The following is a 57,671-nucleotide window of genomic DNA, read 5'->3' on the forward strand; positions in this document are numbered from 1 at the left end:
CGTCCGGAGCATATGACTCAGGAGAGCAAAAGCGGCGGAGATATGACCCAGTTACTGACTATGCGCTCTTTAAACCGCACGCTGCCGCTACTTAATCACTACTGTAAAACACCGACTATGCACCCATGGGCTATCTACGGTTTACTGGTGCAACTGGTGGGGGAACTCTCCTCCTTTAACGATATGTGTTCGTTTACCGGTGAATGGTTGGACGGTAGCTCACCACTACTGTCTTACGATCACTATCGTTTGATTGACTGCTTCACAAGCGTGAAAAGTAATTGATTGCTCTACTTAACGGCCTGGAGCTGGAAGATAACACTTGGATCACTCTGGAATCTGACGAGCAGGGGATCTATCACGGTGACCTGCATCATATGCAAACTCAACAGGCCAGCACCATTTTGCTGTTGCTGCGCTCGGATAAACTCGACGCGTGGCGAATTCATGCACCGGACAGCACCGAATTTAAAATTGCCACGAGTGCAGCCATCAGCAGCCTGATCCAGCATGCATTACCGGGTCTGGTTTCTCGGTGGGAGACCCCCTCTCCGCGCGGTGTACCTAACCGAAAAGACTCCTTTTACTTTGCGATGAATCAACACGAAGAGTTGTGGAAAACCATCGAAAAGCAGAAAAACATAGCTTTCTACTGGGCCGATGCTCCCGATGACCTCCAGGTGAAACTGGTATTTATGGTGCCCTCATGATGCGACTCCTCGATTGTTACCTGCCGATATTCAAACTGGCCGCAGAGTTCACCGTTCATCCGGAACAGTCTGCAGATTATGACGATTTTCGCCAACAATGCGTGACCAGCCTGGAACAGGCGGTGCAGGCAGCTGAGCATCAGGACATTTCTGACCACGAAAGAGACATGGCGTTTCTTGCCATCGTCGTCTGGCTGGATGAAACCGTTCTGTGTTCGTCCACTCCACACCGCCAGCGCTGGCGTACTGAGCTGCTGCAACGCGATTATTTTCAGACATCCGTCGGTGGCGAACTCTTTTTTACTTATCTGAATCAGTTAAAAGAAGAGCATCAGCAAGCACGGTTGGTGTTTCTGTTCTGTCTCCAAAGCGGCTTTCACGGCAAATACAGCACACAGCAGGACAGTTCTGCATTAGCTCAACTTATTGAGCAACAGCGCCAGCTCTGTTTGCCAGAAAACTGGCAAACATGGCCAAACAATGCAGAAATTACGCCGGTTTACATCAAAAAACGCTTACTCAATGTATCGGTAAAAAGCCGTTTATGCCTGGCGCTCCTGGGCATAGGGTCACTCTACGGATCGCTTCTACTTCTTCAGTCTTTTTATTTTTTATAAAACATTATGCTAAAAAAATTATTCGTTTTTGCTGGATGGTTGCTTCTACTCTGTCTGGTGCTGCTGTTTTCTTTCTTCATCGGATTGTCGCTGGGCTGGAACACCCTCACTATTTTTAGTGTTTGGCTGGGGATCCTGGTGACGGGAGTCCTGATGCGGGCCACGTTATTATGGTTAATGGGGTTCGTTAAAGAAAAAAAAGTTAAGCATTTCTTCCAGAAATTCCGTCTTTCTCGCCGTGAATACGTGCTGTTCGAACACTGGAAGTCCGGGGCAGCGGTAGTGAAACGCCTTCAGCGTAAGCGACCGGCTATCCCCTGGTATATTCTGCTAGGCGATCGCTGCGGCAAGACCTCGCTACTGGCAGGATCGGGGCTGCCTATGTATTCAAATGATGTGGATGATCGGGAGGTGGTGCCGACGCACACGCTGCGTTGGTGGTTCTTCCGTAACCTGTGTTTTCTCGATCTCTCCAGTAATTTTTTGAATAGTGCGACGACTTCTCACCGCGCATGGAGCAAACTCGTGGGTTGGATCGCGCGTGCGCCCGCCCCATCAGGCGTTGTGATTGCACTCCTCGTGATGGATCTCCTCAATGAAGATATTAGTGCGTTGCATGATAAGCACGCAAGATTCGCGTTCAGCTCGAACCGTTGACGCACAAGCTTAAACGCCGGCTTCCGCTTTATTTGATGATCACACAGTGCGACCAATATCCAATGTTTAGTCTGTGGATGCAGCAGCTTTCGTCCGCACAGCACAAGCAGGCACTTGGCTATTACTGGTTTACCCCACCTGACGTTGATGGGAAAGATGCCTCCACATTATTACCACTGTTTGCAGCACTGAAAAACGGGCTGGATCTGGCTCGTGTTAGCATGGGTAGCACGCCTATGGCGATCCACCCTGCACTACTGGAATTTCCGGAGGCTTTTACTCGCCTGCAAAACCCGCTGCGAACATTTCTGGCATCACTTTGTGAACCCAACGCTTACTTTACGCCAGCATCTCTCGGCGGTGTGTGGTTTTCTGCATGCGAAAAGCAAGAAACAAACAAAAGCCGTCGCACTTCTTATTTTGTCCATGATCTACTCACGCGTCATTTGCCAGCATTCAGCACCTCGCGTGAAATTGTTTGGCAGCGAAATAAGAAAGTGCGAGCTGCCCTGGGTTACCTGCTACTGCTGGGTTGTGTCGCAGCATTGGGTTACAGTGCGGTGAATAGTATGGCATTGATGCAGCACGACGCCATCAGGCTTCCCCCGGTGCAACTGGCGGAACTGCTGGTGGAAAATGAAAGCCGTTGTCACTCCCCTATCACTTATCTGCCCTTTTCTCTGATATTGGACCGTCAGCATCGGCAGGTTGAACAGCAACTGGCTAAGGAACTTCCACTACGCCCGCTCAGTACTGGATTAGTGCTTACTGCGTATCAACAGCAGTTCAACGTTGCCCCGGCACAAGTGCAACGTCGGATGGTACTCGACCTTGCGCAAACTATCCTTTCCCACCAAAGCATGAGAGATGGCGCTACACTCGAGGAGCTAGGTCAGCAACCGACCACGCCGGACATATTACGTTTAACGGGTACCGCACCTACTGCGACTCCACTCGTACAGTTGGCACTGGACCGCCACATGATGCAACAACCAGCAGGTGCAGACCAGTTAGTGGCCTTACGCCGCCTGCTCGCGACCCTCATCAGGAGCAACCCTGACCTGACTTGGCTGGTTGCGCCAGTTGATTCACTTCCCCCATTCCGGATCAGCGATGACTGGCCGCAAGCGGCAGTAACAACTTCCTTGTCTGGCATATGGACTCATCAGGGAGAAATACAACTCAACAAATGGGTCATCCTGTTTAACCAGGCGCTAGCCAGCCCACAGCCTGAACCGACACTTCAACATTTTATGCAAACTCTGCCGGCTCAACGACAGGATGCCTGGCGTCAGTTTTTACTGAGCGTGTCCCCTTCGTTACAGGCAGTGGAGCCCCACACTTTGCCCCAAAATCAGCTTATCGCACTAAGCCTTGGGCAAAGCCCGTCCATGAAATTTGCTCAATACATTTTGTCTGAACTAGACAATATTCAGGTAGATGATGGCCAGCCATGGCTTAATGAACTTCGTCATATCAACAAATTACGACTGCTGGCTGCTGAAAATCCGACCCTGCAGAAAGTCAATTTCGTCGATGCAAAACTGCGCACTATGTTCGGAAAGTGGTTAACGGGTGCAAATACACAGACTATCAGCCATGCCTATAGCTCACAAATTGATGCATGGCGTAAATGGCAGAGTGCACGGACCCTGTCAGTCAATGAAGCACTAAATCAAGCCGCATTGAGTCCATCGCTGACAGCCGGGCTATTTGAACCGGCGCCAGATGCGAAACCCAGAAATCCACTGATCACACTTTTCGCCAGTTACGACCAACTGCGCAAAACTCTGGAACCCCAAAGCCAGCAGCTCGGCGTGGATGCTGTCTGGGCATTGTATCAAAGTGATGCCAATAACCTACTCGCTCACGCTCTGGCCCGCTCCGGCTGCTGGTTGAATGCGCAGTGGCAAAGCAAAGTGATGTGGCCAATGCGCAAAAATGCAGCGACACAGGATTATGACACTCAACAATTGCTTACCTGGCAGTATCTCGCCGATTTTATGCGCGGCCCGGCCAAAGGGCTGCTAGTCGTTAATGATCAAGGACCCCAGGCCGGTGAATTCCACGGCCAGTCGCTCCCCCTGACGCCAAAGTTCCTGAGTATTGCCAGAAACATTCTCACCCCTGAAGACGTTCTGGACGTTCCTGCTCGTCAAAACACTCAGGGTGAAGATCGGCTCGCCACGCTTAACGACGCGATAGAAAAACTCACCCAAAAACAAAAAACGCTGGAGGAGCATCCCTATACCGTCAGCATCGTCAGCCAACCCGCCACTGTCCCGGAAGGTGCGCGACTGATCCCAACCGGTGTGCGTCTAACGCTGGTCTGTCAGAGTGGTAGCACTGTGCTCGACAGCATGAATTTTGCCGAAACACAGACATTCATCTGGCACCCCGGGCAGTGCACGAGTGTAAAGCTGGAAGTGAAGTTCCCCGGGTTTAATGCCAGCTACACCTATGAAGGTGACAGCGCATGGCCTGACTTCCTCGACGAGTTTTCCCACGGGGATGCCTTACTCGATGTTCAGGATTTTGAAGAAAACGCGGCTCCTCTCGTGCAACTGAATATTAAGCACGTTCTGGTGCGCTTTCAGATCAAAACCTCACAGCCCCTGCAAGACGCATGGCTTGCCTGGCAGAGTCAGAATGATCAACTCATCCAGCTCAGTGAACAGCAACAATTGCTGGTAGAGCAGACTCAAACTCAGCAGCCAGCCTCTGCGTTGCGGGGGAAGCTTTCAACACTGCCGGAAAACACGGCGGAATGTCGGTAATTTATTGAAGGAGAAAGATATGAGCCATTATTTAAAACAAATTGTTCAAAAACTCACTACAGAGAGCCGAGCTAATCTGGATGCTGCTATTAGCATGGCGATTTCGCGTACCCATCATGAAGTAGATATTGAGCACTTATTGTTGTCGGTGATCACTCAGAACAGTAGTCTGATGGAGACCCTCTGTTTAAGTGCCGGGCTTGCACCTGATGCCCTTTTAGGTGCCACCCAGCAAACGCTGAACACTTTACGCAGCGGCAACAGCCGCGCCCCTGTATTTTCCGCAGGCCTGGTCGACTGGCTGGAGAAGGCCTGGCTTCACGCCAGCATTCACTGGGAGCAGGTGTCTCTTACCCCCTCGGTGCTACTGGCATCTATATTGGACGAAAATGCCTTCCCCGATTTAGCTCCCAGTGTCCGTGAAGCACTGACCTGCGACCGAAGTAAAGCTGATCAGATTTTGCTGAATGTCGGCAAAACGGCGCTTGATGCCACCCTACCCGGTGCAGAACAAGCAGGTACGGCACTCAGTAAATTTACCCGTAACCTGAGCGCTCAGGCTCGTACGGGTGAGCTTGATCCGGTGCTGGGACGAGAGCCTGAAATCCGCCAGATGATCGACATTCTGTTACGCCGCCGCCAGAACAACCCGATTCTTACCGGTGAACCAGGTGTAGGAAAAACGGCTTTGGTTGAAGGCCTGGCTCTGCGAATTGCGGCTGGTACAGTACCGGACATTTTAAAGCCAATGGAAGTACTGACTCTGGATTTAGGCCTGCTTCAGTCGGGAGCCAGTGTGAAAGGTGAGTTTGAAAATCGCCTTCAGGGAATAATGAAAGAGATAGCCTGCGCCCCACGACCGATCATTTTATTTATTGACGAAGCCCATACGCTGATTGGTGCTGGCGGCCAGGCAGGGCAAAACGATGCAGCCAATCTGCTCAAACCTGCCCTTGCTCGCGGGGAACTGCGCGTGGTAGCCGCAACAACCTGGATGGAGTATAAAAAATATTTCGAAAAAGATGCTGCCCTGACCCGTCGATTCCAGCTGGTAAAAGTGACGGAACCCGGTATCGAAAGTGCCACCGCTATGTTACGTGCCATTGCACCAGCAATGTCACGCCACCATGGTGTACAGATCCTGGAAAGCGCTATCCATGCTGCCGTAACTCTCTCGAGCCGATATATCTCAGGGCGACAACTGCCAGACAAATCGGTCAGTCTACTCGATACCGCTTGTGCCCGCGTCGCGGTTTCCCAGTCTCATAAACCCAAAGAAATTGAGGATATCGATGCCCTGCTAAGCAATCTGTATACCGAACGAGACTCGCTGATTAAGGAGGGGCTACATGATAAACGTCTGGAACAACTGCTGCAGCGGGAAAGCGAACTCATCAGTGACCTCGCCAGCCTTCAGCCCCAGTGGGAGAAGCAAAAAAACCTGGTACAGCAACTGCGGCAAAGCAATGATGCCAAATTAACAGCTCAATGGCGCAGTGAGCTCACGCAACTTCATCAGACCAGAGCACTGGTATTTGACTGCGTGGATGCAACCTGCATCGCTGATGTTGTGTCTTCCTGGACCGGGGTGCCACTCGGGCGCATGGTTGAAAATGAACAGCAACAGCTGAGCGAACTGCTTCAACGTCTTGAACAACGGGTGGTCGGTCAGCGTCACGCGCTCTCCACAATTGCGACACAAATTCGCATCAACCGAGCCAATATGAGCGATCCACTAAAACCTACCGGGGTATACATGCTGGCGGGCCCTTCGGGAGTCGGAAAAACTGAGACGGCCTTGGTTCTGGCTGGGCTACTTTATGGCGGCGAACAAAGTCTGGTGACGATCAACATGTCAGAATATCAGGAAGCGCACAGCGTCTCTGGTCTGAAAGGTTCTCCCCCGGGCTATGTGGGTTACGGTCAGGGCGGCGTGCTGACTGAAGCAGTAAAACGTAACCCCTACAGCGTGGTCCTGCTTGACGAAGTAGAAAAAGCGCATCCTGACGTCATGGAGTTGTTTTATCAGGTATTCGACAAAGGCGTGATTGAAGATGCGGAAGGCCAGCTCATTAATTTCCGCAACACGCTCATTATCATGACCTCCAACCTCGCCAGTACAAAAATCACCACTGCCTGCGCGGCCGGAGAAACCTCGCCAGAAGCTCTAAAAGAGTTGATTAGCCCGGAATTTGAGCAGGTTTTCCGCCCGGCGTTAATGGGTCGTATCACATTGATTCCCTATCTGCCTTTACAGCCAGAAACGCTGGCGAAAATCATCAGGATCAAACTTGATCGTATTTGTCAGCGCTACCACAGTGCAAGCCTGGGGGAGGTACAAGTCAGCTACTGCGAAAACGTAATCACCTGGATAGCTGCACTGTGCCAAATGAATCAGAGCGGCGCCCGCGATATCGACCAGGTGTTAACCCGGCATATGTTGCCGTTGCTGGCAGACAATCTGTTACAGGATGAGAACAGTCTCAAGGGAAACCTGAAATTGAGTATCAGTAAAGATACAGGGATGAGTTTGGAAGCACATGACAAAAATTAATTACGCCGTCAAGCCTGGCGAGCTGAAAATTAATTGCCATGACCCTCGTTATCGCAATGAATTTCTGCTGCTTAGTAACAACGTCCACAGTTGGAAAAATCACGTTCACGACCGATCATGGTGGCTGACACAGGAAAAGCAATGCCTGGAGCTCTTTCAGCGATTTGGTTATGACTTGCAAAGCGGAGTGTGGTTTTGCCTGATAAGTTGCCAGCGTCACGGTTGGGCCGGTATTGCCAATTCCACGCTGTTGCTGGCCGATGCTTTTAACAAGCAACAGCGCCAGTGTTGGCCCCCAATAGCTGCAATAGATCTGCGTCAACAGATTATCGAATGGTACTGTACCCATGCTGCTCCCTGCATTTATGGCTTGCCACTGCAGTATGCCGAAACGACCATACTGCAGCAACTTGAAGGAGCTGTGTCGATGCTGCTTACAGCACAAGTGATGATCCCGCAGTCGCGCAGCCAGGTGTCACTTCGTAGCCTGCTTGATTATTTGCAAGCTAGCAGACAATCACTACAAAAACGGGTTTTGGTTCCAAAAGCGACAGTCATCAATGCTCCTCCCATAACTGAGGCTCTCCAGTCAGTTTCTGTAGAGCCTCCGTTACCAGGTAAACGCCCGTTGAAAGCGTTACTTCTGGGGGGAATTACAGGTATTGCCTTTACGCTTACTGTCGTTAGTGCTGTGCACTGGCTGGAAAAACCATCTGTAGCTATCAGCTTAAACAAAATATGGCCAGGCAATTTTATATCAAAAAGCAGGCTCAACGCGCTTGCCGAGCAAACTGCGAGCCTACCCACCATAAACAGTTGGGCATTGGTAAATAGCCAATTAAACAATCTTGAGCAACGCTTGCTGGAGGCTGAACAAAAACGCAAACCTTATATGACTATTTCTGAGCTGAAAACGGAGATTTATAAGATGCGGCAGACCTTGCAGCAAGGGGGGGCGCCAGTTCAGGCGCAGTTAGATGATTTGCAAGTAAAGCTCAATAACCAGCAACCTGTTAGCCCTGGGGAGATTAACGCCATCTCACAACACCTAACAGCGCTAAATAGTCGTTTAATTCAGTTGACGAACAGACCGTAGTTCAATTTTTATTTAGGGTGGGAATATAATATGTGTAATAAATACCAAAAGAGAATTGTAAGTATACAAAATCGTTTAAACAGATATCAAATCACTTAATCGGGCCGATAGTCGCAGTCCGTTCAAGTATTCAAAGTGTTGATTGTATTGTAAGATAAAATTTTTAATAGAGCGTATCGAATGGCAAGCGTTGACGTGAAGTGCCCATTTTGTGAACAGACTGAATTTGTTAAAAAACATGGTCTGGGAAAAGCCGGCCATCAGCGTTAACGGTGCCAGATGTGCAGCCGAACTTTTCAGCTCGATTATTCTTATCGCGCCTGCCACCCGGGCATGAAAGAGCAGATCGTTGACCTTGCTATGAACAACTCAGGTATCCGTGATAGCGTAAGCGTATGCCGAGAACCGTATTGACGAAGATAAGTTATTCAGCGGGCAGGACTGCGCGCCATGGCAACAGTTCACCAACCCGGTTTACCGGCCAGTCAGCTATAATATCAAGCACATGGTGAAGGTAACGTTCCGGATCGATTCCGTTCAGTTTGCACGTCCCTATCAGGTTGTACAGCAACGCTCCGCGCTCGCCACCATGGTCAGAGCCGAAGAACAGGTAGTTTTTACGACCCAGACTGATCATCCGCAGAGCATTCTCCGCGATGTTGTTATCCGCTTCAGCCCAGCCGTCGTCTGCGTAGTACGTCAACGCTTGCCACTGGTTCAGTGTATAGGTGAACGCCTTTGCCAGCTCTGAGTGTCGGGACAGGGTTTTCACCTTTTCACGCAGCCAGTTTTCCAGTGATTTAAGAAGCGCTTTCGTTTTCAACTGGCGTTCGGCAAGCCGCTGTTCTGCTGGCATTCCCCTGATATCCGCTTCGATGGCATACAACTCGCCGATCCGTTTCAGTGCTTCATCTGTGAGCGCTGAGGGAGTGCGGACGTGAACATCATGGATTTTACGCCGGGCATGGGCCCAGCAGGCTGCTTCCTTTATATGACCTTCCCGGTAGAGTTCGTTGAAGCCTGCATAGGCATCCGCCTGCAGCACACCGCTGAAGCCAGCAAGATGGGTCTGCGGGTGGATGCCTTTTCTGTCCGGGCTGTACGCGAACCACACCGCCGGGGCCAGCGAAGAACCCGCGTTACGGTCGTCGCGAACGTACGTCCATAAGCGCCCGGTCTTCGTTTTTTTGTTGCCCGGCAGCAGGACCGGGACCGGCGTATCATCAGCATGAAGTTTGCCATCGGTCAGTACATAGTGCTGAAGGGCTTCGTCCAGTGGTGACAGCAGGCGACAACACGCATCCACCCAACCCGACAGTACAGAACGGCTCAACATCACACCCTGGCGGGCATAGATCTCCGACTGGTGATACAACGGTGTGTGTTCCGCATACTTTGACGCCAGTACACGGGCCAGCAGTCCCGGTCCGGCGATACCCCGCTCGATGGGCCGTGAAGGCGCCGTAGCCTGAACGATACGGTCGCACTTCGTGCAGGCGTGCTTTTCGCGCACTGTGCGGATAACACGGAAGGCGCTGCGCATCAGCTCCAGTTGTTCGGCTGCATCCTCACCCAGGTAACTCAGCGAACCACCACACTCCGGGCAACAGGGCTCTGCCGGTAGCAGGCGCTTTTCATCACGGGGGAGGGATTCAGGGAAGGGTTTACGGGTGCGGGTCTGGCGCAGAGGGCGCTGCACCGCGGGTCATCAACCCGGCCGGTAAGGGTATCACTTTCCTTCTGAAGCCGGTTCAGGTCGGCTTCCATCTGTGCGATACGGCAGGATATTTTTTCGGAGCGGCTACCGAAGTTCATCCGGCGAAGCTTATCCAGCTGTGCCTGCAGGTGGTCGATTTCGCGTTCACGGTCCGCTAGCTTTTCCAGCAGGGCACGGTTCAGTGCTTCCTGTTCGGCAAGAAGACGTTTCAGTTCATCGATGTCATCGGGAAGCGGGCTGTTCATCCGGGGTATTTTACCAGGCTCATTCGCCCACGACCAGGATAAAGAGGTTTACAGCATAGTCAGCAGGCATAACCCGTCGCCAGTTGACCAGAGGAGTTTCACCTGACTGCCACTTCGGCCGCGGAAGATAAAAACGTGACCCGACATCGGATCGTCTTTCAGCGCGGTCTGCACCATTGCGGCCAGCCCGTTGAAGCCGTTTCTCAGGTCGGTGATGCCTGCGACCAGCCAGATTTTCGTACCTGACGGTAGCGGGATCAGTATTGCCGCCATTTGAACAACAGATTGTCGTTAATTCCCAGCTCACGAGCGAGTTGTGCGACTGATACACCAGGTTTGCAAGAGAGTTCGACCATTTTTATTTTGAACTCAACGGGATAGTTGGTTTTTTTTTACGAACAGAAGTTAATGAATTCATGGATAGCGTCCACCATGTTGTCAGAAATGTCAGGTTCTGCCAGACGGTGCTGGAACGACGCTTACGTGATACCGCACGGGAGTTGCATATCAGTATCAATGCTGTTGTGCGCACCTTGAAAAACTCTCGCCGCAATGTGTAACTACGCTGCCCCTGGGCACCCTGCAAATCCAGCTTATCTGCGAAATTGATGAAATGTGGTCATTTGTGGGTAACAAGAAGCAGCAGCGCTGGTTAAAGTATGCATGAGTACCCCGTCTCAAACGTATTATTGCCCATGCTTTTGGCCACCGAAGCAAAAGGACTTTCCGTAAATTATTGAAGCTGTTAGTGGGTTTTAATGTTGCCTTCTGGTGCATAGATAACTTCAGCGCTTACAACATGCTACCGAATGAAAAGCACATCACAGGTAAGCTTTATACACAACGAATCGAGCGTGAAAACCTGAATCTTCGCAACCGGTTAAAGCGGTTTAATCGTAAGACCCTCGGATACTTAAAATCACCAGAAATGCATGACAAAATTATCGGTACATTCATCGAGCGTGAGCACTACCTACAATGACCAAATCTACATATTGAATACGTGCCCCCTGACAGTGGTTAAATTCTGGTATTGACTCCATTTATACTCTGGTGAGGGTTCCGCTACGCAGCCCTTATTACACCTGTGTCAGCAAGCGGGCAAAGTCGATTAATATCAACTTCAAAACACCGACCCGGGGTAAGCGTAAAACCGGTGCCGCCTGTTAACCCCGCTCATACATCGGTAACTTAGAGCGCCGTCTGTTTAGAAGGAGCTCTAATGATGGATAACATGACCAACTGGCGTACCGAAACCCGCAATATCTACTTCAGCGAGTTTAAACTGCATGTTATCGGGCTGCATCCTAACCTAGAGCCAACGTGGCTCAAATAGCCCGCGAGACCGGAGTTGCCCATAATCTGGTCTTTAAATGGTTGCGGCTCTGGCAAAATGAAGGGCGTATTTCCCGTCGTCTTCCAGCAACAATTACCCACTCATCATCACCCGGGCTGCTACGTGTGGAAGTGCTTCCCGACCCGGTCATATCAGAAGGCGATGATGGTAAAATCCAGCCGCTCCACCCGACACATAATGGGCTCGATGGTACGACAGACCGTGGTATCGCCGGGTCCGGCCTGCTGGTCCAGGTCCTGACGTCAAAGTATGCGGAGAACACACCGTTGTACCGCCAGTCAGAAATATACAGCAGCTAGGGTGTGAAACTACGGCGGTCACTCCTGTCGGCCGGCTGTTGTCACCGCTGGAAGAGGCGCTTCAGGACCATGTGCTGACCAACGATACTCCGGTACCAGTGCTGTTGTTTGCTATCCCTTGCATCTACTGCCAATATCTAGACTCAGCTTTACTCTTCGCTACCCGGTCAGTGTTTTTTACGAAATTTGCTTCTCTTCATTACCTGTTTTATCTCCCGTGGCAGTAAAGCATCAAGCTTTCGAATTTTTTCCGACCGTCTCATGACCTTTCCAGTTTCGGGATCTAAGTACCGCGACGGCCAGATAACAGAGGGATGAATATTCAAAAGCTTAGCAATTTGTTGCTCTCCTTTCGGCCAGGCCCCTGCAAGTGCTTCTGCGAGAAATACGTTTGTAAGACCGGAGAGACGGGAAACCTCTTCGAGAGAATGGCCCTGGGCAATCAGAGCATCCAGGATTTGACTCGGGAGCATATCCTCAGGAGAGGTTGATACAGAACTTATTGAAGTCATACACGTTCCTTGTCGAGGGGGGGGGGCGAATCAGAACAAGGATTGCAATACTAGTATACTCCGATTGGTGAACCTTACGGTTCCCTCGCTCTGGTCCGCCATAGACAGGCGTAGCAACTCCACCAAAGAGGAATCTCTGGTTTCGGTGTATTTGGAGGTTGCAAATCCTGGTAATGCTTCCAATTAGTTGAAGGTTCACGGGAAATACGGGTCTTTAAGGTTCAGTGGCCACTATCGCCGTTCATTGTCCCCGTAGTCAGCCAGCTCAAGTTTAGCGTAACGGACAAATCCTAAAGACGTGACCTCTTTCGGTCCCGTGAATACCATCGGGCATTTCAGCTAAAATATACTTAAGAGGTCAGAAAACCCGGCGTTAAAGAGCACATTAACGAAATGGCTTTCAATGGCGCTGGAGTTCGGGATACCGCAAGAGTGCTGAAAATAGGTATCAATACCGTTATCCGAACTCTAAAAAACTCTTGCCGAAGCGAATAACGTCTTCGCCAGCCACCCATGCTGATGTAGCCCTCATCTGCGAACTTGATGAGCAATGGAGCTTCGTTGGCTGTAAAGCCCGGCAACACTGGCTCTGGTTCGCGTATAACACCAAAACATGCGGCGTGGTAGCCTTCACCTTCTCCCGGCACGGATGAAACCAGCTGATAACTACTGGCGTGGCTGGCTCCGTTCAATGTTGGCATGATAACCAGCGATAACTGAGACAGTTATACAAGAGAAGAACCGAAAGATAAGCATCTGACTGGCAAAACGTGACTCAGCGCATTGAACGAAACAACCTGACGCTGCGCACCCGAATAAAACGCTTCACTCGTAATACAATCTGCTTCTCGTGCTCTATCGAACTTCACGAAAAAGTCATCGAGCCTTCTTTGAAAAATACATGTTCTACTAATTTGAGGCATTAACAAAGTCGCTGATCTTCTGCCGTGGAACGTGGTTCTTACTGTCAAATAAGTGTCAATATGGCGCTGCCTTTACGCTTACAACTTATCCATGTGATTGAAACAAAAAAACCTGCCGCATAGCTGGGCGGCGTAAGAAGACCCTTCGGTACTAGCTGACATCGGCGATCAGTGGGTACGCAGTGGTGAAACGGTGGCGCCACTCATTCCCAGCGCGCTGTCACCGACGCTTTTTAACTTCCTGCTCAGTCCTGCCCATCCTGAATACACCGCGATTGTCAGCTAGGCTGTCCCGGTGGATTTCCGCTTTGACGAACGCATGAAGTAATTTCTGGTTGTAACATGAATGAACAGATACCCTGATGCATAGAGCACCGTGCCGTGCTATTTTAAATGGATGATCACGCCGGAGATAACGATGATGAAAGAAGGATTTTACTGGATACGAGTTGACGGCCAGGCCCAGATTGGCCGCTATGTGGATCAGATGGCCGAATATCCCGAAACCGGTGAGATGATCACAGGGGCATGGGAGTTAGTGGGTATACAGTCAGATGTTATGAATACCAGGGATGTGGAAGTGCTCAGTGACTTACTTACCCCTCCTTAAATAATCGAGAGCATGAAAAAGCGTGGGGCAGTCGTAATCTATGCTGCGATCGCTGATATCTTTCCGTCACTTTGTTCGTCCATCGAGAACCCCGGCTCCCCGTACCGGTACATTTCACCGTAGTTTGGGATCATCATCTTGTTGTTCCGGATGTAGGTATATATTTCATCCAGATGTTTTTGCAGGGATTTCAGGCCCGCATAGCTGAGCTCAGGGTCATCGCAGTACATGCCGCAGTCATCAATATATTCCAGGGCTTCGGTAACATTACCATGCCAGAGGTATCGTTTACTGCTTTCCAGAAGCGCCGAAACCATAATACGAACGAGTTGAATGGGCATCGCCAGGAAGACCTTGTTACGTCGTCTACTAATGGTGCATAAGATCAAATACCGCTTTAAACACAAAGACGGTCACCTTTAGGTGACCGACATTAGCCCACGGTTCGCCTCCCTTATGCTAAGGTTATTACAGAAAAGTGAGTTTGTGTTATTCAGCTTATATAATACTGCCTTACTTCATGGTGAGTTTTACGCTAACTATATATTCCACCGCAAATGTGCCATTCTGATCCTGTGCTGAAAAATGTAACTGACCATCATACACACCAGCCGGAAGGCCCGGGTTATCCGATGCGTAAAAATACAGAAGAGGGTTAACAGTTGGTGAGCCACCACAGGCTACTATTGAATTAAACTCCGTATAACCACATGCTCCAGCTGCGTTGTCGCGTAGGCCTTTAAAAATCACCGTATGAAGATTGCCTTGTTTATCCTGCATTTGAGTAGTCAGCGTAGCCTTAGTGCCGTATGAGGAAGAATTCTGTAGTGTTGTCGGGCCTGTAGTGCCAGATAACACAATGAAGCCAGTATGGGTGGTTCCAGAAGTACTTTTTCCGTAGTATTTGTTACCGTTTGTATCATCTGAAACGGGATCCCAATCTTCCTGGGAACGGAAAGCAAAGCTGATTGACACCTTTTTCTTACTATTATTAATCGCCGCCGTAATAGTTGTTTTAGATACTGTATTTCCTTTGATAGTGACTGTAGCGACACCTTTGCTATCCGTTATAGTACTGCCAGCTTGCAACTGATTATTATCAGTTGACCAAGTAACGACCGCATTTGGCACCAGGTTATTATTTGCATCTAATACAGTAGCAGATAGAGTTGCTTTATCAGCATTATCACTAACAACCGAGATTTTATCCGAAATCAGATTGTCGATGACTGCTGTTCGGGTATCACCTATAAATTTCACATTTTCCGCGCTTGCACTTTGTGCTGGGGCAGCTAAAGTCGCAGTCATTACTACATCACCGCTTTTTAGTGACTTGGCAGTTGTTGTTACAGCCCCGCTGTCACCTGTTGTGCCCGTTGCAGAAAGTGGCGTGATTTCATTGTTGCTACTCTTCCATGTAATAGGCATCCCACTCACTAGGTTATTGTTGGCATCCTTCACGGTTGCTGTCCAGGTCGCAGTGGTGACACCATCTGCGACCACGGCACGGCTATCCGCCACAACAACGATTGTCGCGGTACTCACATCACTGGTAAAGCTAACATTGACCATTGTACTGGACGTACCTGCCTCAGCCGTTACATGGCTCACACCGGCAGTCAGACTGGTCAGCGTAGTCGAGGCTTTACCATCCGCGCCCGTCGTAGCGTTTGAGGTCTGTACTTTGGCCCCATTAGTAGCCACAAAGGTCACCACATAGCCGGAAATGGGATTATTGTTGGCATCGGTGACCGTTGCCTGTACGGCATTGGTGGCCGTGCCATTGGCGACCGCGCCGTCAATGGTGACAATCAGACTTCCATTCTTGATAACCGCCGTGCCTGCATCTGGAACAAAGTTAGTATTAACCGTTGTACCCGTACCGTTCACAGTAGCAGTCACTACGGTTTTGCCCGCAGTGGTATTGGTCAACATGGTACTGGCCTTCCCTTGTGCATCGGTGATGATGTTGTCAGTGATAATGTGCCCGCCATTATTAGCGCTGAATTTCACTGTAATACCGGACAATACGTTATCGTGAGCATCCGTCACAATAGCCTGGACGGTGTTGGTGCTTGTTCCATCTGCCTGTGCATCGTCATCGGTCACCGTCAGATTATTACTGATCACTGTGGCGGTGCTTGCATCGGCAATAAACATCGTTTTCACGGTCTGGCTGTTTCCGTTCACTTCTGCCGTTACAGCACTTTCTCCGGCTGTGAGGCTAGTCAAAGTTGCACTGGCAATTCCGTTCGTGTCGGTAAAGACGACTGTCGGCTGCATGGTCGCGCCATTAGTGCCGCTGAATGTTACGCCAATACCTGAAACAACCTGGCCTCTGCCGTCCGTCACTATCGCTTGCACGGCGTTAGTGGCCGTACCGTTGGCCACGGCGCCGTCTGCCGTCACCGTGAGGTTGGCAGATGTAATAGTGGCAGTGCTGCTGTCAGGTACAAAGGTCGTTTTCACCGTCTGGCTGCTGCCGTTAATGCCGGCAGTAACACTGCTGTCACCGGCTTTAAGGCTGGTCAGAGTGGTCGTCGCTTTGCCATCCGCACCTGTGGTTGCACTGGCGGTGGTGACGGTTGCGCCGTTCGTGGCGGTGAAGGTGACGGAAGCACCTGGCACCAGGTTACCCGCAGTATCGGTCACGATAGCCTGGACCTCGTTAGTGGCCGTACCGTTGGCCACGGCGCCGTCTGCCGTCACCGTGAGATTGGCAGATGTAATAGTGGCGGTGCCTGTATCCGGTATAAATGAAATGGGTATGGACTGACCTTGACCATTTGCTAACTGAGCATGAACAACAGAAGTATCAGCCTTAAGGCTGGTGAAGGTGGCCGACGCCTGTCCCTGAGAGTCGGAGACACGAGTGGTCGTCTCGGCTTTGGCACTGCCGCTTTCCACGCTGAAAGTTACCTTCTGGTCCGCCATTGGCGTATTGTGAATATCGGTCACTTTGACCATTACGCTATCCGTCGCCACACCGTCTGCGGCTGCATTGTCATTCAGTACGGTAATATTTTGCGTTGTAATGTCTGCTGATGAATTATCTACGCCAAAATGAGTATCTACAGACTGACTGAGGTTGTTAATTTTTGCGGTGATCGTGCTGATGCCATCCACAGTATTAGTGACAATGATTTTGGCGACACCCCGGGCATCTGTGGTGGCCGAGGAACTATCTAGAGTCGCACCGTGACTCGCGCTGAAGATAATGACCTGACCTGTCAGCGGATTACCGCTGTTATCCAGAAGCGAAGCCTCAATGGTATTAGTGTCGGTGCCATTGCTCATTGCGTTATCTTTAGTCACCGCCAGTGAAAGGGTGGCATTGGTCATATCCGCGACAAACGTACTGTCTACGGTTTTGCTTTCACCTGAATCCAGCGTACCCGTAATATTGGTGATCCCAGTTTTTGTGCTTGTTAACAGCGTACTTGCGAGCCCGGTACTGTCAGTGATTGCTTTCGTTGTCGTTAACTCGGCACTGTTTCCGGCCTGACTGAAGGTCACGCTCTGGCCTGCGACAGGCTGTTTATTGCTGTCTGTGACCTTGGCATCAACACGGTTTACCGTCACACCATCTGCCGGTGAACCGTCAATGGTTGCTTTCAAGGTGATATTCATGTCGATCGGTTTCTCGACTTCGAGAAGGGATAACGCACGTTCGGATGCATTTCCTTTGACGTCCCATGCCATACCACTCACGGAATAGCTGTTATTTCCGAAAGCCTGATATGGCGGTAATGTGACGGCCAGTGTGGTACTTGAAAGCTGAGTTGTCACACCCCCGGCCGCAACGACAGCGGCAGTATCCCATTCAATATGATCAACAGAATATTTACTGCTGACTTGTGCAACTAAATAAATGGTCTGTTTAGATGCCCCACTGAGACGGTCAGGCAGCGTAATACGCATCAGATCTTGTTTTTGATAATCGAGTACGATGCTGTTATTACGATCAACTAAATCCAGCCTGCTGCCGGATAACATTCTCAGATTATTGACTTCGTTTGGATCAAGATGAGAAGCCAAGGACATCCCTGGGCGATAAGTAAGCTGTAAGGAAATGCTGCTATCGTTATCTCCGCTTTCGCCCTTATGATGATCTACGCCCACAGTGAGTAACGGAACAGGGGTGAAACTCACACCCAGAGTAACGGCTTGTGGATTTTTGCTACGGCTATCTTTATCAGTGAGTGCGACACTATCCCCGTAGTATTTTTCATACATTAGCTTACCCCCGAGTTGTGGATAAGACGGTAAATACGCTTCACTTCGGATATCAAATCCGTTAGCAGGGCGTTCATTGTAATCATCAAAATCACGGGACTGATGCCAGTCAGTCAGCGCAAAATAGCCGTTCACAGAAAGCTTCAGATAATCTCGCCATGCCTCAAATCCTGCTCCCAAACGGCGGTTTTTTCCTGTGATGTCATTATCAAAGAATGTATTTGCGCCGACCATCCATTGGTCAGTAAGCGTACGGAAACCCACGCCCATATTGACGGTGTTTCTGCCATCTTGATTGCGCGCCCCAAGTTGGGTGAAAAGTAAATTGGTTTTATTATCATAAATAGGGGCCAGCCAGTCGATTTCGCTGCCATCAAGATCGTTGTTACTGTCCAAACTTAATTTGACTTTGGCCGTACCAAACAGACTCAACCACTGTTGTGCATTAGAATTAGCAACATCAGTAATTTGTGAACGGGCCATGCTGGCTACCGCATCACTGGCATTGCTGTTAGCGAGCATTGAACCCGCCTGACTCAGATCTTGTCCCACTATATTCGCGTCGTAGCCAGCAGGTTGCTCATCCGACTGCATTAAGAATTTATTCTCCGGTGCCGGAATGTCCAACTCATCACCCGTAGTAAGCTGAGTGAATTGTTTGGAAAAACTGCGAAACTGATTGAGCTTCTTAAGCTCTTCTATCGTGAGATGATTTTTTTTTGCCTGGGTATAAACCGTTTCATTGGGTCCTAAAATATAAGGGATTGTTCTTATTCCTTTCATTGGTTGATTAATATCCTGAGCGGCTACAGAAATCACTGGAGCAAAGGCCAGTGTGACTGGCCATATAAATTGAATTACAACAATTAACCATGTAAGCGCAATGTTTTTGCAATCAAAGTTTCTTTGAGAACGATTCATAGTTACTCTTATTAGAATTGAACGTATGCGTTGTGAAGAGAAAATGATAAAGCTAAAAAAGTTATAATCATTCTATCTTGGCGAGGCTATTTCGTATTAAAGCCCCCGCTAGGAAATAACTGGATCTTTAATTAGTATACTCGTTTATACCCCTTCAATAGTAGTCCAATAATGGATTGTTATTGCCGGTTTCATCATTGCTGGCATGTGTTAAAGTTAAAGTTGAGTTGTGTATATTTTCTGGGGAGCGACAGGGTGCTATTCGTATGGTTCTGGAAAATCAGGGCAAGTACAACTCACAGTGGGCAGGCACCTGCCCTATTTAATTTTTTGCAGTTGATAAGCGTAACGCATAATCAACATCACTTTAAAATACATTGTATTTTAGGCGGCTTTATGAAATTTAAAAAATTAGTTCTCATGACTTTTTGTCTTTTCCCGTTATCTTCATTTGCTTCAGATGGCGATATTACTTTTAATGGTGAAGTGACATCCGCAGCCTGTACCTTCAACGGCTTTAATAATGGCACCACCACCACCGGTGCTGTTATGGTCCTACCAAGTGTCACCCCAACTTCCTTCACTGGCGCAGGCGGTTATGCCGGGATGCAGGATTTCACCATTGACCTTAAAAACTGTAGCGTTACCACACTCAAAAATGCCCAGGTTTCTTTCAGTGGTACTCCTGATACGGTTGATAACTCTATCCTTTCTAACATTGCAGGCACCACGCCAGCCTCAGGCGTAGGTATCGCGCTTCTGGAAAACGACGGTTCTACTCCAATCAACATCAACGGCGGCGCTCCGGCAAAATCTCAGGCATTAGTCGAGGGCGATAATTCACTGAAGTTTAAAGTCGCTTACAAAGCGAATACTTCAACTCCGGCAGTTACGGCGGGGAAAGTCAGCGCCAAAACGTTTGTCGACATTGCGTATAATTAATCCGTTTTCAGACTTAATAACATTTCTTTAATAGTTTAATTTACCCGCTTATAACAAACAGGCTAACTGTGACGTGGAATCATTTATCATTAATAATGAAGACTATCATTTTTGCGCCTGTTTTATTTATCCCTTTATTACATGCCGCAGAAATCCCAAATAGTACAAATAAAGAAACGTCCGAATTCGACGCCGATTTTTTACGCAAAGATTCCGAAGCAATACCGCAACAATTTTATCACCCTGAAAACGTCACCGCAGGGATGAAAACAGTCGATGTGGTTTTAAACGGACATACATTATTTAAAACCAAGGTCGAGTTCATTCCCGTTAAAGGCCACGACAGCGCAGTGCCTTGTTTAACACAAGCTTTATTGCACCAGTCGGGTCTGGATCGTCATCTTGATGAAATAGCAAAATCTGGCAATGAAGTGTGCTATGACCTGATATCCAAATGGCCGGATGCCAGCATTAAATACGATGAGTCAATGCAACAGCTGCTGATCACCGCCCCACAGGCTGCCATGAACGTTGCGACGGAAAGCGAAATGATCGACCCGTCATTATGGGATAACGGCGTGAATGCATTGCGCCTGAGTTATTCAGGTTACGTTTATCATTCGGAAAACCATGCTTCCGGTGCCGATTCATCTGGCAGCGATAACGCTTATCTCAGCCTGAACTCCGGTGTGAATCTTGGCTCGTGGCGTTTCTACAGTTTCGATACGTTCAATAAATCCGAGACAGGCTGGGAACAAAATCATGACCGGGCCTACGCCGAACGCGATATATCTTCGCTGGTATCACGCTTTACGGTTGGGGATGTTTACGCCAGCACTTCCAGCGACATTTTAGGCATTTTGCCTCTGCGTGGCATCACGCTGGAAACCAACAACCAGATGCTTCCGGCCTCAACATTCAGCTACGCGCCAGTGGTTCGCGGCGTGGCGCGCACCAATGCCAGAGTCGTTATCCGCCAGCGCAATAACATTATTTACAGCAAAACCGTCGCACCGGGCAGTTTCGCTATTTCTGACCTGACCAACGGGCAGATCGGTGCTGACCTGGACGTCACCGTGGAAGAGAGCGACGGCAGCCAGCAACAATTTACCGTGCCCTATACGTCGCTGCCCAACATGATCCGCCCAGGAACCTGGCGTTACAGTCTGAGCGGCGGTCGCTACCGCGACGACACGCTTTCCTATCAGCCATTAGTGGCTCAGGGCAGCCTGCAATATGGCTGGGATAAAGTCACGCTCAGTGACCTCGTGATCGCTGGCGAAGGCTATCAGTCTATGGCGCTGGGCGGTGCAGTCAGTCTGGGGGCATTTGGCAGTTTGTCCCTCGACTGGGCGCTGGAACGCCATGTTTCCGCTACAGACTCAAACGACAACGCGTTCGATACCGATGAACCCGAAGCAGCAGGTGACAATGGTCGCGCCCTACGCCTGCTTTATGCCCGCCGTTTTGATGATACCGACACCTCATTGCAATTGATGGGTTATCGTTATCAGACGTCTGATTTTATGGACTTCCCGGAATACGCCGGATGGCGCTGGGGTGATGACGACACTCGGCATCATCGCAAAAATGAAGTGCAGGCCACCATAAATCAGGGCTTGGGCGAATATGGCAACGGGTATCTGACGTTGCAGCAAGACAGCTATTACGACTCCAGCGCCAAAGATACGTCACTGACGCTGGGTTACAGCTTCAATATTAAATCGGTCAATGTCAGCGTGAACTACAGCTACCAGGCCAATACCGGCAATGATGATATTTCCGACAACAGCCCTGACCGTCAGCTGTCTCTCAATTTCTCCGTGCCGCTTGATGCAGGGGAAAAACGCAGCCGCAATCTGTCGTTTACCACGAACACCAGCAATCGTTCCGGTGATTCGCAGATGGCGACGGTTTCAGGCACAGAAATGGAAAGCGCCATGAACTATTCGTTGTCCGTCCAGCATGACAGCAACGGATATTCACCGTCAGCGGCCGTCGCCTATCGCAACAGCATCGCCAATATGAATGCCAGCGCCAGCGTCAGCCAGAACAGCAGCCAGTACTCCGCAGGGATCTCCGGCGGCGTGGTGGCGTATCGCCACGGCGTGGTGCTGTCTCAGCAGTTGGGCGACACCATCGCCATTATTGAAACCCCTGGTGCGGAAGACATCAGCGTGGAAGGCCAGCCGGGTGTTGCGACCAATCGCTGGGGACGCGCGGTGGTACCGTCAATTTCGCCTTATCGCGACAATTCACTGTCGCTCGATACCCGCCATGCGGCGGATAACGTTGAATTGATTGATGGTGGGGAGAACGTTATCCCTACCCACGGAGCGGTAGTTGTCCGCCGTTTCCAAACAAAAGTAGGACGCCGCGCTATAGTGATGTTATCGCTTTCAGACGGCAAGCCAGCACCTTTCGGCGCAAGTGCATGGCAAGGGAAAGAGCAGGTCGGCATGGTAGCCGATAACGGATTGTTGTATCTCAACGGCGTACTGGCCGATGGCGACACAACCCTGCGTGTGACACTGGGAGATAACACACAGTGCCAGTTCAAGTTACCTGGCTCCGGAGGTCCTTCTGACCCCTGGTATCAACAAGTTAATGCGGTTTGTCGCTAAGCAGAGAAATAATGAAACTCCATAAATTTGCAGTATCCCTGATTGTCAGCACTTTAATTTTATCCGGTGTCGCCAGCGCGGCTGTGCGCCCCGCTCTGACCCGAGTTGTCGCGCTTGAGAGTGATAAAGAAACCTCCATCAAGCTTATCAATGATGATAAAAACAAGGACTACCTGGTGCAATCCTGGGTGGAAGATTTGCAGGGTAACGATAAAAACCTGCCGTTAATTCTGACGCCACCGCTGTTTAAAATCGGCGCGGGTCGTGAAGGGAAACTGCGTATGGTGATTGTGCCGGGTAAAATCCCGCAGGATCGTGAGTCCGTATACTGGCTGTGGATCCAGGAGATCCCTCCGGTGAGTAAAAGCACCGAAAACCAGCTCGAAGTTGCGGTTCGCACCCGTCTGAAAGTCTTTATTCGCCCGACGACTTTGTCAGAAAAACCGGCTGATACGGTGAACAAATTGCAGTGGCAGGTGGTGAAAGAAGGCGGCAAAGCCTGGCTGGAGGCGAAAAATCCGACGCAATATTACGCCAGTTTATCTGAGTTTACCGTAACGGTTGCGGGCAAAACCGTCGCCATCGACGGCAAAACCACCATGGTGCCCGCTAAAGGCCAGTCCCGATATGCGCTGCCTGCCAGCGTGGCCGGTAAATCAGGCTCCCTGAATTATTCCGCGATCAATGATTTTGGCGGTGATTCTGCGGTGCTGCATCAGTCATTGACGTTCTAACGGACAGATCCTATGAGAAAACGGCGCCCGCTGACCACAATCCTGCCTGCCATCATGCTGATGCTGGCAGGCTTTTTCCCCGGCCTGAGTTGGGCTGGCGTATTACATTGTGATATCGACTCCGGCGGTGCCTCGCCGTTTTCCCCTTACACGCGTGAAAATCCGATCGCGGCAGATCAAAACACCCCGGATTATACCGTAGTGCTGTCGCTCGATTACGCTCAGTTTCTGCCGAATATGCGCCTGACCTGCACCTCTGACGGTCAGGAGTTCACCGCTCCGGCCTCTTTTGACGGCGACATATCGCTTAGTCTCAGCGCGGTCAATGACCAGCAATTGGACTGGGCGGGCGAGGCACAAACCAACAATAATGGCATCAAAATGAAGATGTACATCAAGGCGGTGTCTATAAACGAAGAGCCGCTGGCGAACAGTTATCCCCCGGCGAAAATGGCGGCGGGGAAACGCCTGGGGGTGGAATATCCTATTGTTAATGGCAAAGATGACACCACTCTCGTCCAGTTTGGCGCGCAATATAATGCCGATAAATCATTGTATAAATACGACACCAAATACAACTTCGCCATCGAATCGATGCGTGCTGAACTCATCAAGTTAGGCTGGATGGAATATAGCTCGACGGCCGTTATTCCTCCTGGCTCGCATTTAACCTTTTCCATTGACGGCCTGGGCGGAATTGCCACGGTCGATATCCCTCTGGGCTCCGGCGTTTTTATGGCCGCGCCGTCGTGCTCGCTGGACAACAAACACCAGATAGTCGAACTGGGTGAGCTTCACCCCAACGCCACCGGCAGTTTTCCGCAGAACGGTCCGATGAACCGTTTTGGCATGGACTTCACTTGCAGCAGCTACACCAATAATGTCGAATTCACATTTGAAGACGCCAACGCCGTTCTCAACGGTAAAAAAACGTTGGTTGTTCACAGCGTGGCAAATGGCAAAGCGGTGAATGGTCTGGCGGTTGGGATGTATGACAGCGAAGGAAAAGAAGTGGTGATGGGCGTGAAGCAAAACCAGGGGGTGGGTCAGAAAGGTAAAAACACGGCCTCTTTCCAGGCGGCTATTATCCAGACCGCAGCCGAAATTACCGATTCAAACAACAACGCATTCACCGGGAAATTTAATGCCAAAGCGAATGTGACGATCACTTATTACTGATTAATATATTGAGCATGTTATAGTACAAGCTCAACAATAACATCAAGTATAAAAAAGTGGACCAACTTCGATAAGGTTATATGTTTTTCTTCTCAGCTTTAGCTAGCAGAAACAGTTAACCGTCATGAGGAGCGATGAAAAATTTTAATGGTGTGTACATGAGAAAATAAACATGCTCTCCTCGGCTTTGTTGAATAAATCGGATTTAGATAACAGGTCACCTATCAGTCATTTTCTCAGATAATCCGTATGCTTTCGGATATACCTGCATCCGTCATTTTGTTTAAAGCACGGATCATGACCATACCTTCTCAGACTTGGCATCGTAATCCCGCAGGGTCAGATAACCACCAATCAGTTGTTTTACACTATACTGATCCTACCCACGTAATGTGGACACGGTCCTAAGCGAGGTTCTGGTTTTCAAATTGTTCCGGGCTGAGTCCGCCACAGGGGCTGTGACATCGCCAGCGATTGTAGTCACACTCAATATAATTAAACACTGTCGTTCGCATTATTTCCCGACTGGCAAAGTATTCTCCATGGATACATTCCACTTTCAGCGAGTGAAAGAAGCTTTCCACACAGGCATTGTCGTAACAACAGCCTTTTGCGCTCATACTGCCACGCAAATTATGACGTTTCAGTAAGGCTTGGTAATCCCCTGAACAATACTGGCTGCCTCTGTCAGTATGAACAATGACTTTTTCCGGGCGCTTTCGCCGCCATACGTGGCGACATTGACCAGCCGATGACGGCCCGGGATCACAGGTCAATGACCACCGCCAGGTAAAGCCAGCCCTCATCAGTGTGAAGTAGAGTAAGAGACAGGGCGTAGTCGGACTATTTCCCTGCCTCTCCTCTCCGAACCGGACGTGCACCTTTCAGTGCATCCGGCTCTCCATTTAAATGCTGGCGAATGCCATTGCTACTTCTGTAAAACGCGATGTATACGTGTTTCTGACTTCAGTCCTCAGGTAAGGATTCCCTTCGGGCAGACGCCAGCGGAACAACTTCTTGCCTTGCCCTACCAGCCGGTACAGGATTTCGCCACTGAGCTTGCCGTGGTTGGTTTTACCAAATATAACCAAGGTCCTTACTCTGACCGGGTTTCGGTGGTTTACACCAATAGCGCATCAGCGTTTTGATACCCACACGGTATTTACGGGCCAGCCAGTAGGCCATTTTCCAGAACACGACACGATCAATATAGCTGACTACACTGGCCTTAAAATCAAAGAACTGATAGAAAGCAGCCCAGCCTTTCAGCTTCCGATTAAGTACCTCAACCATATCGATTTTGCTTTCACTGTAATTGCCTGATAACAGTGCTGTCAGTGACGCTGCGAAGTTTCTGGCTTTCCTCATCGGGATGGTCGATACCACCCGCATATCGCCGTAACGACTGCGTTTGCGGATGATCCTGTGACCCAGAAAGATAAAGCCGTCGTTAACATGGGTGATTTTAGTCTTATCCATGTTCAGCCTGAGTTTCAGGCTGTCTTCAAGCACACTACGACACTCCTCCCTGATGGCTTCTGCCTGTGCTTTGGTGCCTTTGACGATAAGCACGAAGTCATCGGCATAGCGGCAGTACGCTACAGCAGGTTTCCATTGCCAGTTTTCTCTGACTGCGGTACTTCGGCCTCGCTGGATACTGTTATTCCAGTACCAGCGATCCTTTCTGGCTTTCCCGCTCAGATAGCGTTTATGCAGATACTGATCGAACTCATTGAGCATGATATTCGACAGCAACGGCGATATTACGCCACCTTGCGGCACGCCTTCACTGGCCGCCCGAAAGAGACCAACATCGATATGTCCCGCCTTGATGGTTTTCCACCGCAGGGCCAGGAAACGTGCGTCACTAACCCTGCGACGTACGGCCTTCATCAACAATCGATGGTGTACAGTGTCAAAGTAGCTGGACAGATCACCTTCAATCACCCAGCGGCCCCGCATTTCCCCACAGTCGGTTAGTTGTAATTTCACCGTGCGTATCGCGTGGTGGACACTGCGTTCAGGCCGGAAGCCATACGAGAGAGTATGAAAATCACTCTCCCATATCGGCTCCATTGCCATCAGCATTGCCCGCTGAACAATGCGGGGATACCCAGAGGTCGCAGTTTGCCGTTGCTTTTGGGGATGTAAACCCGTCTTGCTGGCAGGGGCTGGTAGTGACCTGAGAGGAGCTCATTTCTGAGTATTTGTAACTCAGCAGCCAGTCTGGCCTGTAGCGTTGTTTTATTCACGCCATCAACGCCGGGGGTATGCGCTCCCTTTGATGAAAGCGTGATCCGCGCGGCTTCAGTCAGCCATTCTGGTTGTGTTATCAGACGCAGCAGCCGTTCAATCCGTCGGGACGGATCGGTGGCTGCCCATGTGGCAAGCTTGCGTTGCATTTCGCTGATTATCAAAGGTCTTCACCTCGTTAGGTCAGTTAATTCACGTCGCAAACACATGTAAACTGCTTCCCTTCGCCATGTAATGGGCTTTCCCCATCGCGGACTACTACGAAAGCTCCGCCGGTCAATGCGTCATTGAGGTCATGCCCCCTTAGCATCCGTCATTGACCTTCCCCGGTTCACCTGTCTGGACTCAGACATATTGAGGAAGCTGCCCATCGCACTCTTTATCCTTGCTTGCCGCAAGTTGGCAGAAATCAGCAGTCCGGCTGTGATGGATCCTGCTGTCCCGGTTTTCTGGTTATATATCAGATAGCCTTCGACCAACTGCACTTACCTGTTGCCGTTGACGCTTTCTGCATGACCTGTCAGATCACTTAGGCCGTGGTGACATTCCAACCCTCAGAGACGGATTAATGGGTTCATGTTCTTCAGCTTTTCAATATTCAGCCTTGAGGATCATCTTGGCTTAGTGATCTCGCTTCAATCCCCGTTGTCAGCGGTTTAGGCAGCTAACAGGTAAAACTGTTCAGCCGGTGACAATCCGTCGCCGGCTGGAGGCTGAAATTGACCCTTGCGGATCATGTGAATGAACTCAATGCCCGCCCGTATCGTCTGTGCTGGTTCTGTAGCATTAAGGCGGCGTCAGGTAACATATTGTTTTTTTGTTATGTTGCCTGACTATGTCTCTGGTCCGAAACGCTTTCAGTCGTCTGCATTACCCTGTCGATGTTATTGCACAATGTTCGCTGGTATCTGGCTTACCCATTGAGTCTGCGGAACCTGGAAGAGATGATGGCCGAACGGGGCATTGTCGTTGACCATTTCACCCTCCATCGCTGGGTTATCCGCCTCGTCCCCTTGCTGGATAAGGCGTTTCGTCGTCGTAAACGCGCCGTGGGGCGTCGGTGGCGGATGGACGAAACTTACATCAAAGTCAAAGGCCAGTGGAAATATCTGTACCGGGCAGTCGATACAGCGGGGCAGACCATTGATTTCCTGCTGACGGCTAAACGGAATGCCGCAGCCGCGCTGCGTTTCTTTCGCAAGGCCATTCGCCATCATGGTGAACCAGAGGTTGTCACCATCGATAAAAGTGGTGCCAACACGGCTGCTCTGGCGGCACTCAACGCCGGTAAACCTGATGAAGAAACCATTACTGTCAGGCAGAGCAAATACCTGAACAACCTTTTGGAGCAGGACCACCGAAATATCAAACGGCGAACCCGACCGATGCTGGGATTCAAATCATTCCGGCGAGCACAGACGATACGGGCGGGCATTGAGTTCATTCACATGATCCGCAAGGGTCAATTTCAGCCTCCAGCCGGCGACGGATTGTCACCGGCTGAACAGTTTTACCTGTTAGCTGCCTAAAAAAACGGCATCGCGGATCTTTTCAAACTCTCTCCGATAACGCGACAGAACCATTTATTCAACAAAGCCGAAGTCACTCTTAAAAATGTGACCATAAATGCTCTTGAGCTGCTAGCAGATTTTTGTGAAAAATTCCATATCTACTAATGGATGTTGATCATTAGTCAGGAATGGCAGATGATTATAAAAATTAACACGTCCTTATGATAATCTTATGGCTTATGGCTTATGGCTTATGGCTTATGGCTTATGGCTTATGGACTGATGCTGATAATGAAAAATTTAAGGCAAGAACCAGCACTATCTAAGTCAAAAAGACTGGATTTAAATTCATTACTTGTATTTATGGAAATATATAATACTGCTAGCATATATGATGCTGCGAAAAAAATGGGAATATCCACTTGCTCGGTGTCTCAAAACCTTAATAAAATGAGACTGCATTTTAAATATATGCTTTTCATCCATCATGACCAAGTCTTCCTGGCTACACCCTTAGTAAAAGAGGTTTACACCACATTGAAGGACGACCTCGAAAGTTTACTGGGAAAGTTGAAGGATATTGGATGAACCGGTACTTTGTCGGACTCTCTTGCAAAGTACCACACTACCTTTAAAGGATTTTGTTTAAAGTACGGATAATGGTCATAGTTTCTCTGGCTTGGGTATTCTAATCCCGCAATGTCAGATGACCGCCAAATAGTTTTACACGATACATCGTCATTTCCGCCATCGAATGCGGTTATAAAACTGTGCTCTATTTCCAGTAACTGTTGATCCCCGTGGGTCTTTGCCTTGCGACAGCTTGATTTCGCTCAACAGACGCTGCTAAGCAGTAACCGCCAGTGTTCTCACGGGATATACTTGTGCCGCAGCCCATCGTCGTTTCCAGGAGTGGCGTGATGCCGGGGTTTTCGAGCGGTTCTGGCAAAACGGATTGCTTGCCTGCGAGAAGCTTGATGCCATTGACTGGTCATTGTTGTCGATGGATGGCTGCATGACAAAATCGCCACTTGCAGGCTCAAAAAAACAGGTCGTAACCCTACTGACCGGGGAAAACAGGGCGTAAAACGCAGCCTGATGACCGATGCGAAGGGACTTCCGCTCTCACTGGTTGTTGCCGGGGCCAATACCCACGACATCAAGCTGGTTGAAGATACGCTCGACGGGCTACAGGCAGGTAGACCGGGTCAGAGGCTGCGTCTGTGCCTGGACAAAGACTATGCAGCCGAATGGCTGGAAACCTGTCTGATAGCACGTCGTTATGAACCCCATATTCAGTCGAGGAAAGAGGAGTCTGAGGCGATTAAAAACAGCGACTTCAAGGCACATCGTTGGGTTGTAGAAAGAACACACAGCTGGATGAATCGCTTTCGCCGCATCCTGACGCGTTGGGAGAAAAAGGTCGAAAACTACGAGGCGATGCTGCATTTTGCATGCAGCATTATTGTCTGGAATAAAATCCTATTGGGATTGGCTCTTAGTTAGGGTAACTATAAAACTACAAAGGTATATATACAACCATATTTGTATACAATTGTTTTTTGGTTTGTCTTTCTTTTGTAATATAAACTGGTAACTAATTTTTTTGAAAGGAATATACGTCAATGAAAAGTGTTAAAAATTTACCAAAATCCAACGATCATATGTTTCTAGCACAAAGTGAAGAAAGCATAAAGCATATGCTTAGCCAATGGAAAATTCAAAATTTACCCGGCGACATTCGTCTGATTCATACTATCCCTAGCTATACTCGCTTTGATGGCCCGTTATTCAGGCAATGTGCTGAAGATGTACTAAATACATGGGATGTCATTTCAACATCTCTTATTGACATAAATAAGATAAGAAGAGTATCAACGGATTTAAAAGGAACTATTCGAAGACAGAATGCAATGTTTTATGAGATAGGATTTGTATTAGATGTTCCATGTCAGAATATAATTGGCACATTTAAGAATGATGTATATTTTCCTAATCATGCTGGTCGTGAAAATGCAAGCCCGGTGGGAAAAGTAATAAATTCAGCTGCATTGTTTGAGCACATCAGCAGTGGAGAACGAAAACTTAAATCAAATGGTGAGCGTTTACCTCCGGTTGTTGGAGGGTACAATCAAATAAGCTCACCAATGGAAATATTAAACTCAACAAATAATTATAAACACAATGAAATTCTTGTCATCGGAAAATCAGGGGTGAACATATATAAAGGACTCCCTGCAACAGATAGGATTGAAGTTATTGCAATAGTAATTTCACCTAAAGTAATACCAAGAAATCATTCAGAGAACGTTGAGTTCAAAAGGAGGTGGAATATAATAAAAAACAATCTTGCTGGCCTAAACCCAAATGTTCCATGCCAATTTATATAATAATATATTTAATTACTGTCATTAAATATATTAAAACTTATTATAACAATGGCCTTTTGTTTGGTTTGGATTTTTTTTCATAAATCACACTGAAATAGGGAGCTAATCATTGCACTGACCATAAAGGGTTCTGTCGCGTTAACGGAGAGAGTTTGAAAAGATCCGCGCTGCCGTTTGGGGGTGCGGATGTTTTCCTGGACTGGTTTATCATCTGATACCGAGTTGTTGTCGGTACATAGCCGGACTGACTGCACCCAGCGACAGTTTAATCCGCCGTTCGTTATACCACCGGATGTAAGCATCCAAATGCAGCATAAAGCTGTCCAGTGTTATGCCTGACCATTCGCGACCATAATACATTTCCGTTTTCAGTCGACCGAAGAACCCTTCACATGCGGCATTGTCCGGTGAACATCCTTTTCGGGACATTGAACGGATAAGACCTGCTGCATTCACCCGCGTCAGCCAGCCTGGCCACCGATAATGACCACCTCTGTCGCTATGGATCACCGGCCGCTCTCCGGGCTTAAGCGTGCTGATGGCACCATCCAGCATCGTATTGGCCAGTTCAGCATCCAGCCGTGTTCCAACTGACCAGCTCACTACTTTACCATCGAAGCAGTCCACTACCGGGGACAGCCATACTTTGCCTGAAGGAAGCTGGAACTCTGTGATATCTGTCAGCCACTTCTGGTTGGGGGCTCCGGCGGTGAAGTCTCTGGCGAGAAGATTATCAGGGGCTGGACCAATTTCACCACAGTACGAACTGTAGCGGCGGCGACGTGAACGACTGACTACGAGCTGCTCTTCTGCCATCAGCCTGCGCACGACCTTTTCAGAAAGCCGCATGCCTTCATATCTGAGCATGGCGTGCAGGCGGCGATAGCCATAACAGCGGTAGTTGCTGTTAAAGACCTCCACCAACACGGTGCGTACCTCAGCATATTTGTCTGCTGCGAACAGGGCTGCACGGTGATAAAAATAGCTACTGCGGGCAAGCTGCAGGATGCTAAGCAGCTCTGTCAGCGAGCAAGTATTCCTGAAGGCATCAGCGACCTGAGTTTTTTCTCTGTTAGTCAGGGACTGAACGCTGATACCCGGGTCTTTTTTTATCAGTTCTTCCGCCTTCTTCAGGATATCAAGTTCCATCTGTTGCCGCCGAATCTGTTGCTGCAACCGGGCAACTTCATCCAGCAGCGTATCGCGTTCTTCCTGAAAGGAGGGATCTTTGTTTTTACGCATGGAACGATATGCCTCATCACCGATAAGTTCATTCTTCCATTTGTACAACACCTCGCGGCGGACACCAACTTTTTGAGCGACCTCACGGGCAGACTCGGACCGGGTACAAAGCTCTCTGACTGCCTGACGTTTTACCTCTGTATCAAAGGGAGCATGATGATTTTGTACAACGGAGATGAGCCGCCGTTTGCCCGGGTGAAGCTCGTCCAGCCAGCGATTCAGCAACCAGTCACTGGGATACCCCAGGCTTCTGCGGGTGAAAGCCTGGCAGCAGCCATGATTAAGGTAGTGCTCCACAGCAGCCCGTTTTTGTTCACTGGTGTAGCGGGGTTTTCTCGGAACAGACTCAGGTAGCACACCACCGGCCTGGATTATACGAGCCCAGCGTCTGAGCTGCCTGGTGGAAGGATATCCGAGTTCCTGGACAACCCGTGAAGCTTTTTTCCCGTATTTAAAGTAGAGCTCAACAGCCCGCAACTTATCTGCGTACGAAAACATAAACAATCTCCTGTGAGTCCAGGAAATCGTCCGCACCCCCACCCCGGACATCTCTACTTAGCCTTGACAAAGGATGTGGCAGCTCAATAGTAGTGTCCGCACCCCCTCTCTCCCGTTACGTGAGCGGCATAATCGCGAGTGCCACACATCGTCTGAATACCAGCGTGCTGGAGGGGATGAACAACAGGATCAAAGTGATAAAACGAATGGCCTATGGATACCGGGATAACGTAAACGTAAAGGCAGCGCCGCATTGACAGTTATTTAGAGGTCAGATCCACATTCCACGGCAGGAGATCCGCTACTTTGTTACACGGCCACTCTGGCAGCACACTCAGTATATGGCGCAGATAAGCTTCCGGATCGATTCCATTGAGTTTGCACGTACCGATCAGACCGTACAGCAGGGCCCCTCGCTCTCCACCATGGTCACTCCCGAAGAACATATAATTTTTTTTGCCCAGACAGACGGCCCTTAACGCCCGCTCCGCTGCATTATTATCAGGCTCTGCCAGTCCGTCACTGGCGTAATTGCACAACGCTGCCCACTGGTTCAGTGCATACCCGAACGCCTCACCCAGTCGGGACTTTTTCGACAGTGTCGCACTTTTATCCATCATCCACTCATGCAGCGAGTCGAGTAACGGTTTCGTTCGGGTCTGCCTGGCTGACAGCCTTTCGGCTTCCGGCCAACCGCGTATTTCTTCCTCTATAGCGTAGAGTTCACCGATGCGCTTCAGGGCTTCCTCTGCCGTGGCAGTATGGGTACTCATGTACACGTCATGGATCTTCCGGCGTGCGTGCGCCCAGCAGGCTGCCTCGATCAGCGCACCTCCTTCACGTTCTGCGCTGAACAACCGGTCATAACCGCCGTACGCATCAGCCTGTAACACGCCACTATATTGGCGAAGATGCTGTTGCGGATGTTTTCCCTGCCGGTCTGGCGAGAAAGCGAACCAGGCTGCCGGCGGGTCTGATGAACCGGCACTTCTGTCATCGCGTACATACGTCCAGATGCGCCCGGTTTTCGTCTTCTTCTTGCCCGGGGACAACACCGGCACCGGCGTATCGTCGGTATGAAGTTTGCGCGTATCCATCACGTAGCGGTACAGCGCCTCATCCAGCGGTGCCATTAACCGGCAGCAGGCATCCACCCAGTTGGAGAGTAAGGCCCGGCTCAGGTCCACACCCTGACGGGCCAGGATTTCAGTCTGACGGTACAAGGGCGTGTGCTCTGCGTATTTTGACGTCAGCACCCGGGCCAGCAGGCCCGGTCCGGCGATTCCGCGGTCAATGGGGCGCGAGGGGGCGGGTGCCTCAACGATGCAGTCACACTTTACACACGCCTTTTTTACCCTGACGGTGCGGATAACTTTCAGGGCGCAGGCGACCAGTTCCAGCTGTTCTGCACTGACTTCGCCGAGATATTTCAGGTCACTTCCGCACTCAGGACAGCCGGTTTCCACGGGTTCAAAGCGGTTTATCTCACGCGGAAGGTGTTCGGGAAGTGGTCGACGATGTCGGGACTGGCGAAGCTGGCGGGGAACCTGCGGATCGTTTTCCCGACCGCTGTAACGGTCATTCTCCTGCTCGTGTTGTTTGAGTTGTGCTTCAGCGTCTTCCACCTGTCGGCGCAGTTTTTCGGAGCGAGTGCCGAACACCATCCGGCGCAGTTTTTCCAGCTGTGCGCGCAGATGTTCTATTTCCCGCTCTTCGTTTTCTATCTTTTCTTCAGCACGGGCCAGCGCCGAGCGCAGGAAGGACTCCGTTTCTTCCACGAGGCTGAGTTGGCTGTTTTTTTGTCGGAGCTCTTCTTCAAGTGCTGCGATGCGGGTGAGATAGTCGCGATTCATGACCACAGTTATAATGTGGTCATGATGTTTTTACAACATTGTCAGCGAGTTAAGTCGGGATGTTTTTGGCTGACGCCAGTCCAGTTTATCCAGAAGCATGGCAAGCTGTGAGCGGGTAATGGCGATTTTGCCATCACGTACGGCAGGCCAGATGAACTGACCTTCTTCCAGCCGTTTGGTAAACAGGCACAGACCGTCAGCATCAGCCCAGAGGATCTTCACGGTATCGCCCTTGCTGCCACGGAAGATAAACAGATGACCGGAGAACGGGTTTTCATCAAGTGCATGCTGTATCAGCTCACCCAGACCGTTGAAGGATTTACGCATGTCGGTGACGCCTGCAACCAGCCAGATCCGGGTGCCCGACGGTAGTGATATCATCGGGTCCTCCCTGTCAGCTCGCGGATGAGCACGGCCAACAGCTCTGGAGACGGGTTATCCAGCGTCATTTTACCATGGCGGAACTCCACGCAGCAGGATGACGCATTCAATGGGGAGAACAGCGCCGATCCGGTGTTCAACTCATCTGATAGTGACGGGTCAGGTATCACCTCAACAGGTAGCAGCCCTGGGGATGGTGAAGAGCTCGTCGTTGCTGGCAGGCGGCGTGATATACGTCCTTCGTTTTGCCACAGGCGGAGCCATTTGAAGATAACATTGTCGTTGATGCCGTTTTCGCGGGCAATCTGAGCAACACATGCCCCGGGCTGAGAGGCCAGTTCGACCATACGAAGCTTTAAGTCGTTCGGATAATTTTTTCGGGGTTCGGAACGCCAGGTTTGAGATGTCATGGTTAGATGCCCGTCTGTACAGGTGGACGTCTAAGTTAGCAGGACGGGTCTGTTGGCAAAATACGGCACTAAATTGACGCTTACGTTTAATCGTCAAGGTTCATCTCCACATTATTTGAACAGTGCAAAGTAACCTTACTTACACCTGCTTTATCCCTGGTGATTTTAAAGTTAAGCATGCACTTGTTTAATAAGTCGGGCAACCCTGAGTCATCACCTGTAAAATATAAATCCAGGTCAGTAATCAGCTGGTCATCGCTATCGCTAAATGCGATATTTAGCGTCTCAAATGGAGTATAAACCGCAGACACAGTTGAAGGTTTACTCACGATGTTAATGATTTCGCTTAATGGGAGTAATACATCATTCCATCCCATTGATTTTAATGTCTCGATGAATAGCAAAAATCGGTATCGGTCGCTTTTATCCCCCAAATCACTTTGTCCAGATTGATGCAGAAAAGTAACTTTATTGAATAACTTTGCTGAAGCCCCGTATGTCTCACCCTGATTAATTAACCAGAGAATTGTTTTAGCAACGGATTTAGGAAAAAGCTTCTTACGTTGTGCTTCTTTTAACCACTTCATGATCAGAATGTGTTTCTTTAGTGCCGAACCAGAACCTGACCGTTTTTCTTCCATGGCTATATGGACCAGAAGGCACCAGGACAAATGAACCTGTTCCTCGGTGATCTGCGTTTGATATTGTGGTGTCAAATCGTCTATCTCTTTGCTTAATCAGAAGCTTTAGTATCCCAATGCACAATCGAAATCGCAATACCATGCCTTAATGGTATGACTTCCCCTATTCCCTGTTCCTGGTTGTGACAAGCATGTAGGAATTGTTCAACTGCCTGAGCTGTAAATCTGCCCGGTTTTGTAAGTCTCTGGACACTGGCTGGTTTACAGAGGATTTTTGCAATTGCCTTATCAGCTCTTCGGCCGGAATGCTGTCATTGAATGACTTCGATATAGAGAACACCGCCGTTTTGAGCTCGCTTACCGTCATGTACTTGCCCTTCTTTTCGTCCAGATGGTTCAGTCTGTCCTGGAGTTTCTGAAGATCAGTCACTCCCTGATACCACCCGCTAATACTGGCAGCAGGCAAAGAATTCGCCGCTAACTTCGACTGCCAGTCTTTTGAAACTGTTTTTGATAGTTCGGTATCGGGGTAAAGATGGCGAGTTTGCTCGACCAGTTGAGAGCCATATTGTAACGGCCAGTAAGGAGGTATGGTGATGAGTTCATCCAGTCGGGTTTTTAATGTCTTCGCATAGCTATCCCTGTTTGCTAACCATGCAGGGGAATCATTACGTAGCTGATCAGCAACCGGAAGTGGCAGGCTTGTTGGTAAAGCTGTGAGAGATGACATCACCGCCTCTTCCTCGGGATGGCTAAGCAATGTCGGTATGAATTTAAACGCGACCAGGCTCAATACCCCCGCCGTCAGCAACCCACTGAGGAATGCCAGACCGGGTGCGATTCGGGGGGTAGGTTTCTGCCTGACTTCGACATTAACCGTTGGCTGAGTATCTACAACATATACCCAACGTGGACTGTTGTTCACTTCTGCCGCAAGATCCTCTGCCCGTACTGGCAGCGTGACGTCAGTACGATGGCTTTCTAACTGGTCTGAGGAAGCATCGCTATTTTCGAGCCTGACTACGGTATTTTTCAATATTTGCCGTAGCACGTCCGTCCCGGCTGCGTTGTGCAGCTCCAGACGTTGTAAGGCTTCACCTGTGGAGCTCAGTAATTTTTCGCTCTGGTACAGGGCTGGTAAATCGACTCTGTGAAATGATAGTGTCCGGAATATCTGCTGGAGACGTTTACTCAGGCTACTGAGTATCTCTATACGGGCATGTGCCGAGGCAGGCCACATAGCTGACCACTGATAACGTATCAGGACATCAAGAATCGCCATGCCTTCATTGAAACCCTGTATACCTGCCAGGTTTGTTCTTGCCAGGGTAAACCATGCCGCCGTCTGGAGTTCGACACCATTGGTATCGAACAGATTTAATGCCAGTTTTTCAACATACTGCCAGTTCACGTCTGGACGAGCGGGATGGGATAGTTTTGCGAGTTCATCACGTAATTCTGAGAAATCTGGCAGTGTGCGGGGATCGCTTCCAGTCTTAAGGTGGCGTTCGGCTGAATGGAACATTGTGAAGTCCGTATCGAATGAGGGTTTGGGGGAGTTAAATAAACTGGTGTTTTTCCAGATACTGCTGTTGTTTCAGATGCCTGAGCATCACCTTACCTTCAGGCATGAATTCAGTGCCGTACCGCACAAGCCCAATACCTTTCAGTTCGGCATCGATGGCGTAACGCAGCTCTCCAGGTACTTCCTGTTCAAGCAGTGTGACATTGAGCGTCTGCAAACGAGGCTCATACTTCAGCAAAACACCGGAAAGTGTATCTATCAGTTCATGGGCGGTTCCGGGCATGCCTTGCAGGATTTTAGTCATATCCGGCAAACCGAAATCTGGTAAATGAGAGATGGCCCCCGCACGAGAGTTTAATATCCGTTGGATATTATCCAGTACGGATAAAATAACCTGGTCCTCTTCATTTGCCAGTTCAAGGGGAAGGTCACCTGTGAAATTTCCAGTGAGAATTTCATATAAGGAGGGAGATTTTCTATCCATGACACACTATATTCCTAACAATTTTTTGGTGGCAGATGTTTTGAATGTTGTTTGAAATTATTGATGAACCTTAAAAAACAAGTGATTGACTTTGTCTGAAGTGATTTATTTCGTTAAAACGGATTCTGGATTGTCCGCATTAGGTTTGCCTGGGTAATAGTAAAAAACACTTACGGCGATAATATATTTTTCCCCACAATGAAGTTTATTGGGGATCTTTAAACAAAGGCAATCCATTGGATTTTCGCCATTCTATTACTGATTTTATTATATTCTCTGGCTCCCTAGCCTCTGGTGATTCTGGGTATGCAATAAGATCACCTTGTTTAGGATGTTCAGTTATTTTTATGAAGTGGTCCATTAGTCTATCTAAGTAAGAATCTAGTTCACTTCCTTTTAGAGACTTATCCTTCCTGGTTGCTCGCCTAAATTCATGTAAAAATTCGATGAATTCATCTTCAGTATAATCATTAATTGCATTTTTAAATTCGAACATTATTTTACCTTCTATAATGAATTTCATCATGTAAACGAGGGGTTACTATTCTTAAATTATCAATATCATATACACCGCCACCATTTTCTATCGCAATATCATGGTGTATCTGGAATTTTTTCACAACTTCTTTTGGGCCTATATAATACCCATCTTTAGGAACCCATGGTGCCAAGCCGCCACTAATTCTTTCCTGGTTATCCTCTCCAAATTGAGCCAAGAGGTCTGGGTCATTGCTTATTTCCATCCATATATCTTCGCGTAACTCATTGAAGGTATTGTATTTTTTCCTTCGTAATTTATCAGCAATATGAGCCGGAATTTTAGCACCTTCTCCACTGTTGGTAACTGATAAGTCGAGCCAATTTTTCCCATTTTCAATTTGAGCGCCATTGCCTGTTGCAGTTCCTGGCTGACTCCGTGAATCATCTTTCAGGTAAACATAAATCGGCTTAATCCCGGAGTCCGCAGGGAATACCAGAATATAATCGTTAAGATCACGTTCTTCCGGCACCGGGAATGGCGGGGTCGTGTATTCGTCTTTACCATCCGGGATCGGGGTGACCAGTATTGTCGCCTGGTCTATTGGCTTGATGTCGCTGCCAGTATGCGATGGAAGGTCGCTTCCTTCCGGTTTTTCTGGCGTCCAGGTGATCAGTGGGCCATCCACACCATGAGCGGGTGTGAACTCATAACGGTTGTTGGCTTCCACCCACTTCATGTCGGCCGTGCGTACACCTTCATACGGCGTACCTTCACCTGTGTGGACGCCGTAAACACGCATATTGCCCTGGTCATCGGCATGCCAGAAAAAGCGGACCCGGGTTGTGGCTTTGGCCCCCGTTAGCGCTTTTTGTCGCAACTCTTCTTCGTACCAGTATTCGTCCCGACCAGGAACTTTGTCGCTTCCTGCCCCCGCTGACGGGATATACAGCGCGGACATCATCGCCCCCACGTATGGAATTCCACGGGCGGCACCCAACACGCCAGTAAGAGACCACTCCCCCCATACCTGAGTCATAACGCCAGCAGTTGTTCTGGCAGCCAGCGCTCCCCCTCCTATAGCAAGCGGTGCGGCTGAAGCTTCAGCCGGTGCTACTGCACTCTCACTTCCGGGTTTTCGCCGTTTAGCAGACTGAGCATGTTGAACGACTTCATCATCATGCTCATGTTGATGACCATAACCGCAGCAGTCGTCCTCAACAGGTTGGGCAAAGATCGTCATCTCACCAAAGTTATCGGCAGACTCTTCGTTTGTCCCGCCGTCAGTACATCCTTTCTCTTTCAGGCATGATTTGGCATAAACCGGCGTCACCCATGGCGTCAGCGTTTCAGGATTAAATTCCCGCATTGTTGCCGGAGGCGGCAGGCTGACTGTTTCCAACGGTAGCGCATTAGGTGCAGCAAACATCGTCCTTTTCACCTTGCGGATATACGACGCTGTCGTGCCGTACTCCACCTTCCCCGCCTCCAACTTCAGATAACTGCCGCCGCCAATCAGCGTGATGCGCTTCTTCCCGGCAAACGAGATGTCACTTTCTGAAGTAAATGTCAGTTTCTTCTCTGCAAACAGCCGCATGCTGGCGTTCTGGGCCTGCATGTCTATCGGGCCTTCCCCTGCTTTCAGGCTCAGTTGCCCGGTGCGGGCAAACAACCCCAGCTTCTCCCCTGCAAGGGCGGTCATATTGCCCATCACTCCGGCACTGATATCGCCCCCGGCATTGATGGCGAGGTTTTTTGTGGCCGTCAGTTGAAGGTGTTCGCCACTGGTGAACGCTATGCCTTCCGGGGCTGAGAACAATAACGCTTCATTGAGCGGCTTCAGACGTTGCTCAAACATTTGTATCTGGCTGTCGATATCCGCCTTCAGCGCCAGTGCCTGCTCTGCGGCCATCTCCAGCTGTTGCAGTTGCTGGTTCAGCTGGTCGATTTCTTTCAGGGCCGCGTCCATATCCAGCACCTCGCCCTGGGCTTTGGCCTGTCCGTCCGCACTCACATACAGTCCTTTACCTGCGCGGATTGTGCCCCGTTCATCGGTGCGTAACTCCGTGCCTTTGCCACGGGGCTGCGCCTTCTCATCCACCAGATGGCCGGTGTTCAGCTGGGTTTTTCCGTACTCCGTCGCGAGCTTGATATGCTCTTCGCCACGCTGGTCCTCCATCCGAAGCTTGTTGTTGGCCGGGGTTCTGAGAACATTGCGGGTGTGGTTGTCCCGGTTAACGTGGTCCGGATGTTCGGAGTCGTGCATTGCGTGAGAGATATAAGGCAGGTCGATATCACCATTACCGTACGCAATCGCCACTTCGGTCCCGTCGATGAGCGGTGTATGCCAGCCGAGGGTGTCACCCGAATACGGCTTCGCCATCCGCAGCCACAGATAGCCGTAACCCTGCTCTGACCCTTCCCGGTCAAAATCCAGCTTTACGCGGTAGCGGCCCTGTTCATCCAGGTACGCGTAGGTATCGTTCTTCTCCCGGCTCTCGATTCTGGCTGGCAGGGTGCCGTGGATTTCCGGGCGCGGGATTTCCACCGGGCGGAAGCTGTAGCGCTCGCTGTAGGGCATTCCTTCGACAGACACATGCAGGCGGGTATCACGGGCTGCACGGTAAGTGACCAGGGTGATAATCACACCTTCACTTAGGGCAGCGATGACGTTGCCCTGCGGCTCCAGCACCTGGCCGGGTGTCAGGCCCGAGGCATTACTGTCAAGACTGACACGGGCTGATTTATTCAGTTCGCGCTCGTGATGAATGCGGGCATAAAACGCTCCGCTTTCGGTTTCCGGCTCCGGTTCGGTGTCATCACCGGCTTCGCGGTAAGGGGCAGCGTAGCGGTATTGTTCGCCTGTCATGCTGGCGTCCTGCCGTACACTCACTGCTGTATCCAGTGGGGTACTGGCCGCACGGTAATTGTAATCACGTGTGGCAACCGTGCCGGTGACCACATTGTTCCGGGTGCGCACATCCCACACCGACTCTGCCGCACCATCGTACAGACCGGACGGCTCACTGTACGGCAGGCGCACATCAAACTGATAGTTGAGCTGGCTGTCGGCAAACAGGTAAACATCCATTTCCCGGGTGCTGTCCATCTCCGTACGCCAGTAAATCCCCACTTCCGACAGAATGCGCTGCACAAACTCCAGGTCGGTTTCCCGCCACTGGGTGATGAGTTCACGTGCCGGATAAGTACGCTCCAGGCGGAACTCAAAATCCGGCCCTTCCAGCCCGTGCTGGCGCAAGACCTGCTCCACCACTTCCGGGACGGACTGGTTCTGGAACACGGCACACTGGCGGGTGAAGGAGAGCAACGCCAGGCGGGAGCTCAGCGTCACTTTGTAATGCGACTGGTCCTGGGTGGTGGACAACCATTCCAGACGGGTGATGATGCCATGAACGCTTTTACCACTGCGCATCCGCAGGGAGCCATACTTCATCAGCACCTGCTCCGGGGCAATGTTTGCCTGCGGAGTGGTGAATTCAATGTCCCAGCTAAACGGCTCGCTTAACGCTTCCCGCCCGGTAAAATTCAGTACATCCGGCAGTACGGTGCTGTCGTTAATCTCAAGAGAATAGCGCGTCTGCCCGTCAAAAAGAGCTAACCAGTTATCCATCACTTCACTCCTTTACCGGCACGAGGTTGATCCAGCCATCACCGAGCTCTAGGGTGCGCGGTTTGTCCGGATCGAGGTCATCACGGGTCAAGACCTTCCGCCAGCGGTTGTCTTTCATATCCGGTCGGTTGAACAGGGCAACCACCGCCACGAACTGCGCATTTTCATCCATCGGCATATTGAGCGACACGCTGCCGTTGGGCATCACCAGCAGCTCTTTTGACGCCAGCACATCCTCTTTGAGTACCGTATCGGCGTTACGCAGCAACGTCTGATAATCAGCAGCATCCACACCTTTACGGTCCTTGAGCTGATAGACCCGGACCATTGTCGCCAGTGGCGTCTGTGCGCCATCGGCATTGACGGCGGTACGCGGCGTGAAGTCCAGATGAAGGGTTTTAATGTGTTTATAGAAGATGGATTTCGTCAGACTGACTGTGCCATCCGTGACGGTCTGGGTCAGACCGCAGCCTGAAAGCAGACCGCAGGCGACAAGCGTCAGCGCCCACCAGCGGGTAACTGTTGCCATTCAGAAGTTCCTTAATTGAGAAGAGGGGGAGCGGGATGACATGCTTAATCGAAACGGTAGTGACCGTCTTCAGCCGGTGCCAGCACCTGGCATTGCAGCCCTTCATAGCAACCCAGACTGACGGTCAGGGTTTCACGGTTATCGCTGAGTTTGCCGTCTCTCAGTCCGAGCAGACCGGTGCGCCCCAGTTGAATACGCCGACCTTTGCCCAGGCGGGGCTCTGGCAGGAGTCGCACCGGTACGGTCAGGCGTAACCGCGCATCACTGCGGTAGCCCAGATACACACGCATCAGCACCAGCAGGTCGGTATGGATGTGACCGCCAGGTAACCAGCCTTCGGCTTCCTCCGGATCGTCCGTGACCAGTGTCACCAGCACCCGGCTGCATGCTTCTTTGGCGGTTTTGCCCAGTGTTGCTCGCTGCGAAAGTTGAACACGGTTTCCAGCCCCTAACCCACTGCGGTTATTGATATGCACTTTGACCGGATCAGGTTCGGTGATCGTCGCCCGGGTATGCGGGGCCAGCAGGCTGACCAGTGCCCGGATACCTTCCGCATTGCGGGTCGGTAAACGCATGGTGCCCAGCAGCGCCAGGAATCGGGAAACCGGGGTTGCCACATGTTCAGCCGTACCCGGAATACCGAGACCCACCAGCCCCAGCAGGCACTGGGAAGTGGCGTCACGGCCCCCGGCTTCAAACGTGGCCGGGTATGCATACTTGCGCCAGATACGGTAATACTGCGTGGTGATACGGTGGCTGAAGATATCCAGAAACGAGGTGACCGCTTCATGCCCTTCCCGGCGCTGCGCGATATCATCCAGATACATGCCCGGGAGGGGCGAGTCCACACCGTACATGCCCAGAAAAGTGGTACGCACGGTCGGGGGGCGTTCGGGATGATCCTCATCAGTCTCTACCGCCTTGAGCGTGCTGACGGGAAATCCCATCCCCGGCCAGGGGCGAAAACGCACCGGATCGTTGGCGGGGTGGCTGGTGGCCCCGAGCTTCGGTGAGTCAGGACTTTCCTGCTCCAGCAGCTGGCAGAAACGGTAAAAATTGGCTCGCCAGATGTCCTTATTGAGGGCGAATGTCAGCCCGGTACGTGCTGGCTGTGAAATTCTTTCCATCGCAGTCGTTTCCCTGTCGGTTGCAGCACCAGCGTGAGCTGGTTAAAGAGGTGAATATCCGCATACAGCGCGAAGAAGCGATGCAGCATTTCGCCAAAGAGGTTCACATCCCCCTCACCTGCAAAATTATCCATGTTCAGCGTGACCTCGATATCCACGCCCCGCAGCATAAAGCCCTTCTCGAAGCGCCGGATAAGCGTGTGCTTCACCGCGACAATGGCTTCAAGGCGACGGCGGTTCATCTCATCGTCGGTCCAGTCATACAGGGCCAGCGTTCCTCGCAGCACTTCAGGGTTATCCATCATGCTGAGGAAGTTTGAGCCAAGATGACTCATGACCCGCCAGTGGAAACGGTCACTGGCCGGTGGATACAGCGGCATTGTCGGGGCAGAAACATTCAGCACCCGGACCGGGACTTTGCCTGCTTTGACCACCCTGTCTAACAGGGTGCTTTCCAGTGCCTTACGCGGGAGCTGGCCGTTGGTGCCGGTGATCCGCATCGAGAGTGATTCGGGTTTCTCAGACAGCTGATCCAGTTCAAAGGAGCGGCCACCGAGAATAAGCCAGGTGTCATAAAGGCCCGATGCCCCGCGTTTGACCCGGGTATGGAAATAGCGCTCGGGTGCATCGTGGCGCATCATGCCGCCCCGGTGCCGGAAACTGGTGAACGGAACATACTGATGTTTGCCGAGTTTCACCGCACCGTGGATGTTATCAACGCTGTAAATCTCGGTGTGGCCGTCCTGAAGACGCAGTGGCCGCAGCAGGTATTCATTGTCCAGTGGGTTAAGCGTCAGCGGGTCGGCTTCGAGTGTGAAGAGGTTGATAACCGGCGCACAATGCAGGCGGAAGTTCTCGGTCTCAAACGGCAGATCGGATGACCAGGCTTCAGTGAGCACGATGTCGATTTCAAACCAGGTACTGGCCGCATTCAGCCCGATGGTTTCAAGACCCCGCAGCTCAACAAACATAAACTTCGGACGGAAGCTGAAGTATTCAAGCAACAGCTGATAACCACTGAAGGCAGAATCCGCTTTCTTCCACAGTCCGTCATGGTCATCAAAGCCCATCGGCTTGCACCAGCCATCAAACTGATGGCGTTCGGTGCGGGTTCCGGCATGACGGGCATGCATGGCATGAACGCGACGGGTCATCGCCAGATGCAGGGCGGAGCTAATCGGGCTTTCGGCATTGAGAAAAATGGCGACTTTGTCGATCCCGGCCTTGCTCCAGTCCACTTTTTCCGGGCATTCAAAACGCAGGCGGATGGCAGAACGTCCATCGGTTTCGGTATGAAGACGCGCATCAGCAAGGTGCAGTGGTTGCAGAGGCACATCCCGCGTGGTCCGGTACTGGCAGGCGGTTTTGTGTGGCCCCACCGGACGCGAGAGAACCGAGAAACCTTCAGCCAGCGTTTCCGCCTGGCGAAGACTTTGCCACGCGGGAGAAAACTCAACGATAGCCAGGGATGGAATGGTCCGCATGTAGTGCGGCCACAACAGGCTTACCAGCCCTTCGGTCAGCTCCGGCAAATCATCATCAAGCTTTTCACGCAGTCGCCCCATCAGGAAGGCAAAGCCTTCAAACAGACGTTCTACGTAAGGATCACGTGCGCCGGGTTTATCCAGATTGAGCATTGCCGCCCGGTCCGGGTGCGCCCGGGCAAATTCTTTACCGGCCTCACGCAGGTAGCGCATTTCGGCCTCAAAATAGCGCAGGGTTAAGTCATCCATGCACGGGTATCCTGAAATTAATCAAACAAAAAAGTTAGCCACAGAGCACCATGGCACGGGCAGGATCGATAGCAATCAGACCTGCCAGTAGCGTATCCATCTCAGGCATCAGTCGGGTTTTATCACTTTCACTGCGACCGGCTTTCATACGCAGAAGCTTCAGACGGCGAGCCTGCACCTCAAATAACAAACCCGGCTCCCAGTCGCCCAGCGTCAGTTGTGGGGCGCTGGCAGTCAGTTCACCCAGCAAATGCAGCGCCATTTCATTACGGCCGTACTGCTCAGCAACCCGGGCCATGAGCAGACGCACCAGCCAGCGCTGCCGGGGAGTGTCCAGCCCCGGTCGGGACTGAAGCCAGGCCAGTGCCGACTCGGGTCCTTCACTGTCTCCCTTCTCCATCGCTTCGGATTCGAGTAACAGCACATCGTCTCCCTGCCCGTTGACTACCGTTGCTGGTTCATCTCCAAACATCCGCGTTTCTTCATTCACCTTTTCGGCTATCCAGCCTGTGGTGACCTCATCGGCAAACGGAGTACCATCATTCCAGGCCAGTCCCTCCAGCCCCGGCATACGCTTCAGGAACAGGCGCAGATCCAGCAGCACGGAATCAGACCAGCTCTCCCACGGTTGACCCGCATGACTGAGCCCCTGCCAGAGATACCACTGAAGATCGAGCCAGAAATGGTTTACCCCTTCGCAGTACATCTGACTGGCCTGCTCCACCAGCTCAGCCCAGTTTTTTTGCAGGTACAGCCGTTTCAGCTGTGCCCGGTACTCTGGTTTCGGCGGAACCAGGCGGGAACGGCCACTGCTGTCCAGCGGGGGGATTTGATCGACGGTATCCCAGCGTACGGTTTTCATCAGCCGGTGGGAGGCCAGCCAGCCCTGTGGTTGCTCACCCAGCCAGCGGGAAAGTAACTTTGCCTGGTCGAGTAAATCGCGTCCGGACTTGACGGGCGTAAGCTGGGGGGACTGAGAATGGACAGATTCGTACCCGGAATCAGGGGCGCTGCTGTTCTGGGGAATTAATGCGTCCATCCCACCGGAACGCGCCAGACGATTCTCAAGCGCCGTGCAGAGTCCGGCAAAAGACGGTTTTTCATTCTCAGGCCAGTCAGCGACGGCATTTGCCAGCAGACTGATCGCTCCAGCAATGAGCGCGGCATCGTCCCGGTCTACTTCCGGCCAGAGTGAGAGTGTATCGAGCATTTTTGTACTGCTGAGCCACTCCAGTGCGGCTTTCCGGGCAACAGGGCGCTGAGGATGGCAACGTTTGCCGTAGCGTGACAACATCGCCACCATCAGCAGCAAACCTTCCGCCAGTCCTTTCTCTCCGTCGCGGCTCAGTCGGGCCTGGATGTACCAGGTCACCACGCGGATATCTTTGGCACTTTCACAAAGACACTTTTCCGCCAGTTCACAGAGTCGCTCCGGGTCAGTACCGGAGAGCTTATTAATCTCTTCGCGCATCAGCTGGAAGCTGTCGTCATATGCCGGGTCGTCTCCGGTTTCCTGCTCAGGACTGAGTGGCAACAACCAGTTATCCCAGAGAGGGAGAGCATCGGATGCCCGGGCAATGAGGTTTTGCTGATCTTGCTGATGGGTCGTGCATGCGGATAACAGGGCTTCCGGTGAACTCATTCTTTTTCCCGTTTGTTATTCTCTTTGATAAATCTCACGACAGCGTCCAGATCGTCGTTCTGGCCGTTCACTATCTGGGGTGGTTTCCATTTCAGTAACATGCTTTTCTCCTCCCCCTGTGTGGGTTTCCCTTTCCAGTAGGTTTGCCAGTGGGCTTTTCTGACGTGGGGGCGCAGGCGGCGGTTCGATATGCCGCCAGGCTCCTTCAGTGGACTGTCACGTTCCGGGCGAGATGGCTGACGGAGTGCCGCCCCTGCACGAGCCCCGGCGTAGATTTGCACCGGTTTCTTTGGTGGAATGAATCGCTGATGTTTTCCTACTCGCCTTGGTGGTGGCCGAACAGGTTTACCTTGTGTGCCCCACTCACTGTTTTCTGAACATAACCAGAACAGTACAGGCAATACGGCCTGCCAGAATCCCCGCACTCCTTCATCCTGTAGGCTGATCGCGGTAGAGACCGGCGCGGTCAACGGGAGGTATTCCATTCCCAGCGGCAGGTTCCCGTCCACCAACGGCTCCTGGGCAAGCGTCAGGGCCAGCAGCGCATCAGTCCCGTTGTCATGATCGGTGAGCGTGAAAAAGGCTCCCAGCAAAGGCCCCTGACCTTCCGCAAAGACCGTGTCTGCGGGGAAATCGAGCCAGAACCCCCAGAATGGGAGGCGGCGCAGCATGTCACCCGGGAGTGCATCAGACTGATTTGTTTCACCCAGCATCCGGAAAAGTGACTCATCACAATGGAGTAGTGCCTTACCGGTGCGCCATGCTGCCAGTGACATATAAACGATATGCGGCGGGAAATGCTTCATGATCGGAGGACTCAGAAACCCCTCCTGAGGCGTCGGGTTGTGCTTCAGCCAGTCAGCAAGCCAGGCTTTGCACTGGCGAAACGTCATAAACCGCCAGGGAGCAAGCGAGTCGGTCTCCCGCCACTTATCAACCTTGTTGAATATCCCTGGCGACCAGCCGTCCACCTGCCTGGCAAACGCCAGTGCAGGATGAATATTCCCGCCCATCGCTACTCAGTCTCCTCAGCGACCGGTTCAACATTAAAAATGGACTCCGGCAGTTTAAAACCCTGTAGCTTCAGTAATGCCAGCGGACCGTCGCCAAGCTCGCTGCGCATCACAAACTTCAGTGGGTTGCCATCCTGACTTATCCAGACCAGCTGGGTACGACTGCCATCCAGTGGGGTGATCAGTGCCTGATCCAGTAATCGAATGAATCCCCAGTTGCCCTGGTTGTTGGTGTAGAGCTGCATACCACTGTTCACACTCCGCCAGCTGAGGCTTACGCCCGGGTAGTAAGTATTCCCCGGCCATGTGAAGCTTTGCCAGCTTTCCATCTGGTTGAAGAAATCCAGTTTCTGCTCATCGAGAGAGAGCTGGATACGCGCCACATCCCGGGAAGGACGGGCCATCAGCTCAAAGTGAACATTCGCATCGCCCTGGGCAAACACAATGTCTGACAGTTCGGCCAGCTGGTTCATCGCCCGAAGGAAATCAGGATTCACTTCCATCCCCTGGCTGGCGGCAGGATCGACCACCCAGCGATTGCCCTCCTGGTGGAGGATGCCGCCAAGGTTGGTTTTCAGGAATGTGGTAATACGACCGGAGTCACTGCGCAGGAACTGTGCCAGCAGCGGCAATGAGGCATCACTGCCTGTTGCTTTGAATGGATAGCGACCGGCAAACGCTTTATTCCACTGATCCACAATCGTTGTCTGCCAGCGGGTATTCAGGCTTCCCGCAGCCGGTGCCAGCACCTGCCGCCAGGCCAGATCCAGCGGTTGCACAAATAAAGACTGACCAAAGCCGCTCCACTCCTGCCCCAGGCTTGCCGCCACCAGACTGCCGTAATCACGTGTATCGGTCAGGTCAATAGCTTTGCCCTGAAACACGGTCTGGGCCAGCATCTGGGACATCGCTTGTGGGTCGGGCGCACTGGTGACCTGCTGAAGTTTCAGACGTACCTGTGTGACACGGGCCAGCCAGGACTGGAAGCTCAGGTTACCGTTATTGCCAGTTCCCTCCTTACCTTCCATCAGCCCCGTTAGCGGACCAAATACCCCGTCAAGCGGTCCTTTGGGTCCCTGAGCCTGTTCGATAAACTGTTTTGCATTCTTCTTTTTGCCGATCAGTTTCTTCGCGGAGTCCACAATCGAATCGGCCAGTGCCTCGCCTTGCTGCCCGGTTTTGCCCTGCCATGCCAGCGTGTTCATCAGCGCCACCAGAGGAGACTGACGGACATCGCCAATCAGGTTCAACTGGGCAATGGCTTCTGAAAGCGAACCCGCCTCCTGCCACTGAATGCTGTTGACCATATTGAGCCAGGCATTCCCGAAATCCGTAAAGTAGCGTTCGGTCAGACGGGCTTTCAGCGCTTCCGGGGCAATGTCGCTTCCCGGCTGGTGAGTTTTATCCGTCAGTACCCAGTCAATTTCATCGCGGCGGGTTTTGACCACCTCGTCAATCGCATCCTGAACCTGTTCTTCCCAGGCCTGGCGGGTGAACATCCCCGGCACCACTTCTTCGGTACTGAACACCGTCGAGGCATCGGTATCACCGGTCAGGTCGGCCAGCGTTAAATCAGGCCAGTTGCTGGCAATGCGTTTGAGCATGTCCTGATACAGCCCTGATTCGGCGTTACGCTGCCCTATCTGTTTGAGCAGGATCTGGCGTACGGTACTGATTAATTCAGCGTCAGGCTTAATTTTCCACTCCGGGTGTGCCGGGAGGTTTTGCGCATAAAAGCCCAGCAATTTCGGAGCCAGCGCCTGCCAGGTGCCGTCCGCTACCCCCTGACGCGTCGGCCAGACCGCCAGGACATTTTTCGCCAGCCACCCTGCATCCGCTTTCTCCGGTCGGGTCATCATCAGATAACTTTTCAACACATCGTAGGCGCGTTGTGTGCCCTGCACCCTGGCATCACTGGCCGGAGGGAGCTGCACAAAAGCGTTCAGTTGTTGCTTCAGATGATCGGCGGTGGCATCACGCATTAACAGCGCGTTGTTACGGGCATACAACGGCCAGAGTGCCGCCAGCGTGTCATGGTCCTGATTGAGACCGAATCGGGTGTACCACGGCGCACCGGTCGCTTCACGGTTTTGCAGACGGGCAATAGCCTGCTGAAGCACGAGCTGGTTACGCAGTCGTTCAGTCAGCGGCAGTGTTGTATCGGCGGCAAGACGCGCGGTGTTCTGCGCCTGGTAAATCTGCGCACGGTTGACGGTAAGAGACAGCAAAGTACCGGCCCCCCAAAGCACAATCATGGCAAGCAGCAGTAACCGCAGACCTTTAAGCCAGTCGAAGGAGAGCTTTCTGGAACGCACGGCGGCACAGTCATCAAGGATGGCAGTCCAGGTCGGCGTGTCGATTCGGGTGTTTGGCACTGTACCGGCGACAGCCAGTTCCGGGCTGAACATCGCCCCCCGAAGGCGATACGCGGCGGAGCCCTGCATCAGTCCGGTAAACAAAACATTCAGGCTCGCTTTCAGTTCGCTCTGCAAACGGGAAGAGAGTTGCAGGAACCCGTCATGTTGCGGGTTTTTCAGGATCTGAGACATCCCGGCCAGACGTAAACCTGGAACCAGTGCATCCAGGGTAGAAACCGCATCCTGCGGCGTGGCACCCGGACCGAATATCGCGCCGGTTGCCACAGACTCTCGCCCTTCCTGATCACCAGATTCTTTGTCCGTCAGCCATAACCAGACCGGAGCCTGCCAGCCCAGCAGGTGATCGGCTTTCTGGCGGCAACGTAAAAACGCATCACGCTCAATATCCGTTGGCAATGCGGCGGTATTCATCACCTGCACGATGCCATCAATGGGATGACCGGAACGCAGGCGTTTTAATTTTGACAGGAAAACGTCATCCGGAAGAGACTGTGCGTCACCGCCATAGACCAGCACATTGCCATCGCCTTCCTGCCAGAGGTCATGGCACAGACCCGGAGCCACCTTCTGGACCTCGTCCTGATTGCCCATGACCAGCAAGATACGAACATTACGCTGCCAGCGTCGGCCATAGCGTAGCTGGAGATGTTCCTTTAACGCTTCGTCATTGAAAACGGGCTCATCGTCATCGTCTTCACCGACAATAGTTTGCGTTACCGGGGCCACAACCTGATTTTTGTTCTGCCCCCAGTGGAAGTACAAACCTGATTTACCTGCGAAGTCGAATGCCTTTTCAACCAGCCAGCCCAGGAGAAACAGCACGGCCACTATGACGGCACAAAAAGAGAGTATCCGCTGTCCGTCATATGGACCGAACCCGGTAGTAGAGGCTACCTTTTCCGGAAAGGCATAAAACAGAAATGCCGCGATGACCGTCAGAAAAAACGCGACAGCCACAACGGAGCCAATGAGTGTTTTAACTTTTACCTTAGACATTCCTGGACGTTCCCTTGCAAACTTCTTCTTTGGTGATGACGGCGATCCATGTGTCGTCCTTGCCAGCAGCAGGTTGTGCAGCGATAACCTGCATACCACGATGTTCAAAGGCTGAGTCGGCAAGCGCAATGGCAAGCCATGGCGCAGCATGGCTGGTGTAACCCAGAACCGGATCGATGCTCAAATTGTCTTTTGACAGACTGAATTTGACCTCGTTTTCTTCACAGGCATTATTCCAGCTACTGCCCTGTGTCAGTGCGGGGCCGGAAAACCAACTGCCCTGGAGCTGGTCAGGCCGCACGTTGGCCCATAGCAGGGCCCGTGTGAGTGTTTTAGTCAGCATGCTTGCGGTGCCTCTTTCGGGCCGATGAAGCCGCAGTGCATCCGGGTAAGAGAGTGCCCTACGGTTGCTGAGGACCAGCATCGCGATAGCATCAGCATCCCCTTCAGAGGGTTCGGCGGGTAGCGACAGCGTCATCGCGACCAGAATGCCCGGGTTGTCCCAGCGCTTATCCAGCCAGGCATCCAGTGCGGCCAGCCCTTTACCCGACATCAGGCGGAAAACGCGGCCTGTTTTCTGTGAAAGTTCAGCCTTAATCTGATCTTCTATCAGCGGTGAAAGGTCACTGTCACTGTCCAGCATCAGCCAGCAAGGAAGGCCCACCGGGAGTGGCTCAACAATCTCTTCAACACGGGAGGTCAGTTTGGTTACTGTCGCTTTAAGCCCTGATGCCAGATTTGGCTGGAATGCAGTCAGCGCGGCATAACGGACGGGGTTAGCGCATCCCCTGGGCTGAGAAAAGTCGACTGCCGGTGCCGAACGGGTCATGGCGGTCAGCAGGTCACTGGCTTTATTCCCGGATGATGTCTGAACAAGGTTTCCCAGAATCCAGGCGCTACGCTGGCCGCGCTGAATTTCACTTTCGATGAGTTTTTCACGCTCTACGTTTCGGGACTCAGCCCCCACCTGTTCGGCTTTATAGGCAGACCGGCGCAAGCTAAAAATCAGACCCCAGGTGCAGAACGGCAGACCCAGAGCCGTAAACCAGAACACAAATCCGGTGCGCTCCGTTGTCCATCCCCAGAGTGTGAGGGCAATGCCACTCAGCATGACAAACGCGAGGAATAACAGCCAGCGGCGCGTACTGGGCCGGACTATCCTGGTTGCTTTTTCGGGGATGGCGTCAAGCAGAACGGGCATAATCAGGCAACCCCGGCCGGAGCAAAGGAACTGATCAGGGTGCAACCACAACCGCATTTATGCCCGTGAAACGCCACCGGGATACCATGGTCGAGGTAGTCAGGATTACCTTCAACGATGGTTGTGGGGCCATGGCCTTCAACCGGACAGGAAACTTCATCGCCTTTCCGGGCCACACCGATACCGCCGAATTTCATTGTTTCAGACGCGGTCATTACCGAACCACCATGGGATGTTTTATCGCCTTTACGGATAATCTGGAGCATTTTTTGTACCTGATTTAATTGCCTGATTATTTGTCATTAAGACAGAAGCCAAAACTAAATGGACACTTTGAGTAATTAATCCTGTATTTGCTCAAGCAGTTCATTAAGCTCATGTACTCTGGCAATATTCATATCCATTCGGCATACGCTGTACATCGGTGAGCCAATCATAAAACCCTGAACATCACACCAGTTCTCACGCGACAACAGCCAGCTTTTTTGTGCCACTTCAAAGTTTTTAGTAATTTCCGGCATATCCCGAGATTCAATGATTTTGTATATTTTCTGGTAAGTGATATTCATATCTTTTTTTGCAGCGGATGATGCTAAATCAGCACATCCCATAACGATGGAGTTATTTATGTCTGGGTTTTCTTTGCGGCAATCTGATTCAATTCGCGAATAGTCTTTCGGAGTTGCATGGGAAAACAATGGCAGCATCAAGAGTGAAGCTATAATTATTTTATATAAATGCATTTTAGAATGTCTTCCACGTAGAAGGTTAGCACCTCCTGAATAGAAGGTGCTAATAGTGCTAATTAATCAGTATCATAATCTTCACCATTCCAGCGAAGTATATACTTAGGACCGCATAATATATCTTTCATTCCATGGTGAATGTTTTTTGTCACACCCAGGGATGTACACATATACGAACCATCGATAGCCTTGCCATCATGCATTTTTATCTGGAATGTTAGAATTGGAGAGTTATCCAAACTTGACATGCAGTCTGATTGGTCGCATGTCCCTGGCGGTGTTGTACTCGCAAAGGTGTATTCAATGACGTCCTGGTTTCCATCGCCATTTAAATCAGTATTTACACTGCCCGACTGTCCATCCATAAAACCCGAACTCTTGAGTTTTTTAGCGTTGACTAATTCACCCGTGCTTTGGATACAATATGCTGGGGTTGACATAACTAAGAAACAAAGTAATGCCGTATAATATTTCAATGACAACTCCATATTACTCCACTTCATTGGTCGTGATTAGTTCTAAACACATTTAAATTCCAAGCGGAAATAGTTGCAATCAATTTTATTTTGATGATGCGGGTTCTAATGAACGGAATTCATCACTCGCATGACCTTGGTTCGAGTAAACTTCCAATGTATTTCTTTTAACCAGAATAGTAAATGGGAGTACATCATTGTTTATACATTCTTCACCGTTGGCCCTTGAAACAACTGTAGTGTAATACTTCTCATCTTTATCGTTTAGGTTAAATTTAAGACACTTATTCGGAAGTGAAGTTAACTTATTTTTGGCTATAATCTCCGGTAACATGTTAAACACCATTTGTTCTTCACCGGATGGTCCATTAGATAAGCCTGTATTTTTTAGTTGAGATGTATCTAGCCATCCATCAACTGAGTCACCATCCTCTTTAAAATATGCAACAGACGTGAAGCCATTATATTCTGAGTAACCAATTACTTTGTCGCCAGGAACTAAAAATAAGCTCTTAACTTTACATTCATTACTCGGTGCATTATTAAAATACAACCGTCCTTTCGACACAACCTCAAATATGTTTTTGGATTTATCTAAATATGCTTGTTCTTTCTCTGATTTATTTTTAAGTGTTTCACACTGAGTGTTCGCGCTCGCATTTGCACATATAATCAACGCAACGAAAGTTAGGGATATCTTTATCATTTTAAACCTCTGCTTTTCATATAACTACCTTTCATTATTGCAATTAAGTTTTTTGCGTAGTCAGGGTTGGTTGCATATCCCTTTTCTTGTAGACCTTTGGCCCATTTAATTGGGTCGTCACTAGTAAATAATGATGCGTAGCGTTTATTCTCTTTTAAAAATCTAGCGCGGTCAGATATGCTTTCCTCAAATGAATTATAAGCTGCGAATTCATCAATGATTTTTATTTTCTTTCCATTTACATATTCTGAGGTCCAGTTTTCCACATAGTCTTGATCATCCTTCGCTTTTATTCCGAAAAGATTATAGCTATAGCGACTTGAGTTAATATCCACCATAACTTTCTTTCCATAATTAGATTCTTCAATTGCCTGTGCTGTAGTAACAGGTGCTGGTATTCCAGATAGCTTTTCGTCCTTTAAAGCTTCTGCATACACCGCATCGACAAATTGTTGCTTAGTAAGATTGCGCCAATCTATAGTTAGATATGGCTTCAGCGAACCCAGAAAAGCAATTGGATGCATATGCCACAATGAAGCCCCTAGTTTTTCTGTTGTCACATCCTGCATCCAGGCCATCTGGTCAAGAAACGCTTCACTGTATTTCTTCCATTCAGGTGCTTCTTTCTTCAGTGCATTCAGGAATGGTTGCCAGATGGCATCGTCTTTTTTGAAATACCAGTCACTTGGATGTTTGACTATCGTTTTCAGGGTGACATCGCGATAATCCGGGTTATGAAAAGCACTTGCGTATTCCAGGCTTGAATAATCTGTTGCTCCGCTGTCAATTTTATCCAGAAGCCGTTGATAATTATGCTTCACCAGTGCATGACTGGCGCGGGTATCGTCCTGCGCTGCACTGTGCAGGGAATCTATAACACTGCGGAAAAAACCAGTCGGCTGGGTTTTGCCATCCAGGTAATCAAAACTCGACGGCTCTGCGATTTCCGTCCGGAATCCCAGTTTTGCCAGATCGTACAGGGACAAAAGCTCAGGCTCAGCCTGTCCTTTTTGCACATACGCATTCTCAGGCCGCAGTTGCCAGTATTCCTGCTTCGTTGTCTTATCTGAGTCTGTTGTAACCTGACTCAACGTCAGAATCCCCGTCCGTTCTGTCATTTTATCCTGAGTGAATGTTCCAGTTGCGACATCCTTTTTAAACAGTTCGAGTCCGGGAGAATACTTCAGATAGAGAGGATTTTTCTCGCCAACCTTTTCAGGATTAGTCAGAAATTTCTCCAGATTATCATCCATGCTCATGCACTCGATATGAACCTGATAACGGGGCTCATAACCGCCATCTTTCGCCGCCTGATAGTAACCCATATGCCCTACAGGATCACCGGCACTGATAGCATAGGGCGCTGGACACACTACCTGATCAAACTTCATGATTTCTTTAGCTGGCGGTAACAACTGCTGCCACCACGAAGGCTGGTCTACACCGTCAGTACCTGGAGATATGTTATTTTTATCCACCAACACCCAGTATTGCTGACCAGGCTTCAGTGTTGTTTTTTTTCCTCTCTGTTGGGCATCCTCAGTGAGGCCAACATAGGTCACAAGACCATATTCCCGTTTGTTGTAGGCAACGGTATGGAGGCTGCTGTCCGTTTTGTCCCATTCAACAATGGCACCTTTGGGCATAGTCCCTTTTTTATAGCTTTCGCTGGTGTCTTTGTTATTTGTGCTGGCCGTCATCACCCATTCAGGATCGTAAGCCGAAAGTGTATATTTTACGGTCCATTTTGTTTCTGCTGGGTTGACTGTGTAGGCCGAGTAGGGAGCCAGGTGCATGTACAGGGTATAAAAATGCAACCCACTTTCTTCTTTCTTGCCCGGTTGAATATAATGCTTCACCAGTACAAATGAGCCGGAAATACTGAGCGGACCGGTTTCCCATTTAATCTGCATGTAATCTTTGCAGACTCGGTAGGCAACAACTTCCCCGTCAGCCATACACCGCACGGCTTGCTCACCTTTAAAGGGTACCGGGAAATCTATCCTCTCGGAAGCCGCCTTACCGCTTAGGCCACACCATGGCGTGGTAGCGCTGGTGATATGGATTCCGCCGTGCCACATACCATTACGACCAATCATATATAAACCGGTAGATTCTCCGCCTACATGAGAAAGGATCTCTTCCTGGTTAGCAAATTCACTTCCCCGATTGTTGGACGGGATCGGCCAGACTATTTTAATGAGATGTGTGCTATCAATTTTTTTCTCATCGGTTACTGCGTTATCTGTATATCGATAAAGTGTATAAGCTGGCTTCGCAATTCTGTATTGCTGGCCTGGGTAAAAACCTCTTAACTGAATAAAATCCGAAACCCAGTTAGTCCCATTAAATAAAGCAATATGCCCATGTGGGTGCCCATCGATGGGTTGAATGACGACGACATCTCCAGTTTGCTGCCCCGGGATTATTGTTGTATCTGTCGGCCCTGTTCCTGTGTAGGCATAAACCTGTTTAAAACCGACTGATACAAGGGAGGGACCATAATCACATGCGGAAGCTGAATTCCCAATTCTTGGGGGAGGGATTTGGATATGCACACCTCCTGCTTCAACTGCTCTTCTGACATATGCGGCACAATTACCAAGACTTCTCGGTTCAACGTGACTATTTATATAACTTACTGACGCACCGTTATTCCACATAAATCCAGCCTCTTCATTCCGTTACGCTACTGATTTTCCAGTTAACGCCATCTTTCTTCAGCGTGACCTGGAGCGAGCTCGAGGTCTCCTTACCCTCCCCCAAAACGACATCAATCACTGATTGCTGGGCATTTTGTCGAACGGTGCTGGTTTTAATACTGGATTTCCATGAAGGGTAGACATCTTGTGATTTAGTAAAGTAATTGACGTCTGATTCCACCCAGACGCCGTACCAGTCGCAAAGGTAATTTCCTTTATATGCCTTGCATTCATGTTTCTTTGCGCACAATTTCTCTAAATCGGCGGCTGAAACAGAATCGTCAGAATCATAATTACACATGGTTGAATCGTTAATGCTTTTCATGAGTTCATCAGAAACATATTTACTGACTATGGAGCTATCATTTGCAGAGTCATCACTCAGGTATGCTTTATAAAAATTAATGACTGTATT

At 50.5% G+C, this 57,671-nt stretch carries 40 protein-coding genes and 15 pseudogenes (1 of these 55 running past the window's edge); 22 read left to right on the forward strand and 33 right to left on the reverse strand.

Annotated features, from left to right (window positions below; translation table 11 throughout):
• The 8 genes and pseudogenes from tssK (DY231_RS23600) to DY231_RS23635 form a co-directional block, all read left to right on the forward strand.
• A partial coding sequence (gene tssK, locus DY231_RS23600; RefSeq protein WP_147295664.1) for a type VI secretion system baseplate subunit TssK occupies nucleotides 1-285 on the forward strand: 285 nt, incomplete at its 5' end.
• A complete protein-coding gene (gene tssK, locus DY231_RS23605) occupies nucleotides 282-710 on the forward strand; it encodes a type VI secretion system baseplate subunit TssK (RefSeq protein ID WP_115631943.1) in 429 nt (142 codons plus the stop codon). The genes tssK (DY231_RS23600) and tssK (DY231_RS23605), both read left to right, overlap by 4 nt.
• Nucleotides 707-1,327 carry a DotU family type IV/VI secretion system protein gene (locus tag DY231_RS23610; RefSeq protein ID WP_256682726.1) on the forward strand — a complete coding sequence of 207 codons (621 nt, stop codon included), beginning with the start codon at nucleotides 707-709 and terminating at the stop codon, nucleotides 1,325-1,327. The genes tssK (DY231_RS23605) and DY231_RS23610 overlap by 4 nt, the downstream gene beginning before the upstream one ends.
• A gap of 6 nt (nucleotides 1,328-1,333) precedes the next feature.
• Entirely contained in the window at nucleotides 1,334-1,984 is a 651-nt protein-coding gene (locus DY231_RS23615) for a hypothetical protein (protein ID WP_147295665.1), read from the forward strand.
• A complete protein-coding gene (locus DY231_RS23620; RefSeq protein WP_172588749.1) occupies nucleotides 1,981-4,761 on the forward strand; it encodes a type VI secretion system protein in 2,781 nt (926 codons plus the stop codon). The genes DY231_RS23615 and DY231_RS23620 overlap by 4 nt, the downstream gene beginning before the upstream one ends.
• A gap of 19 nt (nucleotides 4,762-4,780) precedes the next feature.
• On the forward strand, nucleotides 4,781-7,315 hold the full coding sequence (gene tssH, locus DY231_RS23625; protein ID WP_115631946.1) for a type VI secretion system ATPase TssH: 2,535 nt from the start codon (nucleotides 4,781-4,783) through the stop codon (nucleotides 7,313-7,315).
• Nucleotides 7,302-8,411 carry a VasL domain-containing protein gene (locus DY231_RS23630; protein WP_115631947.1) on the forward strand — a complete coding sequence of 370 codons (1,110 nt, stop codon included), beginning with the start codon at nucleotides 7,302-7,304 and terminating at the stop codon, nucleotides 8,409-8,411. Before tssH ends, DY231_RS23630 begins: the two co-directional genes overlap by 14 nt.
• A gap of 180 nt (nucleotides 8,412-8,591) precedes the next feature.
• A pseudogene (locus DY231_RS23635) lies at nucleotides 8,592-8,792 on the forward strand (IS1 family transposase); the annotation flags it as partial.
• 43 nt (nucleotides 8,793-8,835) lie between these two features.
• Here the strand turns inward: DY231_RS23635 and tnpC (DY231_RS23640) are convergent.
• From tnpC (DY231_RS23640) to DY231_RS25160, 3 genes and pseudogenes are all read right to left on the reverse strand, one after another.
• Nucleotides 8,836-10,373: pseudogene (gene tnpC, locus DY231_RS23640) on the reverse strand (IS66 family transposase).
• A 57-nt stretch (nucleotides 10,374-10,430) separates the two neighbouring features.
• Nucleotides 10,431-10,634, reverse strand: a pseudogene (tnpB, locus tag DY231_RS23645) (IS66 family insertion sequence element accessory protein TnpB); the annotation flags it as partial.
• Entirely contained in the window at nucleotides 10,631-10,729 is a 99-nt protein-coding gene (locus DY231_RS25160) for a transposase (protein WP_147295666.1), read from the reverse strand. The pseudogene tnpB (DY231_RS23645) and the gene DY231_RS25160, both read right to left, overlap by 4 nt.
• Before the next feature lie 123 nt (nucleotides 10,730-10,852).
• Here DY231_RS25160 and DY231_RS23655 point away from each other — a divergent pair.
• The 3 pseudogenes from DY231_RS23655 to DY231_RS23670 all read left to right on the forward strand — a co-directional run.
• A pseudogene (locus tag DY231_RS23655) lies at nucleotides 10,853-11,355 on the forward strand (IS1 family transposase); the annotation flags it as partial.
• 50 nt (nucleotides 11,356-11,405) lie between these two features.
• Nucleotides 11,406-11,519 (forward strand): annotated as a pseudogene (locus DY231_RS23660) (IS5/IS1182 family transposase); the annotation flags it as partial.
• Between the two features lie 408 nt (nucleotides 11,520-11,927).
• A pseudogene (locus DY231_RS23670) lies at nucleotides 11,928-12,136 on the forward strand (IS66 family transposase); the annotation flags it as partial.
• A 60-nt stretch (nucleotides 12,137-12,196) separates the two neighbouring features.
• On the opposite strand, the gene DY231_RS23675 reads toward DY231_RS23670, so the two are convergent.
• Nucleotides 12,197-12,541: a helix-turn-helix domain-containing protein gene (locus tag DY231_RS23675; protein ID WP_115631948.1), complete on the reverse strand. Its 345-nt coding sequence runs from the start codon at nucleotides 12,539-12,541 to the stop codon at nucleotides 12,197-12,199.
• A gap of 224 nt (nucleotides 12,542-12,765) precedes the next feature.
• Here DY231_RS23675 and DY231_RS25710 point away from each other — a divergent pair.
• Both DY231_RS25710 and DY231_RS23685 read left to right on the forward strand, forming a co-directional pair.
• A pseudogene (locus DY231_RS25710) lies at nucleotides 12,766-13,454 on the forward strand (IS1 family transposase).
• A gap of 428 nt (nucleotides 13,455-13,882) precedes the next feature.
• The gene (locus tag DY231_RS23685) at nucleotides 13,883-14,074 is read left to right on the forward strand and encodes a hypothetical protein (RefSeq protein WP_115631949.1); all 192 of its coding nucleotides are present in this window, start codon (nucleotides 13,883-13,885) and stop codon (nucleotides 14,072-14,074) included.
• A gap of 92 nt (nucleotides 14,075-14,166) precedes the next feature.
• Here the strand turns inward: DY231_RS23685 and DY231_RS23690 are convergent.
• Nucleotides 14,167-14,388: pseudogene (locus DY231_RS23690) on the reverse strand (ISKra4 family transposase); the annotation flags it as partial.
• 199 nt (nucleotides 14,389-14,587) lie between these two features.
• On the reverse strand, nucleotides 14,588-19,231 hold the full coding sequence (locus DY231_RS23695; RefSeq protein ID WP_115631950.1) for an Ig-like domain-containing protein: 4,644 nt from the start codon (nucleotides 19,229-19,231) through the stop codon (nucleotides 14,588-14,590).
• A gap of 396 nt (nucleotides 19,232-19,627) precedes the next feature.
• Here DY231_RS23695 and DY231_RS23700 point away from each other — a divergent pair, with 396 nt between their 5' ends.
• The 4 genes from DY231_RS23700 (at nucleotide 19,628) to DY231_RS23715 (ending at nucleotide 24,710) form a co-directional block, all read left to right on the forward strand.
• A complete protein-coding gene (locus DY231_RS23700) occupies nucleotides 19,628-20,173 on the forward strand; it encodes a fimbrial protein (RefSeq protein WP_115631951.1) in 546 nt (181 codons plus the stop codon).
• 95 nt (nucleotides 20,174-20,268) lie between these two features.
• Nucleotides 20,269-22,797, forward strand: a complete 2,529-nt coding sequence (locus DY231_RS23705) for a fimbria/pilus outer membrane usher protein (RefSeq protein WP_115631952.1) — start codon at nucleotides 20,269-20,271, stop codon at nucleotides 22,795-22,797.
• A gap of 11 nt (nucleotides 22,798-22,808) precedes the next feature.
• Nucleotides 22,809-23,531: a fimbrial biogenesis chaperone gene (locus DY231_RS23710; RefSeq protein WP_115631953.1), complete on the forward strand. Its 723-nt coding sequence runs from the start codon at nucleotides 22,809-22,811 to the stop codon at nucleotides 23,529-23,531.
• Nucleotides 23,532-23,543: 12 nt separating this feature from the next.
• Nucleotides 23,544-24,710: a fimbrial protein gene (locus DY231_RS23715; RefSeq protein ID WP_115631954.1), complete on the forward strand. Its 1,167-nt coding sequence runs from the start codon at nucleotides 23,544-23,546 to the stop codon at nucleotides 24,708-24,710.
• Nucleotides 24,711-24,946: 236 nt separating this feature from the next.
• Here the strand turns inward: DY231_RS23715 and DY231_RS25655 are convergent.
• The 4 pseudogenes from DY231_RS25655 to DY231_RS23740 form a co-directional block, all read right to left on the reverse strand.
• A pseudogene (locus DY231_RS25655) lies at nucleotides 24,947-25,083 on the reverse strand (IS5/IS1182 family transposase); the annotation flags it as partial.
• 31 nt (nucleotides 25,084-25,114) lie between these two features.
• Nucleotides 25,115-25,532: pseudogene (locus tag DY231_RS23725) on the reverse strand (IS3 family transposase); the annotation flags it as partial.
• A gap of 83 nt (nucleotides 25,533-25,615) precedes the next feature.
• Nucleotides 25,616-27,112 (reverse strand): annotated as a pseudogene (gene ltrA / locus DY231_RS23730) (group II intron reverse transcriptase/maturase).
• Nucleotides 27,113-27,619: 507 nt separating this feature from the next.
• A pseudogene (locus tag DY231_RS23740) lies at nucleotides 27,620-27,736 on the reverse strand (IS6 family transposase); the annotation flags it as partial.
• A gap of 62 nt (nucleotides 27,737-27,798) precedes the next feature.
• On the opposite strand from DY231_RS23740, the gene DY231_RS23745 reads away from it, so the two are divergent.
• From DY231_RS23745 to DY231_RS23765, 4 genes and pseudogenes are all read left to right on the forward strand, one after another.
• A protein-coding gene (locus DY231_RS23745; protein WP_115631956.1) for an IS6 family transposase occupies nucleotides 27,799-28,492 on the forward strand; the annotation gives its coding sequence in 2 pieces (ribosomal slippage) (nucleotides 27,799-27,863 and nucleotides 27,862-28,492; 696 coding nt in all).
• 273 nt (nucleotides 28,493-28,765) lie between these two features.
• Nucleotides 28,766-29,062, forward strand: coding sequence for a LysR family transcriptional regulator (locus DY231_RS25660; protein WP_370511357.1), 297 nt, complete (start codon nucleotides 28,766-28,768; stop codon nucleotides 29,060-29,062).
• Nucleotides 29,063-29,360: 298 nt separating this feature from the next.
• Nucleotides 29,361-29,980 (forward strand): annotated as a pseudogene (locus DY231_RS23760) (IS5 family transposase); the annotation flags it as partial.
• A gap of 119 nt (nucleotides 29,981-30,099) precedes the next feature.
• Nucleotides 30,100-30,864, forward strand: coding sequence for a hypothetical protein (locus DY231_RS23765; protein WP_115631958.1), 765 nt, complete (start codon nucleotides 30,100-30,102; stop codon nucleotides 30,862-30,864).
• A 207-nt stretch (nucleotides 30,865-31,071) separates the two neighbouring features.
• On the opposite strand, the gene DY231_RS23770 is transcribed toward DY231_RS23765, so the two are convergent.
• Entirely contained in the window at nucleotides 31,072-32,604 is a 1,533-nt protein-coding gene (locus tag DY231_RS23770; RefSeq protein WP_115631959.1) for an IS3 family transposase, read from the reverse strand.
• A gap of 107 nt (nucleotides 32,605-32,711) precedes the next feature.
• Between DY231_RS23770 and DY231_RS23775 the strand changes: the two are divergent.
• Nucleotides 32,712-32,861 (forward strand): annotated as a pseudogene (locus DY231_RS23775) (transposase); the annotation flags it as partial.
• Between the two features lie 3 nt (nucleotides 32,862-32,864).
• On the opposite strand, the gene tnpC (DY231_RS23780) reads toward DY231_RS23775, so the two are convergent.
• The 22 genes and pseudogenes from tnpC (DY231_RS23780) to DY231_RS23880 all read right to left on the reverse strand — a co-directional run.
• Nucleotides 32,865-34,457 (reverse strand): IS66 family transposase, encoded by a 1,593-nt coding sequence (tnpC, locus tag DY231_RS23780; RefSeq protein WP_115631960.1) that lies wholly within the window; start codon nucleotides 34,455-34,457, stop codon nucleotides 32,865-32,867.
• Between the two features lie 30 nt (nucleotides 34,458-34,487).
• The gene (gene tnpB, locus DY231_RS23785; RefSeq protein WP_115631961.1) at nucleotides 34,488-34,838 is read right to left on the reverse strand and encodes an IS66 family insertion sequence element accessory protein TnpB; all 351 of its coding nucleotides are present in this window, start codon (nucleotides 34,836-34,838) and stop codon (nucleotides 34,488-34,490) included.
• Complete coding sequence (locus DY231_RS23790) at nucleotides 34,835-35,248, reverse strand: transposase (protein WP_115631962.1); 414 nt, start codon at nucleotides 35,246-35,248, stop codon at nucleotides 34,835-34,837. The genes tnpB (DY231_RS23785) and DY231_RS23790 overlap by 4 nt, the downstream gene beginning before the upstream one ends.
• Before the next feature lie 86 nt (nucleotides 35,249-35,334).
• Entirely contained in the window at nucleotides 35,335-35,964 is a 630-nt protein-coding gene (locus DY231_RS23795) for a DUF2913 family protein (protein ID WP_172588750.1), read from the reverse strand.
• An 88-nt stretch (nucleotides 35,965-36,052) separates the two neighbouring features.
• Nucleotides 36,053-37,414, reverse strand: a complete 1,362-nt coding sequence (locus tag DY231_RS23800; RefSeq protein ID WP_115631964.1) for a VasL domain-containing protein — start codon at nucleotides 37,412-37,414, stop codon at nucleotides 36,053-36,055.
• A 34-nt stretch (nucleotides 37,415-37,448) separates the two neighbouring features.
• Complete coding sequence (gene tssE / locus DY231_RS23805) at nucleotides 37,449-37,898, reverse strand: type VI secretion system baseplate subunit TssE (protein ID WP_115631965.1); 450 nt, start codon at nucleotides 37,896-37,898, stop codon at nucleotides 37,449-37,451.
• Nucleotides 37,899-38,103: 205 nt separating this feature from the next.
• Nucleotides 38,104-38,394 (reverse strand): bacteriocin immunity protein, encoded by a 291-nt coding sequence (locus DY231_RS23810; protein ID WP_115631966.1) that lies wholly within the window; start codon nucleotides 38,392-38,394, stop codon nucleotides 38,104-38,106.
• 4 nt (nucleotides 38,395-38,398) lie between these two features.
• Nucleotides 38,399-39,745, reverse strand: coding sequence for an S-type pyocin domain-containing protein (locus DY231_RS25455; protein WP_370511358.1), 1,347 nt, complete (start codon nucleotides 39,743-39,745; stop codon nucleotides 38,399-38,401).
• A gap of 30 nt (nucleotides 39,746-39,775) precedes the next feature.
• Nucleotides 39,776-42,007 (reverse strand): annotated as a pseudogene (locus DY231_RS25460) (type VI secretion system Vgr family protein); the annotation flags it as partial.
• 4 nt (nucleotides 42,008-42,011) lie between these two features.
• A complete protein-coding gene (tssJ, locus tag DY231_RS23820) occupies nucleotides 42,012-42,536 on the reverse strand; it encodes a type VI secretion system lipoprotein TssJ (RefSeq protein WP_115631968.1) in 525 nt (174 codons plus the stop codon).
• Nucleotides 42,537-42,580: 44 nt separating this feature from the next.
• Nucleotides 42,581-43,663: a type VI secretion system baseplate subunit TssG gene (gene tssG / locus DY231_RS23825; RefSeq protein ID WP_115631969.1), complete on the reverse strand. Its 1,083-nt coding sequence runs from the start codon at nucleotides 43,661-43,663 to the stop codon at nucleotides 42,581-42,583.
• Nucleotides 43,627-45,396, reverse strand: coding sequence for a type VI secretion system baseplate subunit TssF (gene tssF / locus DY231_RS23830; protein WP_115631970.1), 1,770 nt, complete (start codon nucleotides 45,394-45,396; stop codon nucleotides 43,627-43,629). The genes tssG and tssF overlap by 37 nt, the downstream gene beginning before the upstream one ends.
• A 34-nt stretch (nucleotides 45,397-45,430) precedes the next feature.
• A complete protein-coding gene (gene tssA / locus DY231_RS23835) occupies nucleotides 45,431-47,038 on the reverse strand; it encodes a type VI secretion system protein TssA (protein WP_115631971.1) in 1,608 nt (535 codons plus the stop codon).
• Entirely contained in the window at nucleotides 47,035-48,051 is a 1,017-nt protein-coding gene (locus tag DY231_RS25465; RefSeq protein WP_115631972.1) for an AcrVA2 family anti-CRISPR protein, read from the reverse strand. The genes tssA and DY231_RS25465 overlap by 4 nt, the downstream gene beginning before the upstream one ends.
• Before the next feature lie 2 nt (nucleotides 48,052-48,053).
• The gene (locus DY231_RS23845) at nucleotides 48,054-51,425 is read right to left on the reverse strand and encodes an ImcF-related family protein (RefSeq protein ID WP_115631973.1); all 3,372 of its coding nucleotides are present in this window, start codon (nucleotides 51,423-51,425) and stop codon (nucleotides 48,054-48,056) included.
• Nucleotides 51,418-52,626 carry a KPHS_23130 family T6SS system protein gene (locus DY231_RS23850; RefSeq protein ID WP_115631974.1) on the reverse strand — a complete coding sequence of 403 codons (1,209 nt, stop codon included), beginning with the start codon at nucleotides 52,624-52,626 and terminating at the stop codon, nucleotides 51,418-51,420. The genes DY231_RS23845 and DY231_RS23850 overlap by 8 nt, the downstream gene beginning before the upstream one ends.
• 2 nt (nucleotides 52,627-52,628) lie before the next feature.
• Nucleotides 52,629-52,892, reverse strand: a complete 264-nt coding sequence (locus tag DY231_RS23855; protein ID WP_115631975.1) for a PAAR domain-containing protein — start codon at nucleotides 52,890-52,892, stop codon at nucleotides 52,629-52,631.
• A gap of 75 nt (nucleotides 52,893-52,967) precedes the next feature.
• On the reverse strand, nucleotides 52,968-53,369 hold the full coding sequence (locus DY231_RS23860; protein WP_256682727.1) for a lysozyme inhibitor LprI family protein: 402 nt from the start codon (nucleotides 53,367-53,369) through the stop codon (nucleotides 52,968-52,970).
• A gap of 62 nt (nucleotides 53,370-53,431) precedes the next feature.
• Nucleotides 53,432-53,860, reverse strand: coding sequence for a hypothetical protein (locus DY231_RS23865; RefSeq protein ID WP_115631976.1), 429 nt, complete (start codon nucleotides 53,858-53,860; stop codon nucleotides 53,432-53,434).
• Nucleotides 53,861-53,933: 73 nt separating this feature from the next.
• Nucleotides 53,934-54,554, reverse strand: a complete 621-nt coding sequence (locus DY231_RS23870) for a hypothetical protein (protein WP_115631977.1) — start codon at nucleotides 54,552-54,554, stop codon at nucleotides 53,934-53,936.
• On the reverse strand, nucleotides 54,551-57,217 hold the full coding sequence (locus tag DY231_RS23875; protein WP_115631978.1) for a glycoside hydrolase family 73 protein: 2,667 nt from the start codon (nucleotides 57,215-57,217) through the stop codon (nucleotides 54,551-54,553). Before DY231_RS23875 ends, DY231_RS23870 begins: the two co-directional genes overlap by 4 nt.
• A gap of 13 nt (nucleotides 57,218-57,230) precedes the next feature.
• Nucleotides 57,231-57,671, reverse strand: partial view of a DUF3828 domain-containing protein gene (locus DY231_RS23880; protein WP_256682728.1) — the 3' portion only. The gene runs 33 nt beyond the window's last position; only the last 441 of its 474 coding nucleotides appear in the window; the start codon falls outside the window, past its right edge; it ends in the stop codon at nucleotides 57,231-57,233.

Source organism: Buttiauxella agrestis (genome assembly GCF_900446255.1).
Lineage (GTDB): Bacteria > Pseudomonadota > Gammaproteobacteria > Enterobacterales > Enterobacteriaceae > Buttiauxella > Buttiauxella agrestis.

Excerpts from the sequence above, each read along its gene's own strand:
- DY231_RS25660 (WP_370511357.1), top strand. The coding sequence starts at position 28,766 with ATGAAAAATTTAAGGCAAGAACCAGCACTATCTAAGTCAAAAAGACTG.
- DY231_RS23800 (WP_115631964.1), bottom strand. The coding sequence starts at position 37,414 with ATGTTCCATTCAGCCGAACGCCACCTTAAGACTGGAAGCGATCCCCGC.
- DY231_RS23845 (WP_115631973.1), bottom strand. The coding sequence starts at position 51,425 with ATGTCTAAGGTAAAAGTTAAAACACTCATTGGCTCCGTTGTGGCTGTC.
- tnpB (WP_115631961.1), bottom strand. The coding sequence starts at position 34,838 with ATGATATCACTACCGTCGGGCACCCGGATCTGGCTGGTTGCAGGCGTC.
- DY231_RS23685 (WP_115631949.1), top strand. The coding sequence starts at position 13,883 with ATGATGAAAGAAGGATTTTACTGGATACGAGTTGACGGCCAGGCCCAG.
- DY231_RS23865 (WP_115631976.1), bottom strand. The coding sequence starts at position 53,860 with ATGGAGTTGTCATTGAAATATTATACGGCATTACTTTGTTTCTTAGTT.
- DY231_RS23855 (WP_115631975.1), bottom strand. The coding sequence starts at position 52,892 with ATGCTCCAGATTATCCGTAAAGGCGATAAAACATCCCATGGTGGTTCG.
- tssH (WP_115631946.1), top strand. The coding sequence starts at position 4,781 with ATGAGCCATTATTTAAAACAAATTGTTCAAAAACTCACTACAGAGAGC.
- tssE (WP_115631965.1), bottom strand. The coding sequence starts at position 37,898 with ATGGATAGAAAATCTCCCTCCTTATATGAAATTCTCACTGGAAATTTC.
- tssF (WP_115631970.1), bottom strand. The coding sequence starts at position 45,396 with ATGGATGACTTAACCCTGCGCTATTTTGAGGCCGAAATGCGCTACCTG.
- DY231_RS23615 (WP_147295665.1), top strand. The coding sequence starts at position 1,334 with ATGCTAAAAAAATTATTCGTTTTTGCTGGATGGTTGCTTCTACTCTGT.
- DY231_RS23770 (WP_115631959.1), bottom strand. The coding sequence starts at position 32,604 with ATGTTTTCGTACGCAGATAAGTTGCGGGCTGTTGAGCTCTACTTTAAA.
- DY231_RS23860 (WP_256682727.1), bottom strand. The coding sequence starts at position 53,369 with ATGCATTTATATAAAATAATTATAGCTTCACTCTTGATGCTGCCATTG.
- DY231_RS23870 (WP_115631977.1), bottom strand. The coding sequence starts at position 54,554 with ATGATAAAGATATCCCTAACTTTCGTTGCGTTGATTATATGTGCAAAT.
- DY231_RS25465 (WP_115631972.1), bottom strand. The coding sequence starts at position 48,051 with ATGGGCGGGAATATTCATCCTGCACTGGCGTTTGCCAGGCAGGTGGAC.
- DY231_RS23705 (WP_115631952.1), top strand. The coding sequence starts at position 20,269 with ATGAAGACTATCATTTTTGCGCCTGTTTTATTTATCCCTTTATTACAT.
- DY231_RS23875 (WP_115631978.1), bottom strand. The coding sequence starts at position 57,217 with ATGTGGAATAACGGTGCGTCAGTAAGTTATATAAATAGTCACGTTGAA.
- DY231_RS23715 (WP_115631954.1), top strand. The coding sequence starts at position 23,544 with ATGAGAAAACGGCGCCCGCTGACCACAATCCTGCCTGCCATCATGCTG.
- DY231_RS23630 (WP_115631947.1), top strand. The coding sequence starts at position 7,302 with ATGACAAAAATTAATTACGCCGTCAAGCCTGGCGAGCTGAAAATTAAT.
- tssJ (WP_115631968.1), bottom strand. The coding sequence starts at position 42,536 with ATGGCAACAGTTACCCGCTGGTGGGCGCTGACGCTTGTCGCCTGCGGT.
- DY231_RS23710 (WP_115631953.1), top strand. The coding sequence starts at position 22,809 with ATGAAACTCCATAAATTTGCAGTATCCCTGATTGTCAGCACTTTAATT.
- DY231_RS23675 (WP_115631948.1), bottom strand. The coding sequence starts at position 12,541 with ATGACTTCAATAAGTTCTGTATCAACCTCTCCTGAGGATATGCTCCCG.
- DY231_RS25455 (WP_370511358.1), bottom strand. The coding sequence starts at position 39,745 with ATGCGGGAATTTAATCCTGAAACGCTGACGCCATGGGTGACGCCGGTT.
- DY231_RS25160 (WP_147295666.1), bottom strand. The coding sequence starts at position 10,729 with ATGGTCGAACTCTCTTGCAAACCTGGTGTATCAGTCGCACAACTCGCT.
- tssG (WP_115631969.1), bottom strand. The coding sequence starts at position 43,663 with ATGGAAAGAATTTCACAGCCAGCACGTACCGGGCTGACATTCGCCCTC.
- DY231_RS23810 (WP_115631966.1), bottom strand. The coding sequence starts at position 38,394 with ATGTTCGAATTTAAAAATGCAATTAATGATTATACTGAAGATGAATTC.
- DY231_RS23850 (WP_115631974.1), bottom strand. The coding sequence starts at position 52,626 with ATGCCCGTTCTGCTTGACGCCATCCCCGAAAAAGCAACCAGGATAGTC.
- DY231_RS23700 (WP_115631951.1), top strand. The coding sequence starts at position 19,628 with ATGAAATTTAAAAAATTAGTTCTCATGACTTTTTGTCTTTTCCCGTTA.
- DY231_RS23610 (WP_256682726.1), top strand. The coding sequence starts at position 707 with ATGATGCGACTCCTCGATTGTTACCTGCCGATATTCAAACTGGCCGCA.
- tnpC (WP_115631960.1), bottom strand. The coding sequence starts at position 34,457 with ATGAATCGCGACTATCTCACCCGCATCGCAGCACTTGAAGAAGAGCTC.
- DY231_RS23790 (WP_115631962.1), bottom strand. The coding sequence starts at position 35,248 with ATGACATCTCAAACCTGGCGTTCCGAACCCCGAAAAAATTATCCGAAC.
- DY231_RS23765 (WP_115631958.1), top strand. The coding sequence starts at position 30,100 with ATGAAAAGTGTTAAAAATTTACCAAAATCCAACGATCATATGTTTCTA.
- DY231_RS23695 (WP_115631950.1), bottom strand. The coding sequence starts at position 19,231 with ATGAATCGTTCTCAAAGAAACTTTGATTGCAAAAACATTGCGCTTACA.
- tssA (WP_115631971.1), bottom strand. The coding sequence starts at position 47,038 with ATGAGTTCACCGGAAGCCCTGTTATCCGCATGCACGACCCATCAGCAA.